General features: G+C 53.6%; 48 protein-coding genes and 1 pseudogene (1 of these 49 running past the window's edge). 24 read left to right on the top strand and 25 right to left on the bottom strand.

Annotated features, from left to right (window positions below):
• The 4 genes from NA197_RS21540 to citS form a co-directional block, all read right to left on the bottom strand.
• The coding region (locus NA197_RS21540; RefSeq protein WP_039511461.1) for a sodium ion-translocating decarboxylase subunit beta at positions 1-509 on the bottom strand (509 nt) is incomplete at its 3' end.
• A 12-nt stretch (positions 510-521) separates the two neighbouring features.
• Positions 522-2,288, bottom strand: coding sequence for a sodium-extruding oxaloacetate decarboxylase subunit alpha (oadA, locus tag NA197_RS21545; RefSeq protein ID WP_208215173.1), 1,767 nt, complete (start codon positions 2,286-2,288; stop codon positions 522-524).
• Between the two features lie 15 nt (positions 2,289-2,303).
• A complete protein-coding gene (locus NA197_RS21550; protein ID WP_001762501.1) occupies positions 2,304-2,543 on the bottom strand; it encodes an oxaloacetate decarboxylase subunit gamma in 240 nt (79 codons plus the stop codon).
• A 158-nt stretch (positions 2,544-2,701) separates the two neighbouring features.
• The gene (gene citS / locus NA197_RS21555; RefSeq protein WP_000183602.1) at positions 2,702-4,042 is read right to left on the bottom strand and encodes a citrate/sodium symporter CitS; all 1,341 of its coding nucleotides are present in this window, start codon (positions 4,040-4,042) and stop codon (positions 2,702-2,704) included.
• 244 nt (positions 4,043-4,286) lie between these two features.
• On the opposite strand from citS, the gene citC reads away from it, so the two are divergent.
• The 10 genes from citC to caiF all read left to right on the top strand — a co-directional run bounded on the left by citC (position 4,287) and on the right by caiF (position 16,414).
• A complete protein-coding gene (gene citC, locus NA197_RS21560; protein WP_074181626.1) occupies positions 4,287-5,330 on the top strand; it encodes a [citrate (pro-3S)-lyase] ligase in 1,044 nt (347 codons plus the stop codon).
• A 29-nt stretch (positions 5,331-5,359) separates the two neighbouring features.
• On the top strand, positions 5,360-5,653 hold the full coding sequence (gene citD / locus NA197_RS21565) for a citrate lyase acyl carrier protein (RefSeq protein ID WP_000691461.1): 294 nt from the start codon (positions 5,360-5,362) through the stop codon (positions 5,651-5,653).
• Positions 5,650-6,519 (top strand): citrate (pro-3S)-lyase subunit beta, encoded by an 870-nt coding sequence (citE, locus tag NA197_RS21570; protein WP_001247811.1) that lies wholly within the window; start codon positions 5,650-5,652, stop codon positions 6,517-6,519. The genes citD and citE overlap by 4 nt, the downstream gene beginning before the upstream one ends.
• 10 nt (positions 6,520-6,529) lie before the next feature.
• A complete protein-coding gene (gene citF, locus NA197_RS21575) occupies positions 6,530-8,050 on the top strand; it encodes a citrate lyase subunit alpha (protein ID WP_000665573.1) in 1,521 nt (506 codons plus the stop codon).
• Positions 8,050-8,601: a citrate lyase holo-[acyl-carrier protein] synthase gene (citX, locus tag NA197_RS21580; protein ID WP_000679050.1), complete on the top strand. Its 552-nt coding sequence runs from the start codon at positions 8,050-8,052 to the stop codon at positions 8,599-8,601. The genes citF and citX overlap by 1 nt, the downstream gene beginning before the upstream one ends.
• Positions 8,579-9,487 carry a triphosphoribosyl-dephospho-CoA synthase CitG gene (citG, locus tag NA197_RS21585; RefSeq protein ID WP_001103238.1) on the top strand — a complete coding sequence of 303 codons (909 nt, stop codon included), beginning with the start codon at positions 8,579-8,581 and terminating at the stop codon, positions 9,485-9,487. Before citX ends, citG begins: the two co-directional genes overlap by 23 nt.
• Before the next feature lie 179 nt (positions 9,488-9,666).
• Entirely contained in the window at positions 9,667-10,488 is an 822-nt protein-coding gene (dapB, locus tag NA197_RS21590) for a 4-hydroxy-tetrahydrodipicolinate reductase (protein WP_000544030.1), read from the top strand.
• An 862-nt stretch (positions 10,489-11,350) separates the two neighbouring features.
• Positions 11,351-12,499, top strand: a complete 1,149-nt coding sequence (gene carA, locus NA197_RS21595) for a glutamine-hydrolyzing carbamoyl-phosphate synthase small subunit (RefSeq protein WP_058116220.1) — start codon at positions 11,351-11,353, stop codon at positions 12,497-12,499.
• Between the two features lie 18 nt (positions 12,500-12,517).
• The gene (gene carB, locus NA197_RS21600; protein ID WP_079849450.1) at positions 12,518-15,745 is read left to right on the top strand and encodes a carbamoyl-phosphate synthase large subunit; all 3,228 of its coding nucleotides are present in this window, start codon (positions 12,518-12,520) and stop codon (positions 15,743-15,745) included.
• Positions 15,746-16,018: 273 nt separating this feature from the next.
• Positions 16,019-16,414: a carnitine metabolism transcriptional regulator CaiF gene (gene caiF / locus NA197_RS21605; RefSeq protein WP_000333324.1), complete on the top strand. Its 396-nt coding sequence runs from the start codon at positions 16,019-16,021 to the stop codon at positions 16,412-16,414.
• Positions 16,415-16,491: 77 nt separating this feature from the next.
• Here the strand turns inward: caiF and caiE are convergent, their stop codons facing one another.
• The 6 genes from caiE to caiT all read right to left on the bottom strand — a co-directional run bounded on the left by caiE (position 16,492) and on the right by caiT (position 23,675).
• On the bottom strand, positions 16,492-17,088 hold the full coding sequence (gene caiE / locus NA197_RS21610) for a carnitine operon protein CaiE (protein WP_000122863.1): 597 nt from the start codon (positions 17,086-17,088) through the stop codon (positions 16,492-16,494).
• Positions 17,089-17,196: 108 nt separating this feature from the next.
• A complete protein-coding gene (caiD, locus tag NA197_RS21615) occupies positions 17,197-17,982 on the bottom strand; it encodes a crotonobetainyl-CoA hydratase (RefSeq protein ID WP_000004385.1) in 786 nt (261 codons plus the stop codon).
• A gap of 53 nt (positions 17,983-18,035) precedes the next feature.
• Positions 18,036-19,589 carry a crotonobetaine/carnitine-CoA ligase gene (gene caiC / locus NA197_RS21620; RefSeq protein WP_000355800.1) on the bottom strand — a complete coding sequence of 518 codons (1,554 nt, stop codon included), beginning with the start codon at positions 19,587-19,589 and terminating at the stop codon, positions 18,036-18,038.
• Positions 19,590-19,651: 62 nt separating this feature from the next.
• A complete protein-coding gene (gene caiB, locus NA197_RS21625; protein ID WP_001016212.1) occupies positions 19,652-20,869 on the bottom strand; it encodes an L-carnitine CoA-transferase in 1,218 nt (405 codons plus the stop codon).
• A gap of 111 nt (positions 20,870-20,980) precedes the next feature.
• Positions 20,981-22,123, bottom strand: coding sequence for a crotonobetainyl-CoA dehydrogenase (gene caiA, locus NA197_RS21630; RefSeq protein WP_000347134.1), 1,143 nt, complete (start codon positions 22,121-22,123; stop codon positions 20,981-20,983).
• A 34-nt stretch (positions 22,124-22,157) separates the two neighbouring features.
• Entirely contained in the window at positions 22,158-23,675 is a 1,518-nt protein-coding gene (caiT, locus tag NA197_RS21635; protein ID WP_000787073.1) for an L-carnitine/gamma-butyrobetaine antiporter, read from the bottom strand.
• A 480-nt stretch (positions 23,676-24,155) separates the two neighbouring features.
• Here caiT and NA197_RS21640 point away from each other — a divergent pair, with 480 nt between their 5' ends.
• The 7 genes from NA197_RS21640 to NA197_RS21670 all read left to right on the top strand — a co-directional run bounded on the left by NA197_RS21640 (position 24,156) and on the right by NA197_RS21670 (position 30,024).
• Positions 24,156-24,926: an electron transfer flavoprotein FixA gene (locus NA197_RS21640; protein WP_023238204.1), complete on the top strand. Its 771-nt coding sequence runs from the start codon at positions 24,156-24,158 to the stop codon at positions 24,924-24,926.
• 15 nt (positions 24,927-24,941) lie between these two features.
• Positions 24,942-25,883 carry an electron transfer flavoprotein subunit alpha/FixB family protein gene (locus NA197_RS21645; RefSeq protein WP_001032189.1) on the top strand — a complete coding sequence of 314 codons (942 nt, stop codon included), beginning with the start codon at positions 24,942-24,944 and terminating at the stop codon, positions 25,881-25,883.
• Positions 25,884-25,932: 49 nt separating this feature from the next.
• Entirely contained in the window at positions 25,933-27,219 is a 1,287-nt protein-coding gene (locus tag NA197_RS21650) for an FAD-dependent oxidoreductase (protein ID WP_023228077.1), read from the top strand.
• A complete protein-coding gene (gene fixX / locus NA197_RS21655; protein WP_000203736.1) occupies positions 27,216-27,503 on the top strand; it encodes a ferredoxin-like protein FixX in 288 nt (95 codons plus the stop codon). The genes NA197_RS21650 and fixX overlap by 4 nt, the downstream gene beginning before the upstream one ends.
• Positions 27,504-27,648: 145 nt before the next feature.
• Complete coding sequence (locus tag NA197_RS21660; RefSeq protein WP_369535591.1) at positions 27,649-28,989, top strand: MFS transporter; 1,341 nt, start codon at positions 27,649-27,651, stop codon at positions 28,987-28,989.
• 88 nt (positions 28,990-29,077) lie between these two features.
• Positions 29,078-29,308, top strand: a complete 231-nt coding sequence (locus NA197_RS21665; RefSeq protein ID WP_001172089.1) for a YgdI/YgdR family lipoprotein — start codon at positions 29,078-29,080, stop codon at positions 29,306-29,308.
• Between the two features lie 299 nt (positions 29,309-29,607).
• Entirely contained in the window at positions 29,608-30,024 is a 417-nt protein-coding gene (locus NA197_RS21670; RefSeq protein ID WP_161970902.1) for a hypothetical protein, read from the top strand.
• Between the two features lie 223 nt (positions 30,025-30,247).
• Here NA197_RS21670 and srfN read toward each other — a convergent pair whose 3' ends face one another.
• Positions 30,248-30,538 carry a DUF1471 family virulence protein SrfN gene (gene srfN / locus NA197_RS21675; RefSeq protein ID WP_000745961.1) on the bottom strand — a complete coding sequence of 97 codons (291 nt, stop codon included), beginning with the start codon at positions 30,536-30,538 and terminating at the stop codon, positions 30,248-30,250.
• A gap of 897 nt (positions 30,539-31,435) precedes the next feature.
• Here srfN and NA197_RS21680 point away from each other — a divergent pair.
• Entirely contained in the window at positions 31,436-33,325 is a 1,890-nt protein-coding gene (locus NA197_RS21680) for a sulfatase-like hydrolase/transferase (RefSeq protein ID WP_000066317.1), read from the top strand.
• A gap of 351 nt (positions 33,326-33,676) precedes the next feature.
• On the opposite strand, the pseudogene NA197_RS21685 reads toward NA197_RS21680, so the two are convergent.
• Positions 33,677-33,742 (bottom strand): annotated as a pseudogene (locus tag NA197_RS21685) (hypothetical protein); the annotation flags it as partial.
• A 135-nt stretch (positions 33,743-33,877) separates the two neighbouring features.
• On the opposite strand from NA197_RS21685, the gene kefF reads away from it, so the two are divergent.
• The 3 genes from kefF (at position 33,878) to folA (ending at position 36,941) form a co-directional block, all read left to right on the top strand.
• The gene (kefF, locus tag NA197_RS21690) at positions 33,878-34,408 is read left to right on the top strand and encodes a glutathione-regulated potassium-efflux system oxidoreductase KefF (RefSeq protein WP_039590292.1); all 531 of its coding nucleotides are present in this window, start codon (positions 33,878-33,880) and stop codon (positions 34,406-34,408) included.
• Positions 34,401-36,263 carry a glutathione-regulated potassium-efflux system protein KefC gene (gene kefC, locus NA197_RS21695; RefSeq protein ID WP_000377163.1) on the top strand — a complete coding sequence of 621 codons (1,863 nt, stop codon included), beginning with the start codon at positions 34,401-34,403 and terminating at the stop codon, positions 36,261-36,263. The genes kefF and kefC overlap by 8 nt, the downstream gene beginning before the upstream one ends.
• 198 nt (positions 36,264-36,461) lie before the next feature.
• The gene (gene folA / locus NA197_RS21700; RefSeq protein ID WP_000624379.1) at positions 36,462-36,941 is read left to right on the top strand and encodes a type 3 dihydrofolate reductase; all 480 of its coding nucleotides are present in this window, start codon (positions 36,462-36,464) and stop codon (positions 36,939-36,941) included.
• Between the two features lie 148 nt (positions 36,942-37,089).
• Here the strand turns inward: folA and apaH are convergent, their stop codons facing one another.
• The 6 genes from apaH to lptD are packed head-to-tail and all read right to left on the bottom strand — an operon-like array spanning position 37,090 to position 43,836.
• Complete coding sequence (gene apaH, locus NA197_RS21705) at positions 37,090-37,938, bottom strand: bis(5'-nucleosyl)-tetraphosphatase (symmetrical) ApaH (RefSeq protein ID WP_000257211.1); 849 nt, start codon at positions 37,936-37,938, stop codon at positions 37,090-37,092.
• Positions 37,939-37,948: 10 nt separating this feature from the next.
• Positions 37,949-38,326 (bottom strand): Co2+/Mg2+ efflux protein ApaG, encoded by a 378-nt coding sequence (gene apaG / locus NA197_RS21710; RefSeq protein ID WP_000610894.1) that lies wholly within the window; start codon positions 38,324-38,326, stop codon positions 37,949-37,951.
• A 2-nt stretch (positions 38,327-38,328) separates the two neighbouring features.
• Complete coding sequence (rsmA, locus tag NA197_RS21715; RefSeq protein WP_001065397.1) at positions 38,329-39,150, bottom strand: 16S rRNA (adenine(1518)-N(6)/adenine(1519)-N(6))-dimethyltransferase RsmA; 822 nt, start codon at positions 39,148-39,150, stop codon at positions 38,329-38,331.
• A complete protein-coding gene (gene pdxA, locus NA197_RS21720) occupies positions 39,147-40,136 on the bottom strand; it encodes a 4-hydroxythreonine-4-phosphate dehydrogenase PdxA (protein WP_000093001.1) in 990 nt (329 codons plus the stop codon). Before pdxA ends, rsmA begins: the two co-directional genes overlap by 4 nt.
• On the bottom strand, positions 40,136-41,422 hold the full coding sequence (gene surA, locus NA197_RS21725) for a peptidylprolyl isomerase SurA (protein ID WP_000800482.1): 1,287 nt from the start codon (positions 41,420-41,422) through the stop codon (positions 40,136-40,138). Before surA ends, pdxA begins: the two co-directional genes overlap by 1 nt.
• Positions 41,423-41,475: 53 nt before the next feature.
• The gene (lptD, locus tag NA197_RS21730) at positions 41,476-43,836 is read right to left on the bottom strand and encodes an LPS assembly protein LptD (protein WP_064043299.1); all 2,361 of its coding nucleotides are present in this window, start codon (positions 43,834-43,836) and stop codon (positions 41,476-41,478) included.
• 253 nt (positions 43,837-44,089) lie between these two features.
• Between lptD and djlA the strand changes: the two genes are divergently transcribed.
• Positions 44,090-44,902 carry a co-chaperone DjlA gene (gene djlA / locus NA197_RS21735; RefSeq protein WP_438796701.1) on the top strand — a complete coding sequence of 271 codons (813 nt, stop codon included), beginning with the start codon at positions 44,090-44,092 and terminating at the stop codon, positions 44,900-44,902.
• A 94-nt stretch (positions 44,903-44,996) separates the two neighbouring features.
• Here the strand turns inward: djlA and rluA are convergent, their stop codons facing one another.
• The 4 genes from rluA to NA197_RS21755 all read right to left on the bottom strand — a co-directional run bounded on the left by rluA (position 44,997) and on the right by NA197_RS21755 (position 51,763).
• Positions 44,997-45,656, bottom strand: a complete 660-nt coding sequence (rluA, locus tag NA197_RS21740; protein ID WP_000525196.1) for a bifunctional tRNA pseudouridine(32) synthase/23S rRNA pseudouridine(746) synthase RluA — start codon at positions 45,654-45,656, stop codon at positions 44,997-44,999.
• A gap of 11 nt (positions 45,657-45,667) precedes the next feature.
• On the bottom strand, positions 45,668-48,574 hold the full coding sequence (gene rapA, locus NA197_RS21745; RefSeq protein WP_001116966.1) for an RNA polymerase-associated protein RapA: 2,907 nt from the start codon (positions 48,572-48,574) through the stop codon (positions 45,668-45,670).
• Between the two features lie 173 nt (positions 48,575-48,747).
• Positions 48,748-51,099: a DNA polymerase II gene (gene polB / locus NA197_RS21750; protein ID WP_064043300.1), complete on the bottom strand. Its 2,352-nt coding sequence runs from the start codon at positions 51,097-51,099 to the stop codon at positions 48,748-48,750.
• Between the two features lie 43 nt (positions 51,100-51,142).
• Positions 51,143-51,763 (bottom strand): YdcF family protein, encoded by a 621-nt coding sequence (locus NA197_RS21755; RefSeq protein WP_064043301.1) that lies wholly within the window; start codon positions 51,761-51,763, stop codon positions 51,143-51,145.
• 517 nt (positions 51,764-52,280) lie between these two features.
• Between NA197_RS21755 and NA197_RS21760 the strand changes: the two genes are divergently transcribed.
• Complete coding sequence (locus NA197_RS21760) at positions 52,281-52,700, top strand: DUF4751 family protein (RefSeq protein ID WP_064000956.1); 420 nt, start codon at positions 52,281-52,283, stop codon at positions 52,698-52,700.
• Positions 52,701-52,705: 5 nt separating this feature from the next.
• On the opposite strand, the gene araD is transcribed toward NA197_RS21760, so the two are convergent.
• From araD to araB, 3 genes are all read right to left on the bottom strand, one after another.
• On the bottom strand, positions 52,706-53,401 hold the full coding sequence (gene araD / locus NA197_RS21765; protein WP_064043302.1) for an L-ribulose-5-phosphate 4-epimerase: 696 nt from the start codon (positions 53,399-53,401) through the stop codon (positions 52,706-52,708).
• Positions 53,402-53,541: 140 nt separating this feature from the next.
• A complete protein-coding gene (gene araA / locus NA197_RS21770) occupies positions 53,542-55,044 on the bottom strand; it encodes an L-arabinose isomerase (RefSeq protein ID WP_000151693.1) in 1,503 nt (500 codons plus the stop codon).
• Positions 55,045-55,054: 10 nt separating this feature from the next.
• Positions 55,055-56,764 carry a ribulokinase gene (araB, locus tag NA197_RS21775; protein ID WP_064043303.1) on the bottom strand — a complete coding sequence of 570 codons (1,710 nt, stop codon included), beginning with the start codon at positions 56,762-56,764 and terminating at the stop codon, positions 55,055-55,057.
• Positions 56,765-57,104: 340 nt separating this feature from the next.
• Here araB and araC point away from each other — a divergent pair, with 340 nt between their 5' ends.
• On the top strand, positions 57,105-57,671 hold the 5' portion of the coding sequence (gene araC, locus NA197_RS21780) for an arabinose operon transcriptional regulator AraC (protein WP_000852387.1). The gene runs 279 nt beyond the window's last position; only the first 567 of its 846 coding nucleotides appear in the window; it begins with the start codon at positions 57,105-57,107; the stop codon falls past the right edge of the window.

Raw genomic sequence — 57,671 nt, forward strand, 5'->3', positions numbered from 1 at the left:
ATGCCGAACTGCGCCGCCGCCCCCAGCAGCAGGGTGCGCGGGTTGGCCAGCAGCGGGCCGAAGTCGGTCATCGCGCCCACGCCCATAAAGATGACCAGCGGCGCGACACCGGAGCCAATCGCCACTTTGTAGAACAACGCCAGCACCCCCGGCGTGTAGCCCATGTCCACCGCCAGATTTTCCATCTGGCCCTGCACCGACGGCAGCGCCAGCGCTAACGCCTCCTTGATGGCGTGCACGTCCGGCGCGCAGTTAAGCTTCGCGGCAATCACCGCCAGCTGCCCGGCGTCGTGGTGGGCCAGCAGGCTCTCCAGCGCGGTCAGCGCCATGCCCGCTTCCGGGATGTTGGAGAGCAGCCCGCCGAAGCCAATCGGCAGCAGCAGCAGCGGCTCGAACTTCTTCGCTATCGCCAGCCACAGCAGCAGCAGGCTCACCAGCAGCATGATGGCCTGGCCTGCGCCAAGGTGCATCAGCCCCATGCCCTGAAGCAGGGCGTTCAGACTTTCCATTTCAGTTCTCCGTTACGCCAGCGTCATCAGGGTGTCGCCCACGGAGACGGCGTCCCCGGACTTCACCGCGATACCGCGTACCGTCCCGGCCTGCGCGGCGCGGATTTCGGTTTCCATCTTCATGGCTTCCAGAATCAGCAGCACATCGCCTTCGGCCACCGTCTGGCCCTCGGTGGCAATCACCTTCCAGATATTGCCCGCCAGCGGCGCGGTGACCGGGGTGCCTGCGCCTGCCGGAGCGGCAGCGGCTGGCGCGGAGGCAGGAACGGCTGCGGTCAGCTGGCTGATATCGCCGCCGTCGCTGACCTTCACCACAAAGGCCTTACCTTCCACTTCCACGGTGTAGATACCGGAGGCGGCAGGCTTCTCTGCTTTTGCCACCGGCTGCGCGGCTTCCGCCTGCGGCAGTGGCTCAAACGCCGCCGGATTGTGGCGGTTCTCAAGGAACTTCAGGCCAATCTGCGGGAACAGCGCCACGGTGAGCACGTCGTCGATGGCGTTTCCCGCAAGCTGAATGCCCTTCTCCTGCGCCTGGCGCCTGACGTCCGCTTCCAGTTCAGCCAGTTCCGGTTTGAGTAAATCCGCCGGACGGCAGGTCACCGGGGCGCCCCCTTCCAGCACGCGGGCCTGTAACGCGGCGTTCACCGGCACCGGGGTGTGGCCGTATTCGCCTTTCAGAATGCCCGCCGTTTCTTTGGCAATGGTTTTGTAGCGCTCGCCGGTCAGGACGTTGAGCACCGCCTGGGTGCCGACAATCTGCGAGGTTGGGGTCACCAGCGGGATAAAGCCGAGGTCCTCGCGCACGCGGGGGATTTCCGCCAGCACCTGGTCGAGTTTGTCCGCCGCGTTCTGCTGCTTCAGCTGGCTTTCGAGGTTGGTGAGCATTCCGCCCGGTACCTGGGCCACCAGAATACGGCTGTCGTAGCCCTTCAGCTGGCCTTCAAAGGCATGATACTTTTTGCGCACCTCGCGGAAGTACGCGGCGATATTTTCCAGCTTCAGGATATCCAGCCCGGTGTCGTGCTCAGTACCTGCCAACGTCGCCACCAGCGCTTCGGTGGCCGGGTGGCCGTAGGTGGCGCTCATGGACGAAATTGCCGTGTCGACGCCGTCGACGCCCGCCTCGATAGCCTTCAGCAGGGCCATCTCCGCCATCCCGGTGGTGGCGTGACAGTGCAGGTGCAGGCGCACCTCAAAACGTTTTTTGATTTCGCTCACCAGCTCATACGCCGCCATCGGCGTGAGAATGCCGGACATATCCTTGATGGCAATCGAGTCAACGCCGGTCTCTAACAACTGTTCGGTTAAATCCAGCCAGGTCTGCAGGGTGTGCGCCGGGCTGGTGGTGTAACTCAGGGTCCCCTGGGCGTGGGCGCCGTGGCTGCGCACCGCCTGCAGTGCGGCTTTCATATTGCGCGGGTCGTTCATGGCATCGAAGACGCGGAACACATCCATGCCGTTTTTCACCGCGCGTTCAACGAAGCGTTCCACCACGTCATCGGCGTAATGGCGGTAGCCGAGCAGGTTCTGGCCGCGCAGCAGCATCTGCAGCGGGGTTTTGGGCATGGCTTTTTTGAGTTCGCGCAGGCGGACCCACGGGTCTTCGCCGAGGAAACGGATGCAGGCGTCAAAGGTGGCGCCGCCCCAGCATTCGAGGGAGCCGTAGCCCACGTCGTCGAGCTGGGCGGCAATCGGCAGCATATCGTCAAGACGCAGGCGGGTGGCGAACAGGGACTGGTGGGCGTCACGCAGGACGACGTCGGTAATGGCAATAGTCATGGATCCCTCCGGGAATTAAGCGTTAAGGCGGTGATGGTGAATGGCGGCGGCAATCACCGGCTTTAAGCGGGTGAAGTCGTCCACGGCGGGAACGGCGCGCGGTGCGGGCGCGGCGACGGGTTCCGGGAAGAAGCGAGTAATCACGGCGGACATGCCGCGGATGGCGAAAATCAGCAGGAACAGAAACGCCAGCACGAACCCCATCCCTAAAAACATCAGGGTGAAACCTTCACCCAGTAGTACAGCTTCATTCATGAATCATTTTCCATAATGAGAGGCACGACGGTGGCCTTGACGACAACCTTCCTGGTGAATCCGGCTAAGGAGTAGAGTGGATTTCCCTTGGCCACCTCTGGCTTTGGCCTCTACTTTTCTCCAGGTCGTTTGCGGCAAAGACACCGCCGTGCGTTTTTTTACACCATCATGCTGAACACGATGCTAGCGATAACCAGCACAATACCGCCGCCCAGACGAGAGGAAATTTGTGCATATGAAATGAGGTTCATACGGTTACAGGCGGAGAGCACTTCCAGATCGCCGGAGCCGCCGCGGTTGGCCATACAAAGACCCGCAGTAATGGATGATTCAATCGGGTAGAAGCCAATCAACCAGCCCCCGATAGCTGCGCCAACGACTGCGCCGACCACAATGATTGCGGCGATAACTACGTTCGCGAACGTCAGGGCATCGATGATCTCTTGCAGATCGGTGTAGCAAACACCCACACCGACCATCAGCACCCACAGCAGTTGTTTGGAGAAGAAGTCAGAAAGACGTTTCGCCCCGGCTTTAATCTCCGGTGAGCAAAGACCTGATGCGTTCAGCGCAGCAACAATCAGAACCATCCAGGCGAAGTAGTGAATAGAGACGCCGCCGATGCTTGGCAGAATTTTCTTGGCAACAACATAGGCCAGCAGGAAGCAGGTGGTGGATAACACCATGCCAACCGCCGTTTCACGATGGGTAATCTGACCGGCCTTTTCATCATCTTCGGTTTTGAAGGAAGCCTTACGAACCAACTCACCTTCACCGCTAAGCCAGGTGTATTTTTTGCCTATCATATCGAGGAGGGCGGCGAAAATAATGGCGAAGATATTCGCAATGGTCAGAATAGCAATAGCCGTTGAGTAATACTCTTCGCGAGAACGTCCGGTAACCGAGTGATAAATTTCAGACAGAGGCACGGCGCCCGCGCCGTTACCACCGCCCATAATCGGCAGAACGTACAGCATCATGATACGGTCGACCGGGATACCGAAGCACAGACCAATGACGATACCGAAAAGGGACGCGCCGACAATCCCGGCGAGGATGGTTGGGATATAGCCCAGCAGTGATTTTAATAGCAGCTTACGGTTTACCGACAGGATCGCGCCTGTGATCAACACTGCGATAAACAGGTTAAGGAAGTTGCTTTTATCCATTACGTTGCTGATCGCATCAATTTCTTTCTGCGTAAATATGCCAGCATAGACAAAATAAGCTGCAACCAGAAATATCATAACCGGTGCGCCGCCAATATATTTATTGAAGATCGGTAAACGTTTGCCGATTTCACCAAAAATGGCCCCCATCACAAACATAAGGGCAAAACCACCGACTAAGTCAGTCGGTATAGCATTATAAAAATGAGAAAGTAATAAAGTAATTAATGCAAAGGCATAAAGCGGTAGCGGCATACCAAAGATTTTGAATCTGAGTAAATCGCTAGCCCCCTTTTTCTCCGTCGCCGAAGCCTGGGTCATGTTGGTCATAAACATTTTCCTGTGTATTGATGGATAACAAGACCCGCGCATACTAATAAATTCAATGAACCATGAGATGTGACTATCTTCACTGAATGGTTGTGTTTTTAATTAATTTAATTATTTTTATTAACTCTGGTTAATTAAGGAAATAAAAACCATAAAGCTTATAAAAGCAAGGGGGAAAGTGTGATGTCTATTCCAGACGAGTAATACAAACGCTGGCGAAATATGCGACGTTATTTGCTGACGGATGCAGAATAGAGTGAATCTAATATTTAAACGCATTTATTTGCAAAAGGATGTATTGCGTCGCGAGTCGGTCGCCATGTTTCTGGAGGACGTGGGACTTGCCCTGGAAGACGATTGTGAAATCGCGGTATGCGCATATTGGCAGGGTGAGATAGTTGGATGCGGCTCGCTGGCCGGGAACGTACTGAAATGCATCGCTGTTTCCCCGGTTTTACAGGGGGAAGGGCTCAGCCTCAAATTGCTGACTGAGCTGCTTACATTGGCCTACGAGTTAAACCGCAGCGAGCTTTTCCTGTTCACTAAGCCGCAAAATCGGTTGCTATTTTCTGGCGCGGGGTTTTGGCCCATTGCGCAGGCAGGTGAGTTGGCGGTGTTAATGGAGAACAGCAGTGAACGGTTAGCGCGCTTTTGTCGCCAACTGGCGCTTTATCGTCAACCGGGAAAAACGATCGGCGCCATCGTCATGAACGCCAATCCGTTTACCTTGGGCCACCGTTATCTGGTGGAGCAAGCGGCTGCGGCCTGTGACTGGTTGCATCTGTTTGTGGTCAAAGAAGATGCTTCATTTTTTTCCTATACCGACCGTTGGGCGCTGATCGAACAAGGAATCGCGGGCATTGACAACGTCACGTTGCATCCCGGCTCCGCTTATATGATCTCGCGTGCGACCTTTCCCGGCTATTTCCTCAAAGAAAAAGGGGTTGTGGACGACTGCTATTGCCAGATCGATCTGCAACTCTTCCGTGAACATCTGGCTCCAGCGCTGGGGATTACCCATCGTTTTGTCGGCAGTGAACCGTTTTGTCCGCTGACCTGTGCCTATAACCAGCGAATGCACGACATTTTGCACGATCCGAAGCGCAGCGGCCCGGTTATTGAGGTCGTCGAGCTGGCGCGGGTGGAGAAAAACGGCGTGGCTATTTCCGCCTCTCGCGTCAGAAAACTGTATAGCGAACGTAATTGGCCGGCGATAAGCGCGCTGGTGCCTGCTGGCACCCTGGCATATCTGCAGCGGCATGCCGCCAGACACACTGAAACCATATGACGTAACACCGTTAACAAGGAATATAACTAATGAAAATCATTAAAGATGCCCTGGCAGGCACGCTGGAATCCAGCGATGTGATGATCAGGATTGGTCCATCCAGCGAGCCAGGAATTCGGCTGGAGCTAGAGAGTCTGGTGAAGCAGCAGTTTGGCGCGGCGATTGAGCAAGTCGTGCGCGAAACGCTGGCGAAGCTGGGCGTCGAACGTGCGCTGGTTAGCGTCGATGATAAAGGCGCGCTGGAGTGTATTTTACGCGCCCGAGTGCAGGCGGCGGCGCTGCGCGCTGCAGAACAAACGGAAATTCAATGGAGTGCGCTATGAGACCTCGTCGCAGTATGTTGTTTATTCCCGGCGCAAATGCGGCCATGTTGAGCACCTCGTTTGTCTATGGTGCGGACGCGGTGATGTTCGACTTAGAAGACGCCGTAGCATTACGTGAGAAAGATACCGCCCGTCTTTTAGTCCATCACGCGCTTCAACATCCGTTCTATCAGGATGTTGAAAAAGTGGTGCGCATTAATCCACTGAACACGCCGTTCGGTCTGGCCGATCTTGAAGCCGTCGTGCGTGGTGGCGCGGATATCGTGCGTCTACCGAAAACCGACAGCAAAAACGATGTGCTGGAGTTGGAAGCGCAGGTCGAACGGATCGAGCGTGAATGTGGACGTGAAGTTGGCAGTACCAGGCTGATGGCGGCGATCGAATCAGCGAAAGGCGTGGTCAATGCCGTCGACATCGCCACCTCCAGCCCGCGCATGGTGGCAATTGCGCTGGCGGCATTTGATTACGTGATGGATATGGGCACCAGCCGGGGCGATGGCACCGAGCTGTTCTACGCCCGCTGCGCAGTGCTGCATGCGGCGCGCGTTGCGGGTATTGCCGCCTATGATGTCGTTTGGTCGGATATCAATAATGAAGAAGGCTTCCTGAAGGAAGTGCAGTTGGCGAAAGGGCTTGGTTTTAACGGTAAGTCCTTAGTGAACCCACGTCAGATTGAGCTGTTACATCAGGCTTATTCTCCGACACGTAAAGAAGTTGAGCATGCGTATGAGGTGATTGCCGCCGCTGAAGAGGCTGAGTCTCGCGGTCTGGGCGTCGTTTCACTCAACGGCAAAATGATTGACGGCCCGATTATCGACCACGCGCGCAAAGTGGTGGCGCTGTCGGCTTCCGGTATTCGTGATTAAGGAAGGAACCATGAAAGAGACTGTAACCATGCTCAACCAGCAATATGTCGTACCGGAAGGATTACAGCCCTACCAGGGGGTAACAGCGAACAGCCCGTGGCTTGCCAGTGAAACGGAAAAGCGTCGGCGTAAAATTTGTGACTCGCTTGAAGAGGCTATCCGTCGTTCCGGGCTTAAAAATGGCATGACGATATCCTTCCACCATGCGTTTCGTGGTGGCGACAAAGTCGTCAATATGGTGATGGCGAAGCTGGCGGAAATGGGATTCCGCGATCTGACGCTTGCCTCCAGCTCATTAATTGATGCCCACTGGCCGCTTATCGAACACATTAAAAATGGCGTGGTGCGGCAGATTTACACCTCCGGGCTGCGCGGCAAGTTAGGGGAAGAGATCTCCGCTGGCCTGATGGAAAACCCGGTACAGATCCACTCTCACGGCGGCCGCGTAAAACTGATTCAGAGCGGTGAGCTGAATATTGATGTCGCTTTCCTCGGCGTGCCGTGCTGCGACGAATTTGGTAATGCGAACGGTTTTAGCGGCAAGTCACGCTGCGGCTCTTTAGGGTATGCGCAGGTTGATGCGCAGTACGCTAAATGCGTGGTGCTCCTGACTGAAGAGTGGGTCGAGTTCCCCAATTATCCGGCCAGTATCGCGCAGGATCAGGTTGATTTGATCGTGCAGGTGGATGAGGTAGGGGATCCGGAAAAAATCACCGCGGGCGCGATTCGTCTGTCCAGCAACCCGCGTGAACTGTTGATCGCCCGGCAGGCGGCCAATGTGATCGAACACTCGGGCTATTTTTGTGACGGTTTCTCGCTGCAAACCGGCACCGGTGGCGCATCTCTGGCGGTCACCCGTTTCCTGGAAGACAAAATGCGTCGGCACAACATTACGGCGAGTTTTGGCCTGGGCGGGATCACCGGCACCATGGTGGATCTGCATGAGAAAGGGTTGATCAAAGCGCTGCTGGATACGCAATCATTCGATGGCGATGCAGCCCGTTCTCTGGCGCAGAATCCACATCATATTGAAATTTCAACCAATCAATACGCGAACCCCGCCTCTAAAGGCGCGGCATGCGAACGCCTGAATGTGGTGATGCTGAGCGCACTGGAAATTGACGTGAATTTTAACGTTAACGTGATGACCGGTTCAAACGGCGTACTGCGTGGCGCATCGGGCGGCCATAGCGATACGGCAGCAGGGGCCGATCTCACCATTATTACCGCACCGCTGGTCCGTGGCCGAATCCCATGTGTGGTGGAAAAAGTGCTGACTACCGTCACGCCTGGGGCAAGTGTTGATGTGCTGGTTACCGACCATGGTATTGCAGTGAACCCTGCGCGTCAGGATCTGCTTGATAACCTGCGTGCTGCGGGCGTGGCGCTGATGACCATCGAACAACTGCAACAGCGCGCTGAGCAACTGACCGGTAAACCGCAGCCGATTGAGTTTACCGATCGGGTGGTGGCTGTGGTGCGTTATCGCGACGGTTCAGTGATTGACGTGATTCGCCAGGTTAAAGGCTGATGAAGGGCACAGACCTGCTGTACCAGGGCCAGGCAGTTACGCTGGAGGAGATGCTACAAGCGCGCGATAAACGTGCCGCCAGGCAGCGTCAGGCGTTGAACTGCTATCGGCTACCGTTGATTTCCCTCACGCTGGTTGCACCGGGCGCCGTTAAAAACTCAGCGGTCTGGCGGCGTGTCGCCGATTACGCAATTGCCGAAATACTGGCGCTTTGCGAACAGAAGGAGTGGGTCAACGTCTGGGAAATGCAGGTAAATGAACGCAGCGGCCCGGAATGGATGGCAGCGGTCTGTGCGCCGGCAATGGCGTTGAAACAGCACATGTCGACACTAGAGATGAGCCATCCGTTAGGGCGGCTTTGGGACATCGACATTATTGATAGCGACGGTAAGTCGCTATCACGCCGTGAACTCGGGCATCCTGCCCGGCCATGTTTGATATGCCAGCAGGATGCTCATCTCTGTGCCCGGGGCAAGCATCACACCCTTGACCTTTTGTTGGATGAAATTGCACGAAGGATTGAATGCTATGAACGTGAGCGTTGTGACTGAACGGCGTACGCCAGCGTACTCATCGCTGGCGGCTGGCGAACTTAATGGGTTGGTTGCAAGAGCGCTGCTGACGGAAGCCAGGCTGACACCAAAACCCGGTCTGGTCGATATTCGTAATTCGGGAGCGCATAGGGATATGGATCTGGCGGCATTTGAACGTAGCACTACCGCCATTGCTCCGTGGATGGAAAAGTTTTTTATCATGGGCAACAACACGGCGGCGCTGGCGGCAGAAAATGTCCTGGTGATGCTGCGTCCGCTGGGGATGGCCTGTGAGAACGATATGCTACAGGCGACCAATGGTGTGAATACCCATCGCGGGGCGATTTTCGCTTTTGGCCTGCTGAGCGCAGCGATTGGCCGACTTCTCGCGCGGGGAGAACCGTTGGAGCAAAATCGTATCTGCGACCAGGTTGCCCGCCTGAGTCGGAATATTGTTGCCCACGAGCTCTCAGCAAAAAAAGCGGGAAAACTGACAAAGAGTGAAACCCATTTCCAGTGTTATGGCCTGTCGGGCGCGCGGGGAGAAGCGGAAAGCGGTTTTCGAACCGTCAGAACGCAGGCTTTGCCGGTGTTTAACCGGGTCGTGCAGGAGCATGACGATACCCATCTTGCCCTACTGCAAACATTGTTGCATCTGATGGCGTGGAATGATGATACCAATCTGGTGTCACGGGGAGGCCTGGAAGGGCTTTACTACGTGCAGCAGCAGGCACAAAAATTATTGTGGCAAGGGGGCGTATTGGTTGAGGGGGGCATTGAAGCGATGCAGTCCCTTGATGATGAACTCATCCTGCGTAACTTAAGCCCTGGCGGTAGCGCGGATTTACTGGCAGTGACCTGGTTTTTAAGTCATTTTCCTGCCGGTTCCCTCTATCCTGAGTAAGTTTCTCTTCTTTCATTCTCTCCAGCAATGATTCATCCTGCGGGATGAATCATGTCTTTTACTGATATCGCTCCCTGTTTATCATTAATTTCTAATTATCGGCGATTTTAGATGGCGGCCTCCGGGCGCGCTGGTTACTCTGAAAACGGTTTACGCAATTTTTACAAAAGAGAATAGCTATGCATGAAGCACAAATCCGCGTCGCCATTGCCGGCGCCGGTGGCCGCATGGGACGGCAGTTAATCCAGGCCGCCATGGCGATGGAAGGTGTTCAGCTGGGTGCCGCGCTGGAGCGCGAAGGCTCTTCCTTGCTGGGCAGCGATGCTGGCGAACTGGCAGGGGCGGGAAAGTCCGGCGTGATCGTTCAAAGCAGCCTTGAGGCGGTAAAAGATGATTTTGACGTTTTCATCGATTTTACCCGTCCGGAAGGCACGTTGACGCATCTGGCGTTTTGCCGCCAGCATGGTAAAGGGATGGTGATTGGTACTACCGGCTTTGACGACGCCGGTAAACAGGCCATTCGCGAGGCGTCGCAAGAGATTGCGATCGTTTTCGCCGCAAACTTTAGCGTCGGCGTTAACGTCATGCTCAAGCTGCTGGAGAAAGCCGCGAAGGTAATGGGCGACTATAGCGATATTGAAATTATTGAAGCGCACCACCGCCATAAAGTGGATGCACCGTCGGGTACGGCGCTGGCAATGGGCGAGGCAATCGCCGGGGCGCTGGATAAAGATCTGAAGGACTGCGCGGTCTACTCGCGTGAAGGTTATACCGGCGAGCGCGTACCGGGAACGATTGGCTTTGCAACCGTTCGGGCGGGCGACATCGTCGGCGAACATACCGCGATGTTTGCCGATATTGGCGAGCGCGTAGAGATTACGCATAAAGCTTCCAGCCGCATGACGTTTGCAAATGGCGCGTTGCGATCGGCGTTATGGCTAAAAACGAAGAAAAATGGGCTATTTGACATGCGGGATGTGCTGGGGCTGGATGTATTATAGCGACTAAATACCTTCGTGATGTGGTTGTGGTAATCAAGATTAATTGATTACAAAGGGCAATATATTATTGCCCTTTTGTTTTTTTGCCCCCCGGTTATTCGGCCAGATAAATAACGACTTTCGCCATTCATGTTTCGACAGTTTCTTCGCCCACGACATGTTCTGCCGCAGTGGCTTACCGTATGCAAAAGGCACCTCGACCAGACTGATAAGACTGATATCCATTGGGGGGGTAGTGCTGTTCCACGGGATCGTTTTATCTCTTTTGCTTCAATAGGTTGGCTTTTTTATGCTGTAGTGAGGCTGGTTGTGGTCCAATCGTATGCGCTAGTCTTAAAGAAAAAGAAGTTAGATCTTTATATCTAAATTGGAGTTATCATTATATTGTCTTAACTTGCTGTTTTTTGTGATTTTATGATGCGATTGATTTGTTTTTTATTTTTATAACAAGTTGATTTTTAAGTTATTTTTTTTGTTAATTTGCTTAATTTTGAATTTTTATTAATTTAATAACATTAATGGCTATTAAATGAATTTTTATCGTTTTTTTTTGTTGTTTTAATGTGAAATTTGACCATTTGGTCCACTTTTTATCATGGCAGCCAGTTTTTTGCGAACTCAAGGAAGCGCAAGCGTTTTCTATCGTCACTTAGTTGATCTTTTTGCCTCTTAAACAGAATAACTTCCTTATAATGTGCAAAATAACATAAAAAATACCCGCTTTAAGTTGACTTTTATCCGGCTTAACTTCAGAATGCCGCCGTTTGCCAGAAATCCACGGGTAAGCAAATTTGCATTGCTTCATACTGACTGAATGAATTAATATGCAAATAAAGTGAGTGAATATTCTCTGGAGGGTGTTTTGATTAAGTCAGCGCTATTGGTTCTGGAAGACGGAACCCAGTTTCACGGTCGGGCCATAGGGGCAACAGGTTCGGCGGTTGGGGAAGTCGTTTTCAATACTTCAATGACCGGTTATCAAGAAATCCTCACTGATCCTTCCTATTCCCGCCAAATCGTCACTCTTACTTATCCCCATATTGGTAATGTCGGCACCAATGAAGCCGATGAAGAATCTTCTCAGGTTCATGCGCAAGGTTTAGTGATTCGCGATCTGCCGTTGATTGCCAGCAACTTCCGTAACACCGAAGACCTCTCTTCTTACCTCAAACGGCATAACATTGTGGCGATTGCTGATATCGATACCCGCAAGCTGACCCGACTGCTGCGTGAGAAAGGCGCACAGAACGGCTGCATCATTGCAGGCGATAGCCCGGATGCGAAGCTGGCGCTGGAAAAAGCGAAAGCATTTCCTGGACTGAACGGTATGGATCTGGCGAAAGAAGTGACCACGACGGAAACTTACCGCTGGACGCAGGGTAGCTGGACGCTGAAAGACGGTTTACCGGAAGCGAAATCTGAGGATGACCTGCCGTTCCATGTGGTGGCCTACGATTTTGGCGCCAAGCGCAACATTCTACGTATGCTGGTGGATCGCGGCTGCCGCCTGACGGTGGTGCCAGCGCAGACCTCTGCTGAAGAGGTGCTGAAAATGAATCCGGACGGCATCTTCCTGTCAAACGGCCCTGGCGACCCGGCTCCGTGCGACTACGCGATTACTGCTATCCAGAAATTCCTCGAAACCGACATTCCGCTATTTGGCATCTGCCTCGGCCATCAGCTGCTGGCGCTGGCGAGCGGTGCGAAGACCGTTAAGATGAAGTTCGGCCATCACGGCGGCAACCATCCGGTAAAAGATATGGACAGAAACGTGGTGATGATCACCGCGCAGAACCACGGCTTTGCGGTGGATGAAGACTCGCTGCCAGCGAATCTACGCGTGACCCACAAGTCGCTGTTCGACGGCACCCTGCAAGGGATTCACCGTACCGATAAACCGGCGTTCAGCTTCCAGGGTCACCCGGAGGCGAGCCCAGGCCCGCACGATGCGGCGCCGCTGTTCGACCACTTTATCGAGCTTATTGAGCAATACCGTCAGTCCGCGAAATAATCAGGAGTAATAAGAGCCATGCCAAAACGTACAGATATAAAAAGCATCCTGATTCTGGGCGCGGGCCCGATTGTTATCGGTCAGGCGTGTGAGTTTGACTACTCCGGCGCTCAGGCGTGTAAAGCGCTGCGCGAAGAAGGCTACCGCGTTATTCTGGTGAACTCCAACCCGGCCACCATCATGACCGACCCGGAAATGGCCGATGCCACCTACATCGAGCCGATTCACTGGGAAGTGGTGCGCAAAATCATTGAAAAAGAGCGTCCGGATGCAGTGCTGCCGACCATGGGCGGCCAGACCGCGCTGAACTGCGCGCTGGAGCTGGAGCGGCAGGGCGTGCTCGAAGAGTTCGGCGTCACCATGATTGGCGCCACCGCCGACGCCATTGATAAAGCCGAAGACCGTCGTCGCTTCGATATCGCGATGAAGAAAATTGGTCTCGACACCGCGCGTTCCGGTATCGCGCACACCATGGAAGAAGCGCTGGCGGTTGCCGCTGATGTGGGCTTCCCGTGCATCATCCGTCCGTCCTTTACCATGGGCGGCACCGGCGGCGGTATCGCTTACAACCGTGAAGAGTTCGAAGAAATCTGCGAACGCGGTCTGGACCTCTCGCCAACCAACGAGCTGCTGATTGATGAATCGCTGATCGGCTGGAAAGAGTACGAGATGGAAGTGGTGCGTGATAAAAACGACAACTGCATCATCGTCTGCTCTATCGAAAACTTCGATGCGATGGGTATCCACACCGGTGACTCGATCACCGTGGCGCCCGCGCAGACTCTGACCGACAAAGAATATCAAATCATGCGTAACGCCTCGATGGCGGTACTGCGTGAAATCGGCGTCGAAACCGGCGGTTCTAACGTCCAGTTCGCAGTGAACCCGAAAAACGGTCGTCTGATCGTTATCGAAATGAACCCGCGCGTCTCCCGCTCCTCGGCGCTGGCGTCGAAAGCCACCGGTTTCCCGATTGCCAAAGTGGCGGCCAAACTGGCGGTGGGTTATACCCTCGACGAGCTGATGAACGACATCACCGGTGGCCGTACGCCGGCCTCCTTCGAGCCGTCCATCGACTATGTGGTTACTAAAATTCCGCGCTTTAACTTTGAGAAATTCGCCGGTGCTAACGACCGTCTGACCACCCAGATGAAATCGGTCGGGGAAGTGATGGCGATTGGCCGCACCCAGCAGGAATCCCTGCAAAAAGCGCTGCGAGGCCTGGAAGTGGGCGCCACCGGCTTCGACCCGAAAGTCAGCCTCGACGACCCGGAAGCGCTGACCAAAATCCGCCGCGAGCTGAAAGACGCGGGCGCCGAGCGTATCTGGTACATCGCCGATGCTTTCCGTGCGGGCTTGTCTGTGGATGGCGTCTTTAACCTGACCAACATCGACCGCTGGTTCCTGGTGCAAATTGAAGAGCTGGTGCGTCTGGAAGAGAAAGTGGCTGAAGTCGGGATTACTGGCCTCAACGCCGACTTCCTGCGTCAGCTCAAGCGTAAAGGGTTTGCCGATGCGCGTCTGGCAAAACTGGCTGGCGTACGCGAGGCGGAAATCCGTAAGCTGCGTGATCAGTATGACCTGCACCCGGTTTACAAACGCGTGGATACCTGCGCGGCGGAATTCGCCACCGATACCGCCTACATGTACTCCACTTATGAAGATGAGTGCGAAGCGAACCCGTCCGTTGACCGCGATAAAATCATGGTCCTCGGCGGCGGCCCGAACCGTATCGGCCAGGGTATCGAATTTGACTACTGCTGCGTACACGCCTCGCTGGCGCTGCGCGACGACGGTTACGAGACCATCATGGTCAACTGTAACCCGGAAACCGTCTCCACCGACTACGACACTTCCGACCGTCTGTACTTCGAGCCGGTGACGCTGGAAGACGTGCTGGAAATCGTGCGCATCGAGAAGCCGAAAGGCGTTATCGTGCAGTACGGCGGCCAGACCCCGCTGAAGCTGGCGCGCGCGCTGGAAGCGGCAGGCGTGCCGGTTATCGGCACCAGCCCGGACGCCATCGACCGCGCGGAAGACCGTGAACGCTTCCAGCATGCGGTTGACCGTCTGAAGCTGAAGCAACCGGCCAACGCCACCGTCACCGCCATTGAACAGGCTGTCGAAAAAGCGAAAGAGATCGGCTACCCGCTGGTGGTACGCCCTTCTTACGTGCTGGGCGGTCGGGCGATGGAAATTGTCTATGACGAAGCCGACCTGCGTCGCTACTTCCAGACGGCGGTCAGCGTCTCTAACGATGCGCCGGTGCTGCTGGACCGCTTCCTTGATGACGCGGTTGAAGTGGACGTGGACGCTATCTGCGACGGCGAAATGGTGCTGATTGGCGGCATCATGGAGCACATTGAGCAGGCGGGCGTACACTCCGGCGACTCCGCCTGTTCCCTGCCGGCCTACACGCTGAGCCAGGAAATTCAGGACGTGATGCGCCAGCAGGTGCAGAAGCTGGCCTTCGAGTTGCAGGTGCGCGGCCTGATGAACGTGCAGTTTGCGGTCAAGGACAACGAAGTCTACCTGATTGAAGTCAACCCGCGTGCGGCGCGTACCGTACCGTTCGTCTCCAAAGCCACCGGCGTTCCGCTGGCGAAAGTGGCGGCGCGCGTGATGGCCGGCAAATCGCTGACCGAGCAGGGCGTGACCCAAGAAATTATCCCGCCGTACTACTCGGTGAAAGAAGTGGTGCTGCCGTTCAACAAATTCCCGGGCGTTGACCCGCTGTTAGGGCCAGAAATGCGCTCCACCGGGGAAGTGATGGGCGTGGGCCGTACCTTCGCGGAAGCGTTCGCTAAGGCGCAGCTGGGCAGTAACTCCACCATGAAGAAACAGGGCCGTGCGCTGCTCTCCGTCCGCGAAGGCGACAAAGAGCGCGTGGTGGATCTCGCCGCCAAGCTGCTGAAACAGGGCTTTGAGCTGGATGCCACCCACGGTACGGCGATTGTGCTGGGCGAAGCCGGTATCAACCCGCGTCTGGTGAACAAGGTGCACGAAGGTCGTCCGCACATTCAGGACCGTATCAAGAATGGCGAATATACCTATATCATCAACACCACCGCAGGTCGCCGCGCGATTGAAGACTCCAGGGTGATTCGCCGCAGCGCGCTGCAGTATAAAGTGCATTATGACACCACGCTGAACGGCGGTTTTGCCACGACGATGGCGCTCAATGCCGATGCCACCGAGAAGGTAACCTCGGTGCAGGAAATGCACGCGCAGATCAAAAAGTCGTAAACAAAGGGTCCGGCGGATATTGCTCTAACCGGACCTGTAATATAATGTTGAAAGGGTTTCTGTAAAGAAACCCTTTTTTTATCTTGCGTAAGGTCATTCCTGGAGAAGTCCGTTTCCGTAACCACATTTTCAATGTAATAAGCACGATATTGCTCACACTAATCAATATTTAAGTCGCATACTATCTTGCATATCCACAATTTTAATATGGCTTAGTTTTTATTAGTTTGGACAGGCCGTAGCCAGATTTTTAATTTGTGAAATGGTGTGCTTATGTGTGAAAAATATGTTGAAAGACCGCTTTATTTGTTAATTGCTGACTGGATGATGGCAGAGAACCGATGGATCACTGCCAGGGAGATTTCCCGTCAATTTGATATTGAACATTGCAAAGCAATTAATACGCTCTCCTATATTCTGTCAGAAGTGGGGGAAATTGTTTGTGAAGTGAAGATGATCCCTAACCAAATTGCAGGACGAGGCTGCCAGTGCCAGCGTCTGGTGAAAGTCGTGAGTATCGACTCTCAACTCTATCGCCGATTGAATCATAATTTGCAGGAAAGAAAAGTGAGCGTGGCGAAAGCGCCGCGGCTGTCTGCCGTTCCCCCCACAGAGCTAAACCGTGAGCAGAAATGGCAGATGATGCTGTCAAAAAGTATGCGTCGCTAATTGTCTGTTTAACCTGATGGCGGGGTAAACGGTAATTGACGCGTAGGCCGGATAAGCGTGAGCGCATCCGGCATCAATTACTGTGCTGATTTTGGCTTCACGTCCGTCGTGCCTTTCAGGCGCGGCCGGTTTTCTTCGACCTGCGTTAACGGCTTCGTTTCAGATAACCCCGTTCGACAACGGATCGCAAGATCCTGATATTCTTTGGTATTGAGGCGTTTCCAGTGCAGCTCCTGGTCCGTAACCTGGCGTAGTACGCGCGCAGGTGACCCCACCAGCAGTTGCCTTGCCTCACCCTGAAATCCGGCTTTGACAAAACTCATGGCGGCGACAATGCTCTCTTCGCCAATCACTGCGCCGTCCATAATGACGCTATTCATGCCGACCAGGGCGTCCCGTCCCACCACGCAGCCATGTAGAATAGCGCCGTGGCCGATATGGCCGTTTTCATGCACGATGGTATCGGTATCGCAGTAGCCATGCATAATGCAGCCATCCTGCAGATTAGAGCCTGCCTCCAGGATCAGGCGACCATAATCCCCACGCAATGACGCGAGTGGGCCAATATAAACACCGGCGCCCACGATGACATCGCCAATCAGCACGGCGCTGGGATGGACAAACGCGTCCGGATGCACCACCGGGATCAGTCCTTCAAAGGCGTAATAGCTCATAGTTGTACCTCGGTTTTTTGCCGGATGGCGGCGTAAACACCTTATCCGGCCTACGGTTGCGCATGTGCTGTAGGCCGGATAAGCGAAGCGCCATCCGGCATAGTCACATTAACGACCTTTCCACACCGGATCGCGTTTTTCGGCAAATGCCTGCGGTCCTTCGAGCGCATCTTCTGAATGCAGTACCGACGGATAATGCTTCAGCACGCCGCTGCGGATGTAGCGGTAGCCTTCTTCTACCGGCATTTCGCTGGTCGCGCGATAAATCTCTTTCAGCGCCGCGATAGCCAGCGGGGCGCTATTGACCAGTTGTTGCGCCAGTTCGCGCGCGCTCTCCATCAGTTCGCTCTGGCTGACAACGCGGTTCACGACTCCCCAACGCAGCGCTTCTTCGGCGCTCATTCGTCTGCCGGTCATTACCATTTCGTTGACGATAGCCGGTGGCAGCAGCTTAGGCAGACGCAATACGCCGCCGCTGTCAGGCACGATGCCGAGCTTGGCTTCCGGCAGCGCGAAGCTGGCGTTTTCGGCGCAGACAATAAAGTCCGCCGCCAGCGCCAGCTCAAAACCGCCGCCAAACGCGTAGCCGTTCACCGCGGCGATAACCGGCTTATCGAGGTCAAATATTTCGGTTAAACCAGCAAAGCCGCCGGGACCAAAATCGGCATCCGGCGCTTCACCTTCCGCTGCCGCTTTTAAGTCCCAGCCAGCAGAAAAGAATTTCTCCCCGCCGCCGGTAATGATTGCTACGCGTAATTCCGGATCGTCACGGAAATTAAGAAAAGCTTCACCCATTGCAAAGCTGGTTTTGGCGTCAATGGCATTCGCTTTAGGTCGGTCGAGGGTAATTTCCAGGATCGGGCCGTTACGGGTCAGATGTAATGACTCACTCATAGTTCATCTCCAGATAAATAGTTTCCCGGCGGGAGGGATTCCTGCCGGAAGGTTTATTTCAGATTTTTTTTGATTATTTTTCCTGAACAGTTGCGCGGCAGGTCGGTTCTGATCTCCATAAAAGAGGGAACCTTGAATTTCGCCATATTGTTTTCGCAGAAGCTGAAAAACTCGGCTTCGCTTAATGTTTCACCTTCATTAAGGACGATAAACGCTTTAATGGCCTCATCACGGATCGCGTCTTTAATACCAACCACCACAATGTCCTGAATTTTCGGATGCGCAGAAATAATATTTTCCAGCTCGACGCAGGAGACATTTTCCCCGCCACGTTTAATCATGTTGCAGCGTCTGTCGACAAAATAGAAATAGCCATCCTCATCCTGGTAACCCGAATCACCGGTATGTAACCAGCCCTCTGGTTCTAGCGCCCTGGCGGTTGCCTCCGGCTGCATGTAATACTCTTTGAAGATAGTCTTGCCGGGGATGCCTTTAATACAGATTTCGCCAATTTCTCCGGCGGGCAGCGGGCGATTTTGATCGTCGCGAATTTCAGCTTCATAGCTAAAACCCACGCGACCAATGGAAGGCCAGCGCCGTTTGTCTCCGGGACGGTCGCCAATAATTCCGACAATGGTTTCAGTCATACCATAAGAGGTCAGCAGCCTGACGCCAAAGCGTTCGGTAAAGGCGTCTTTTTCCTGCGCGGATAGATTGAGATAGAACATCACTTCGCGCAGATGATGCTGCCTGTCCGTTGGCGCGGCGGGCTGGACCATCAGCGTGCGGATCATCATAGGAATGCACTCGGTCACCGTCGCCTGATATTTACGTACCTGATCCCAGAAGGCCCTGGCGCTGTACTTCTCCAGGAGCACAAAGGTGCTGCCGGCGGAAAAGGCTGGCATTGCCGCGGTACACTGGCAGTCGATATGAAAAGCGGGCATCACCGTCATGTACACGTCATCATCGCGCAGGGCGATTTGCCAGGCAGAGTAGTAGCCTGCAAAACGCAGGTTATAGTGGGTAATCACCACCCCTTTTGGACGCGAGGTGGTACCGGAGGTAAACAGAATTTCCGCCGTATCGTCAGTGGATAACGCGGGCGTATAGCACAGCGTGGCCGACTGGCGTGCTTGTAGTTGGGAAAAGTGGCTCACGCCGTCGTCAGCCGGAAGCTGCTCGCCAATCAGACAGATATGATTAAGCGGAGTGCTATTGTCCTGGCGTATTTCACGGTACATAGGATAAAACTGGGCGCTGGTAACCAGCAGACTCACCTGGCTGTTTTGCAGGATCCAGGCGCTTTCTTCGCCCAGTAAGCGGGCATTAATCGGCACCATAATGGCACCGATTTTTGCCAGTCCAAACCAGCAAAAGATGAATTCCGGACAGTTATCCAGATGCAGCGCGACCCTATCACCCTTGCGGATCCCTAAGGAATAAAAAAGGTTCGCCGTGCGGTTAATCTCTTCATTGAGCGAAGCATAGCTAAACTGCCGAACGATTCCCTCACAGGATTCGAAAATTAACGCCGTTTTATCTCCGTACACCCCGGCCAGGTCGTCCCACATCTGACGTAAGTTTTGTCCGCCAACGATATCCATATTGCTTTATCCACTGAAATCAGGCGTGAGCGCTAACCGGAAAACCGATTAGCGCATCGCGTTTAATCCTCAACTTTGGCCAGGCCTTTGCCGACCAGTTCCTTAATATCTGCTTCGCTATAACCAATGTTTTTCAGAATGGCGGCGGTATCCATGCCGTGTGATGGCATGCCACGCCAGATTTTCCCCGGGTTGTTTTTAAATTTCGGCATGATGTTCGGCCCTTTACAGGTGCGACCGTCCATTGTTTGCCACTGAGTAATCGATTCGCGGGCAACGTACTGCGGGTTACCTTCCAGTTCCGGAATGGTGAGCACCTTCGCACAGGCGATATTCAGCTCAGCAAAGCGCGCCTGAACGTCGGCGATGGTGTGTGTTGCCAGCCAGGCGTCCAGTTTCTCTTCGACGAGCGGGCCGTAAGGGCATTCCACGCGATGGATGAGCTGTGTGCCTTCCGGCACTTCCGGCGTACCGAGAATGTGGGCCAGGCCAATATCTTTAAAACACTCGTTGATTTGCGTGATGCCGACCAACTCCATGACGATGTAACCATCGGCGCATTTATACAGGCCGCAACCGGCGTAGTAGGGGTCTTTCCCTTTCGTCATACGTGGACAGATTTCGCCGCCGTTGAAGTAGTCCATCATGAAGTACTGACCCATGCGCAGCATCACTTCGTACATAGCGATATCGATGCTTTCACCTTTACCCGTTTCGCGTACTTTGTGCAGGGCCGCCAGCGCGGCTGTCGTCGCGGTCATCCCGGAGAAGTAATCGGCGGTATACGGGAAGGCTGGCATCGGCTGATCAACGTCGCCGTTTTGGATCAGATAACCACTGAATGCCTGCGCGATGGTGTTATACGCCGGAAGATTGGTGTACTCCTCGGTACCATACTGGCCGAAGCCGGAAAGGTGGGCAATGACCAGTTTCGGGTTATGTTCCCACAGCACTTCATCAGTAATACCACGGCGGGCAAAGGCCGGGCCTTTACTGGCTTCAATGAAAATATCGGTGGTTTCCATCAGTTTCAGAAACGCTTCCCGACCTTCATCTTTGAAAATATTCAGCGACAGGGCGTGCAGGTTGCGGCGTGAGAGCTGCGGGTAGTTAGGCTGTACGCGGATGGTATCGGCCCATGCGACGTTTTCAATCCAGATAACCTCGGCGCCCCATTCGGCGAACATCTGTCCGGCGAATGGACCGGCGATTTCGATTCCTGAAAAAACAACGCGTACCCCAGCAAGCGGGCCAAAGGTTGGCATTGGTAAATGATTCATCATTTTTCTCCTGGCATTTTTTGCGGTATGTAGGCCGGATAAGCACAGCGCCATCCGGCATGATTGCCTGATGGCGACGCCCCGCGTCTTATCAGGCCTACAAGGGATCGATTAGCGGTATTGCTTGAGTACCGCACGACCCAACGTCAGGATCTGCATTTCATCAGAACCACCAGAAACACGGTCAACGCGCAGGTCACGCCAGAAACGCGTGATGCGGTGGTTGCCCGCGATACCAACACCTCCCAGTACCTGCATGGCGGTGTCTACCACTTCAAACGCGGCGTTGGCGCAGAAGTATTTGCACATTGCCGCGTCGCCGGAGGTAATGGTACCGTTATCCGCTTTCCACGCGGCTTCCAGCAGCATATTTTTCATGGAGTTCAGTTTGATCGCCATATGCGCAAACTTCTCCTGAATCAGCTGGAAACGGCCAATAGCTTCACCAAACTGCACGCGCTGATTAGCGTAACGCGCAGCGTCTTCAAAAGCGCACATTGCGGTACCGTAGTTGGTCAGCGCGACGAGGAAGCGCTCATGGTCAAACTCTTCTTTCACGCGGTTGAAGCCGTTACCTTCCCGACCGAACATGTCTTTTTCGTCCAGTTCAACGTCGTCAAAGGTGATTTCACAGCAGCTATCCATGCGCAGACCGAGTTTCTCCAGTTTGTTGACCTTGATACCTGCTTTGCTCATGTCCACAAACCACTCGGTGTAAACCGGTTTATCCGGCGATGCACCGTCTCTCGCCATGACCACGATGTACGGGGTATAGGCGCTACTGGTGATAAAGCACTTACTGCCATTAAGATAAACCTTACCATTTTTGCGTGTATAAGTGGTTTTCAGACTACCAACATCCGATCCCGCTCCCGGTTCGGTGATAGCAGAGTTCCACATCTGCTTACCGGTGCCCCGGAACGCCATGATTTTATCAATTTGCTCCTGAGTTCCTTCACGCAGGAAAGTGTTAAAACCTCCCGGCAATTGGTACAACACGTAAGTTGGCGCGCCAAGACGTCCCAGCTCCATCCAGACGGCGGCGACGGTAACAAAACCCGCTTCCAGACCGCCGTGTTCTTCCGGGATCAGCAGGCTATCAATACCCATATCCGCCAGCGCTTTTACAAAACGCTCAGGGTAGACGCTGTCACGATCGCACTCGGCAAAATAAGCTTCCCAGTTCTCACTGGCCATCAGTTCGCGAATACCGGCGACAAACAGCTCCTGTTCGTCATTTAAGTTGAAATCCATCTTTCAGCCTCTTGATCAATTGGGTTAATAAGAATTACTTGTCTTTCCAGTGCACTTTGGCGTCTTTAATAAAGGACAGCGTCACCATAATGTTGACGAAGAACAGCGGGCATCCTCCGGCGATAATCGCGGTCTGAATCGGTTTCAACCCACCCAGCGCCAGCAGAACGATACCGATGATGCCGACCAGCACCGACCAGCCGATACGCACTAACAGAGGCGGCTCTTCACCATCGCGAACTTCACGACAGGTCGACATCGCCAGGGTGTAAGAGCAGGCGTTAATCAGCGTGACGGTGGCAATAAAGCAGAGGATGAAGAAGCCCCACATGGTGGCGGTGCTGAGCGGCAAGGCGGCCCAGGTTTCGATAATGGCGCGCGCCACGCCGTGTTGCTCAATCAGTTGCGGAATGTTGAGGATGTTTTTATCCATCAGCAGCAGCGTGTTGCTGCCCAGCACTGTCCACAGGATCCAGGTAGACGCGGTCAGACCCATCACCATCCCGAAGCACAGTTCACGTACGGTACGACCACGGGAAATACGGGCCAGGAAGATACTCATCTGGATGGCGTAAATAACCCACCACGCCCAGTAGAAAACGGTCCAGCCCTGTGGGAAGCCGCCTTTACCGATGGCGTCGGTATAGAACAGCATCCGTGGCAGGTGCATTAACAGCATCCCGACGGAGTCGGTGAAGTAGTTCATGATGAAGCTGGCGCCGCTGACGATAAACACCCAGCCGAGCATCAGGAAGCTCAGGTAGCTACGCACATCGCTGGCGATTCTGACCCCTTTTTGCAGGCCGCAGGCCACGCAAATCGCGTTCAGAATGATCCAGCAGGTAATGATGATGGCATCCAATTGCAGCGTATGCGGAATACCGAACAGCCATTGCATACACTCGGTGACCAGCGGGGTAGCCAGACCGAGGCTGGTGCCCATCGCGAAGATCAGCGCCACCAGGTAGAAGTTATCGACGATGGTACCGAACAACCCTTTCGCATGCTTTTCACCGACGAGCGGTACCAGCGTGGAGCTGGGGCGGATGACATCCATCTTGCGTACAAAGAAGAAGTAGGCGAAGGCCACGGAAAGGAAGCTATAGGTTGCCCACGGCAATGGCCCCCAGTGGAACAGGCTGTACGCCAGACCTATCTCTTTCGCGCCTGTGGAATTTGGTTCCAGGCCGAACGGCGGGGTGGAGATATAGTAGTAGATCTCAATAGAGCCCCAGAACAGAACTGCAGCGGATGTACAGGAGGCGAACATCATGAAAATCCAGCTGGCGGTGCTAAACTCCGGTTTTTCGTCACCTAATCTCTTTTTGGCATAGGGGCCAAAAACCAGCCAGAACCAGCCGAAGAGCATAACGACCATATACCATTCAAATGCCCAACCCCAGACGTTGGTGACATAACTGAATACCGCATTAATAACGACGTTAGCGGCATCAAGATCTCTGACTGTTAGCCAGCAAAGTATCCCGACAATTATTAATGGCGGAAAAAAAACCTTCGGTTCAATTCCCGATTTTTTCTTTTCATTTTTCATAAGTGAATTCCAGTGTGAAAACGAAATTTATTTAGCGTGCCAGTCCATGAACGTTTGTTTATTTATTATTAATGATTTGTTGATAAGTTTTTAACCTCTGGGACGCCTCAATGAGTAACTCATGATGGGTATTCACTTCGGGTGATTCTGTTATCTTCGTCACACTTTTTTGCGTTGATTATTTTGTGTTTAAATTTTGGTTTTTTCTTTATTTATCAATTATTTAATTGTGGTTTTTTAACTTTTTTAAGTATCTGACGTTCAATATTGTTGAGCCAGCAAACAATATTGAAAATTTTCATACTTGGCATATTTCTTTCAATATTGGTGAGGTGCGTAACACTATTGAAAGTTACGAATATCAATGTGTGACATTTTCAATATTGGTGATTAAGGTTTTATTTCTGAATTAAAGAGCGTGATATCTGTATTTAACACCGCCGTTATAAATACGTTTCCTTCATGATTTCTGGAGATGCAATGAAGATAATTACTTGCTACAAATGCGTACCTGATGAGCAGGATATTGCGATTAATAATGCTGACGGAACACTCGATTTCAGCAAAGCGGATAGCAAAATCAGCCAATATGATCTGAATGCAATTGAAGCTGCTTGCCAGTTAAAACAGCAGTTGGGAGACGCTCAGGTTGTCGCCATGAGCGTTGGCGGCAAAGCGCTGACTAATGCAAAAGGGCGCAAAGATGTCCTCTCTCGTGGCCCTGATGAGCTGATTGTGGTCATTGACGATCAATTTGAGCAGGCGCTGCCGCAACAAACTGCCAGCGCGCTGGCCGCCGCGGCGCAAAAATCAGGTTTCGATCTGCTTATCTGCGGCGACGGTTCTTCCGATCTTTATGCTCAGCAGGTTGGTTTGCTGGTGGGCGAAGCGCTGAACATTCCGGCGATTAACGGCGTGAGTAAAATCCTCTCTCTTACCGACAGCACATTGACGGTAGAACGCGAACTGGAAGATGAAGTTGAAACGCTGAGCATCCCGCTCCCGGCGGTGATCGCGGTTTCCACCGATATTAACACCCCACAAATCCCTTCGATGAAAGCCATTCTAGGCGCGGCGAAAAAACCGGTTCAGGTCTGGTCGCCTGCGGATATCGAGCTGAACAGCGTACCCGCGTATTCCGCACAACAGGTTGCCGCACCGAAGCAGCGCGAGCGTCAGCGCGTGGTGATTGAAGGTGACGGTGAAGAACAAATCGCCGCGTTTGTCGAGAATCTGCGCAAAATCATTTAATTATCAGGGGATGTTATGAACAAATTTTCCAGTGTCTGGGTATTCAGCGATACCCCTTCTCGTCTGCCCGAACTGATGAGTGGCGCGCAGGCTGTAGGTGAAAAAGTTAATGCGTTCGTACTGAACGAAGCAGACAGCGCGACAGCATGTCATTTGGGCGCGGATCATGTCTGGCTGCTTAGCGGCAAACCAGAAGACCGCATGATCGAAGACTACGCTGCTGCGATGGCTGAGACTATTCGTCAGCATAGCGAGGGCGGCGCGGTGCTGCTGCCGAATACGCGTCGGGGCAAGCTGTTGGCGGCAAAGCTGGGCTATCGCTTGTCGGCTGCGGTTTCCAACGATGCTAGCGACGTCTCCCTGCAGGATGGAAAAGCGGCGGTTAAACATATGGTCTACGGCGGTCTGGCGATAGGGGCAGAAACCATCGCTTCGCCGTTTGCCGTGATCACACTCAGCAGCGGAACGTTTGACGCACAACAACCGGATGCTTCTCGCAGCGGCGAGATGCACACCGTGCAGTGGCAGGCTCCGGCCACTGCCGTGACCCGCACCGCAACCCAGGCGCGTCAGAGCAACAGCGTTGACCTCGACAAAGCGCGTCTGGTGGTCAGCGTGGGACGCGGCATCGGCAGCAAAGAGAATATCTCGCTGGCCGAAGCGCTGTGCCAGACGATTGGCGCCGAGCTGGCCTGTTCCCGCCCGGTGGCGGAAAACGAGAAGTGGATGGAGCACGAGCGCTACGTCGGTATCTCCAACCTGATGCTCAAGCCTGAACTGTATCTGGCGGTGGGGATCTCCGGGCAGATCCAACACATGGTCGGCGCCAACGGCGCGCAGACGATTTTCGCCATCAACAAAGATAAAAACGCGCCAATCTTCCAGTATGCGGATTTTGGCATCGTTGGCGATGCGCTGAAGATCCTGCCTGCGCTGACGGCTGCATTAGCGCGATAAACCATTTCGGGCAGGATGCGAAGGTATCCTGCCGCTGACAGGAGTACGTATGTCCGAAGATATCTTTGATGCCATCATCGTGGGTGCAGGTCTGGCCGGTTCGGTTGCGGCGCTGGTGCTTGCTCGCGAAGGTGCACAGGTGCTGGTTATCGAGCGCGGCAATTCTGCTGGCGCGAAGAATGTCACCGGTGGGCGTTTGTATGCACATAGCCTGGAACGCATCATTCCCGGCTTTGCGGATCAGGCCCCCATTGAACGCATGATCACCCACGAAAAACTCGCCTTTATGACCGACAAAGGGGCGATGACGATGGATTATTGCAACGGCGAGGACGCCGCATCGTCGCAAGTTTCTTATTCCGTTTTACGCAGTAAATTTGACGCCTGGCTGATGGAGCAGGCCGAAGAGGCGGGGGCGCAACTGATCACCGGTATTCGCGTCGATAACGTCGTTCAGCGTGATGGCAAAGTCGTGGGCGTGGAAGCCGATGGCGATATTCTGGAAGCCAAAGTCGTAATTCTCGCTGACGGGGTGAATTCTCTGCTGGCTGAAAAGCTGGGCATGGCAAAGCGTGTTGAGGCATCGCATGTTGCTGTCGGCGTGAAGGAACTGATCGAATTGCCGAAGTCGGTCATTGAAGATCGTTTCCAGTTACAGGGCAACGAAGGTGCCGCCTGTCTGTTTGCCGGAGCGCCGACCGATGGTCTGATGGGCGGTGGCTTCCTGTACACGAATGAAACAACCCTTTCCCTGGGGCTGGTCTGCGGTCTTCATCATCTGAAAGACGCGAAAAAATCGGTCCCGCAAATGCTGGAAGACTTCAAACAGCATCCGGCAGTTGCGCCGCTGATCGCCGGTGGCAAGCTGGTGGAATATGCCGCACACGTTGTACCCGAGGCGGGAATGAATATGCAGCCTGAACTGGTAGGCGATGGCGTACTGATTGCCGGAGACGCTGCCGGCATGTGTATGAACCTCGGCTTTACCATCCGTGGTATGGATCTCGCCATATCCGCAGGCGAAGCGGCGGCGAAGACGGTGCTTTCGGCGATGAAGCGCGACGATTTTAGCAAGCAGTCGCTGGATGAATACCGTCAGCATCTGGACGAAGGTCCGATGCGCGATATGCGCATGTATCAGAAACTACCGGCTTTTCTTGATAATCCCCGCATGTTTACCGCCTATCCCGAAATGGCGGTCAATATCGCGCGCGACCTGTTCACCGTGGATGGCTCCGCGCCGGTGCCGATGCGTAAAAAAATCCTGCGCCATGCGAAGAAAGTGGGCTTCATCAATCTGATGAAAGATGGCCTGAAAGGAGTGACCGTATTATGACATCTCCCGTTAATGTGGACGTCAAACTGGGCGTCAATAAGTTCAATGTGGATGAAGACAGCCCGCACATCATTCTCAAAACCGATCCTGATAAACAGGCGCTGGAGGTGCTGATTAAGGCCTGTCCGGCGGGACTGTATAAAAAGCAGGACGACGGCAGCGTTCGTTTTGATTACGCCGGGTGCCTGGAGTGCGGAACGTGCCGGATCCTCGGCCTTGATACGGCGCTGGAAAAATGGGAATACCCGCGCGGGACGTTTGGCGTGGAGTTCCGCTACGGCTAATAAGTACGAAGTTGTGCCCCCTAGGCCGGATAAGATGCGGTAGCGTCGCCATCCGGCAATCATGTGGCGCCAATGCCGGATGGCGGCGGAAACGCCTTATCCGGCCTACAGATGCGCTTTGCCCGTGTTGAAACAGGACATCACCATGCAGCAGCCCAGGAACTTTGATGACCTTAAATTCTCCTCCATTCATCGCAGAATTATGCTGTGGGGAAGCGGCGGCCCGTTCCTTGATGGCTACGTGCTGGTGATCATTGGTGTGGCGCTGGAACAACTGACGCCGCTATTGCACCTTGATGCTGAATGGATTGGCGCGCTCGGCGCGGCTACGCTTGCCGGACTGTTTATCGGCACCTCGTTGTTTGGCTATATTTGCGATAAAGTCGGGCGGCGTAAAATGTTCCTGCTTGATATTATCGCTATCGGCGTTATCTCCGTGGCGACCATGTTTGTTTCCACGCCGCTTGAATTGCTGGTGATGCGCGTTTTAATTGGCATTGTTATCGGCGCGGATTACCCTATCGCTACTTCCATGATTACGGAGTTTTCCAACACCCGCCAGCGCGCGTTCTCCATCGGTTTTATCGCCGCGATATGGTACGTCGGCGCGACCTGCGCCAACCTGGTGGGTTACTGGCTGTATGACATGGAAGGCGGCTGGCGCTGGATGCTTGGCAGCGCCTTTATCCCGTGCTTAATCATTTTGATTGGCCGCTTTGACCTGCCGGAATCGCCACGCTGGCTATTGCGAAAAGGACGGGTAAAAGAGTGCGAACAAATGATGATCAAACTGTTCGGCGAACCGGTCTGCTTTGACGATGAGCCGCCGCAGGAGACCCGCTTCCTGCAGTTGTTTAACCGCCGTCATTTTCCGTTTGTACTGTTCGTTGCGGCTATCTGGACCTGTCAGGTAATCCCGATGTTCGCTATCTATACCTTTGGGCCGCAGATCGTCGGGTTACTCGGCTGGGAGCAGGGGCGCAACGCGGCGCTCGGCAATGTGGTGATTAGCCTCTTTTTTATGCTGGGCTGTATACCGGCGATGTTCTGGCTAAACAGTATTGGCCGTCGCCCTCTGCTTATTGGCAGCTTCGCCATGATGACTATCGCGCTGGCGCTGCTGGGGCTGGTGTCAAATCTGGGCATCATACTGGTCGTGGTGGCGTTTGCGGTATACGCCTTCTTTTCCGGCGGACCGGGCATACTGCAATGGCTTTATCCTAATGAACTCTTCCCTACGGATATTCGCGCTTCGGCCGTGGGGGTCATCATGTCATTAAGCCGTATCGGAACCATTGTCTCCACCTGGGCATTACCGATTTTTATTACTCGTTACGGTATTAATAACGTCATGCTGATTGGCGCGTTGATTTCGTTAGTCGGGCTTGGCGTATCGGTGATGTTTGCCCCGGAAACTCGCGGCTTGACGCTAACACAGACCGGAAACATGACTTTGCGCGGAACGCCATCGGATAACCCTCGTTAAGAGTGTTCTGCATTTCTCCCTGCTTTTCGCCAATAACGCTACAGTTAACAGTCACATGCTAAAACAACTGAAAAGCAGGGAGAACACCATGCAAAAACGTCTTATGACCGCACTGTTTACCGCAGCAACACTATTCACCGTCGCAGGATGCTCTTCTAACCAGGCGGTTGAAACCACGGATGGCAAAACTATTGTCACCGACGGGAAACCCGAGGTCGATAACGATACCGGTATGGTGTCTTACAAAAACGCCGCCACCGGGAAAACCGAACAGATTAACCGCGATCAGCTGAAAAATATGAGCGAGCTGGATAATTAATTCAATCTTTTCTGGTTAGCCGCGCAATAATATTTTCTCTTTATGCGCATCCATTTATTCCCATGCGAATAAACGGATGCCTGAACAGGCAGGGACGCCGGAAAACGTCGAAATACGTTAGACCATTCGCCCGCGTTCCCGCTTTCCCCACCGCGCTGTCCGCTTACATGAGGTTACACTCATCGACATTTCTCTGAACAGCGGCTCAACATTTCCCGGAAAAAAACATATCGCAAGGCATTTATCCTTATGATTAGGTATAAATGATGAGGTATAAGGAAACGGAGTCTGTAATGAAACTGAAACTAATACCTTTTTATTTGCTCGCGCTATTTTCTGCCGCCTCCGGGGCTACGGAGATAAACGCCTGCAAAGACCTGATCGGAACATGGAAAACCACGGCAGATAACCCGCCTTATACCATGACAATATTGCCGCCAGTAGAAAGCTGCGGGGAAAAATGTGTGAAACTGAACGTGCAGTATGAACTTGACGTGACTCACCGCAACGCGCTTTATTGCCATGAAGGACAAGAGGGGGTAAAAGGGCAGGGACCCATGGTGATAGCATTTGAAGGGGCGTATGGTGGACACGCTATTGGAACCTATAACCGACAGCTGCAATTACTTTGGGCTGGCGTAATACCGAAAAATAAAAAGGGGAAATGGATAACGAAAATGGAAAATTACTGGTTCAGGCAGGTAAAAGCGCACTAAACATCATCTTAAAACAGCCCGCAAAACCGTCTTATTTACGAAGGGCTTACTGCCTGCGCGCGCACATTCCAACGGCTTGCCTGCCCCGGATGAACTGTTGATAAAAAAGAGGGCCAGCATCTGTTTCCAGACGGCCCTGAGTGGATTGTGACGTAACATGGCACCTTGCTGGCGCTCTCTTATTATTTCATGCCAGTGCCATCGTTATGGCGCAATCAGAGCTTTATTTCGTCGCATCGTTATAAACTTCGGCAACGGCTTCAAAATTCGGACCATGCTCACGTGCAGCGATAATATGATAATATTTTCCGCCTTTCGCATCGGCTAATTCTGACAGTTTTTCGCGTAGATCAGAGGGTGAGGAAATCTGCCCGCCACTCTGGGACACATTTATGGTGCCGACCTTAACCAGTTTGAAGTGGCTGATTTCTTGTTTAGAGACCTGCTCTGCCGCAAGCGTGCTGAATGAAGCAACCGTTGCCAGTAATGCGGCGGCAATAATGCGTTTTTTCATAGTTCTGTTCCTGTTGCATTGATGATAAGGTTTGCGCAATATCAGTAATCCGTAACGAAATTATTTATCCCCTTCATACTTCAGGTTGCTTATGTGTTGGCTACGGATTACTCGGCCCACCCATGGGCCTCGCCCTGACGGGCCGTCGCACGCGACGTTCAAATCTGCTCCCGGCAGATTTGTCGCTCACCTCAGTCACATAATTATCTATGCTCCTGGGGACTCACTCCCTTGCCGCCTTTAAGCAACTCGAATTATTTTGGGTAATAACCTCGGTTGATTATCTGAAAATAGCCTTATTTGGTGTGACCGTCTTATATCTTGTTATAGTCACCTCTTTATGTTGTTGTCAATGTAAAATAATGCACTGCCAGCTAAAAAGAAACTTAACCCCCTGTAAATAATAGTTTTTATATTATTTCTTTTAATGGCGTAATTTTTATTGAATCACGCGGCAATACGCTAGTTTTATTCATAAGCAACATAACAGAATTGAGTTATGTTTTAATTTCCCAGAGTGATATTACCGGTTGTATGTCTATGGTTGCGCGGCCTGTTACTGATAGTGTTTCTTTCGGGGCGATTTTATTGTAGCGGCATAGGGTAATCACCGTAGTTGAAGGGAAAAGGCACGAACACAGAGCTATAGAGTATGTTTAATAATGTATTTTTTTATGAAGTAATGTCTGCAGTTGTATCTCTAAAATAAAAACAATGAACTTTTCATCTAAATAATTTTTCAGTGAATTATGGTTATTTATTAATATATTTCTAATTTGAAATACAAATCAATTTATAACACATATTCTTACCCGGAAGGCATTGATACATATCCACGCTTCCTCGTACAGTAATAAATGAATATGTGATAAAGTTACTGACTACAGGTATAATAATATGAGTAATAAAAAAAATCTGTCCGCAGAAGAGACGGATCTTACGCGTAGGAAACTGTTAACCAGCGCCGGTATTCTTGCCGCCGGCGGTATGCTATCCGGCGCGGTAAAAGCTGATGAAAAATGTGCCGTCAAGGCGAAACCGGCGTGGGATAAACCGTTTACCGGCGAAATCCCGGAAAAATTGCCAGAAGGATATAATATTCTGTTAGTCGTGACCGACCAGGAGCGTTTTTTTCCTACGTTTCCTTTCCCGGTACCCGGCAGAGAGCGGCTCATGAAAACGGGGGTGACATTCTGTAATCATCAGAATACCAGTAATGTCTGTACGCCTTCCCGCTCCGTATTGTATACCGGCTTACATATGCCCCAGACAAAAATGTTTGATAATCTGGGCTTACCCTGGATGCCTTATGACCTTGACCCCGCTCTTGGAACCACAGGCCATATGATGCGGGAACTGGGATACTATACGGCCTATAAAGGTAAGTGGCATCTTACAGAAAAACTGGAGAAGCCTTTGCCTGACGAAAAAGATGAGGATATTGATGTCGGGGATATTCCTGAACCAGAATTACATAAAATTATGGAAAAATATGGTTTTGCTGACTATCACGGCATCGGCGATATTATAGGCCATAGTAAAGGCGGCTATTTTTATGATTCAACCACCACGGCTCAGACTATAAATTGGTTAAGATGCAAGGGGCAGCCCTTGAATGACCAACACAAGCCCTGGTTCCTGGCCGTTAACCTCGTTAATCCTCATGACGTCATGTTTATTGATACCGATAAAGAGGGAGAAAAGGTACAGTGGCGTGGCGAGTTGGATCAGGATGATAATACCCTGGCGCCCACGCAGCCGCCGGAAAACGAGCTTTATCAGGCAAGCTGGCCGAACTATCCGCTGCCGGCAAACAGGCATCAATCATTCAATGAGCAGGGAAGACCGCCGGCGCATCTTGAATACCAGACGGCGCGCGCTGCGCTGGAAGGGCAGTTTCCTGATGAAGATCGTCGTTGGCGTAAACTGCTTGACTACTATTTCAACTGTATCCGCGATTGTGATACTCACCTTGACCGGATATTAAATGAACTTGATGCCCTCAAGTTAACTGATAAAACGATTGTTGTATTTACTGCCGATCATGGCGAATTAGGCGGAAGCCATCAGATGCACGGTAAAGGCGCTTCCGTTTATAAAGAACAGATCCATGTACCGATGATTATTTCCCACCCGGCGTACCCCGGTAATAAGAAATGTCAGGCGTTGACCTGTCATCTTGATATCGCGCCGACATTAGTTGGACTGACCGGTTTGCCGGAAGAAAAACAGCACCAGGCGTTAGGCAACCGCAAAGGCGTTAATTTTAGCGGATTGCTAAAAAACCCGGAGAGCGTTGCGGTTAATGCGGTGAGAAATGCCAGCTTATATTGCTATGGCATGATCTTGTATACCGATGCCCATTATCTCCACCGCGTTATCGCGCTACAAAGAGATAAACAAAAAACGGTGGCGCAAATCAAGCAGGAAATATCCCATTTGCATCCTGATTTCAGCCATCGTTCAGGGACGCGGATGATTAACGATGGCCGTTATAAGTTTGCACGCTATTTCTCGCTAAGGGAGCATAATACGCCGGAAACCTGGGAGGATCTTATTAAGTACAACGATCTTGAACTTTACGATCTTAAAAATGATCCCGATGAGAACCATAACCTTGCTGCTGATAAACAGAAATATCAGGATCTCATTCTTACGATGAATGAAAAACTGAATAAAATTATCAAGGACGAAATTGGCGTGGATGACGGCAGTTTTATGCCGGATGCGGCCCATGAGCCGTGGGATCTTACTATTGAGCAGTTTAACCGCATGGCGAAAGATTAAGAGCCTGACCCATTAGGCTATTTTACTCGCCATTTTGGGACCGGGCAGTGCTCAAAATCCTCACGTACTACGTGTACGCTCCGGTTTCTGCGCGCTGATCGGCCCCAAACTGGCTTCAACAATTACGCCTGCTGGGCCATGCTCTAAGTACCTGACCCATTAGGTTAATTTATGCGTCGGTGATCTGGCACCCAGCGTGTCTGGAGGTTCAGATGCTGTTGGCGCTGCGCTTATTGGGCCTGTGTCATCATGTAATGGATTGATATTACAGTCATTACAGGCAAATTTAGCGCAGCGCCGCCCGACAAGAAGGCCTTAAACTGATTGGTCAGCGATTTAAGGCTGCTATCATCACCGACCTTCCCACACCGGATCGCGCTTTTCCGCAAACGCCTGCGGCCCTTCGAGGGCGTCTTCCGGGGCAGGATGGCGCCAACTCCTTGCTGGCGTTAATTCAATTTTTTCTGGTTAGCCGCTCAATAATATTCACTATTAGCCTGGCGAATTTGTCACTACACTTTGTAATAAAAAACAGATCATCACAGGCTAATCATGATCCTCATTATTTATGCGCATCCGTATCCGCATCATTCTCATGCGAATAAACGGATGCTTGAACAGGCAGGGACGCTGGAAAACGTCGAAATACGTTCGCTTTATCACCTCTATCCCGATTTCAATATTGACGTTGCCGCCGAGCAGGAGGCGCTGTCGCGCGCGAGTCTTATCGTCTGGCAGCATCCGATGCAGTGGTACAGCGTCCCTCCTTTACTCAAATTATGGATGGATAAAGTCCTCACCCACGGCTGGGCTTACGGTCATGGCGGTACGGCATTGCATGGTAAACATCTGCTGTGGGCGGTAACGACCGGCGGTGGTGAAAACCACTTTGCTATCGGCTCCCATCCCGGATTTGACGTCCTTTCTCAGCCGCTACAGGCGACGGCGCTCTATTGCGGCCTCAAATGGCTGCCGCCGTTTGCCATGCACTGCACGTTCATTTGCGATGACGACACCTTACAGGCGCAGGCGCGTCAGTATAAACAGCGTTTACTGACATGGAAGGAGGTGAATCATGGATAGCCATACTCTACTGCAGGCGCTGATCTATCTTGGTTCGGCGGCGCTGATTGTGCCGATTGCGGTACGTTTGGGCTTAGGATCGGTGCTGGGGTATCTGATTGCGGGTTGCATTATCGGCCCCTGGGGGCTACGGCTGGTAACGGACGCCGAATCTATTCTGCATTTTGCGGAAATCGGCGTCGTGCTGATGTTGTTTGTTATTGGGCTTGAGCTGGACCCGCAACGGTTATGGAAGCTGCGCGCCTCGGTATTTGGCGGCGGCGCGTTACAGATGGTGGTCTGCGGCGGACTGATTGGTCTGTTCTGTATGTTTCTTGGCCTGCGTTGGCAGGTGGCGGAACTGATTGGCATGACGCTGGCGCTTTCGTCCACGGCTATTGCCATGCAGGCAATGAATGAGCGTAACCTGACCGTTTCACAAGTAGGACGTAGCGCATTCGCAGTGCTCTTGTTCCAGGATATCGCGGCGATCCCGCTGGTGGCGATGATTCCTCTGCTGGCCGCCAGCGGCGCATCCACCACGCTTGGCGCGTTTGCGCTGTCGGCGTTGAAAGTCGCTGGCGCGTTGGCGCTGGTGGTGTTGCTGGGACGCTACGTTACGCGCCCGGCGCTGCGCTTTGTCGCGCGTTCTGGTTTGCGGGAAGTGTTCAGCGCCGTGGCGCTATTTCTGGTGTTTGGTTTCGGCCTGTTGCTGGAAGAGGTTGGGCTGTCAATGGCGATGGGCGCGTTCCTGGCGGGCGTTCTGCTGGCGAGTTCGGAATATCGTCATGCGCTGGAAAGCGATATTGAACCCTTTAAGGGGCTGCTGCTGGGGCTGTTCTTTATTGGCGTCGGCATGTCGATTGATTTCGGCACGCTGGTGGAGAATCCACTGCGTATTCTGCTGTTGTTGGCCGGTTTTCTGGCAATCAAAATCGTCATGCTGTGGCTGGTCGCGAGGCCCCTGGGCGTACCGGCAAAACAGCGTCGCTGGTTTGCCGTCTTATTAGGCCAGGGAAGTGAGTTTGCGTTTGTGGTTTTTGGCGCGGCGCAAATGGCGGATGTACTTGAGCCGGAATGGGCAAAAGCGCTGACGCTGGCGGTCGCGCTGTCGATGGCGGCCACGCCGATTTTTCTGGTGCTGCTGACGCGCATGGAAAAGACCGCAACGGGTGAAGCGCGCGAGGCGGATGAAATCGACGAAGAGCAGCCGCGGGTTATTGTGGCCGGGTTTGGGCGATTTGGGCAGATAGCCGGGCGTTTGCTGCTGTCGAGCGGGGTGAAGATGGTGGTGCTCGATCACGACCCCGATCATATTGAAACGCTGCGTAAATTCGGCATGAAGGTTTTTTATGGCGACGCGACGCGTATGGATTTACTGGAATCTGCCGGAGCGGCGAAGGCGGAGGTATTGATTAACGCCATTGACGATCCGCAAACCAATTTGCAACTGAGTGAACTGGTGAAGTCGCATTTCCCGCATCTGCAGATTATCGCCCGCGCCCGTGATGTCGATCATTACATCCGCCTGCGCCAGGCTGGTGTGGCGATGCCCGAACGTGAAACCTTCGAAGGCGCGCTCAAAAGCGGGCGACAGGCGCTGGAGGCGCTGGGGCTGGGGCGTTATGAAGCCCGCGAGCGCGCGGATCTGTTCCGTCATTTTAATACCCGGATGGTGGAAGAGATGGCGAAGGGGGAAAACGATCCGTTATCTCGCGCCGCCGCCTATAAACGTACCAGCGCGATGTTGAGCGAAATTATTACCGAGGACCGGGAGCATCTGTCGTTGATTCAGCGCCACGGCTGGCAGGGAACGGCTGAGGGCAAACATTCCGGGGAGGCCGCTGATGAACCCGAGGTCAAACCGTCAATCTAAAGTAAAAAATGTGATGTTCTGCAAACTTTACTGCTAATTGGCTGTTTTTGAACTACTGTAATGCTGGCGCTCCACATCAAATGAGTGGCGTCGCCAGCAGAACGAAAAATTTTCGTGCTCATCCTCTTTTCGTCAGTCGACGAAAGATTGCGCTTTACGTATAGTGGCGGCAATTTTTTTTGTATCAGGAAATAATTAATGATCAGTCTGATTGCGGCGTTAGCGGTGGATCGCGTCATCGGTATGGAAAACGCCATGCCGTGGAACCTGCCTGCCGATCTCGCCTGGTTTAAACGTAACACGTTAAATAAACCTGTCGTCATGGGACGTCACACCTGGGAGTCCATCGGACGCCCCTTACCGGGACGTAAAAATATTGTTATCAGCAGCCAGCCGGGCACCGACGATCGCGTGCAGTGGGTGAAGTCTGTCGATGAGGCGATTGCCGCTTGCGGCGATGCGCCGGAAATTATGGTCATTGGCGGCGGGCGCGTGTACGAGCAGTTCCTGCCAAAAGCGCAGAAGCTTTATCTGACGCATATTGATGCGGAAGTCGAAGGCGATACCCATTTTCCGGATTATGAACCGGATGACTGGGAATCGGTATTCAGTGAGTTTCACGATGCCGACGCGCAGAATTCTCACAGCTATTGTTTCGAGATTCTGGAACGTCGTTAACGCTGTAGTGCCGGATGGCGGCGAAACGCCTTATCCGGCCTACTCTTGAGCCAGATGTAGGCCTGATAAGCGTAGCGCCATCAGGCATAAACCAATCCTTGAGCCGGATGTAGGCCTGATAAGCGTAGCGCCATCAGGCATAAACCTATCAGGCGTTGACCGCTTCGCCTTCGCCCATATCCATCTGGCGGTTTGACGGCTGCACAAAATACTGTTTATCTTCCCAACGTAAACAGGTTAACTCCCCGCCCCAGCAGCAGCCGGTATCCAGCGCGTAAATACCTTCCGGCGTCCCTTTCCCTTCCAGCGACGCCCAGTGCCCGAACGCAATACTGTAAGCCTCGCTCACCGGCCCCGGAATGGCGAACCACGGCTTCAGCGGCGCAGGGGCATTTTCCGGCGACGCTTTGCTGTACATATCCAGTTGACCGTTAGGAAAGCAGTAACGCATACGGGTAAAAGCATTAGTAATAAAGCGTAGCCGCGCCAGACCGCTTAACTCCGGCGACCAGTTATTCGGCATATCGCCATACATCGCGTCGAGGAAAAACGGGTACGAGTCGCTCGACAGCACCGCTTCAACATCGCGGGCGCACTCTTTTGCCGTCTGCAAATCCCACTGCGGGGTAATACCCGCATGCGCCATGACCAGCTTTTTCTCTTCATCTACCTGCAACAGCGGCTGACGGCGTAACCAATTCAACAGCTCATCGGCGTCCGGCGCTTCAAGAAGCGGGGTCAGCCGGTCTTTAGGTTTGTTGCGGCTAATCCCGGCGAATACGGCCAACAGGTGTAAATCGTGATTCCCCAGCACCAAACGCACGCTATTGCCAAGCGATTTGACGTAGCGTAACACGTCCAGCGAACCGGGACCGCGGGCGACCAAATCGCCAGTCAGCCATAGAGTGTCTGTATCTGGCGTAAATTCCACTTGCTGTAATAAGGCGATCAGTTCGTCGTAGCAACCGTGAACGTCGCCGATGAGATAAGTTGCCATTGTTATAATTTTAGTGAATGAGTGTAGGGACGGCGAGTCGAAACACGGGGATGTCGATGGTAAAGGCGTCGCCATTTTCATCGATCATTTCGTAATGACCCTGCATGGTGCCCAGCGGCGTTTCAATTACCGCGCCGCTGGTGTACTGGTACTCTTCGCCAGGCGCGATGCGCGGCTGGACGCCAACCACACCTTCGCCCTGGACTTCGGTTTCACGGCCATGACCATTGGTAATCAGCCAGTAACGGCCCAATAGCTGCACTGGCGCCCGACCCAGATTGCGGATGGTTACGGTATAGGCAAAAACGTAACGTTCATCGTCAGGTGAGGATTGCGCCTCAATGTAGACGCTTTGCACCTGAATACACACTCTGGGCGAATTGATCATGTTTAACTCTCCTTCAAAGGCGCGTTTTCCGACAGATAATTGGCCATCTGGCAGTACTGCGCGACAGAGATATTTTCCGCGCGCATTGCCGGGTCAATACCCATTTCCGTCAACGTCTCAACGCTAAAAAGATTGCCGAGACTGTTACGGATCGTTTTACGGCGCTGGTTAAAGGCCTCGGTGGTAATACGGCTCAACACGCGAATATCTTTAACCGGGTAAGGCATTGTTGCGTGTGGAACCAGACGCACCACGGCGGAGTCCACTTTGGGCGGCGGCGTGAAGGCGGATGGCGGCACTTCAAGCACCGGGATCACCTGACAGTAATATTGCGCCATCACGCTTAAACGACCATACGCTTTGCTGTTCGGCCCTGCAACCAGACGATTTACCACTTCTTTTTGCAACATAAAGTGCATGTCGGCAATGGCATCAGTATAGCTAAAGAGATGGAACATCAGCGGGGTGGAGATATTATAGGGCAGATTGCCGAACACACGCAGCGGTTGGCCCAACTGCGCAGACAGTTCGCCAAAGTTCATGGTCATGGCGTCCTGCTGATAAATAGTCAGCTTCGGCCCTAAGAACGGATGGGTTTGCAAACGCGCCGCCAGATCGCGGTCAAGTTCAATGACCGTGAGCTTATCCAGTCGTTCGCCGACCGGCTCCGTCAGCGCCGCCAGACCGGGGCCGATTTCAACCATCGCCTGGCCTTTTTGCGGATTAATAGCAGAAACAATACTGTCGATCACAAACCGATCGTTGAGAAAGTTTTGCCCGAAGCGTTTACGGGCTAAATGGCCCTGATGGACTCGATTATTCATTGGGTATTAACAATCATTTTGATGGCGAGATTAAGCGCCGTAATAAAACTGCCGACATCCGCTTTTCCTCGGCCCGCCAGTTCAAGCGCGGTGCCGTGGTCAACGGAGGTTCGAATAAAAGGTAGGCCGAGCGTAATATTCACTCCCCGACCGAATCCCTGGTATTTTAGCACGGGCAGGCCCTGATCGTGGTACATTGCCAGCACCGCGTCGGCATTATCGAGATATTTGGGCTGAAACAGCGTATCAGCAGGTAGCGGCCCGTTGAGTTTCATCCCCTGCGCCCGCAGCTCGTCGAGCACCGGAATGATGGTGTCTATCTCTTCCGTGCCCATATGACCGCCTTCGCCCGCGTGCGGATTCAGGCCACAGACAAGAATGCGCGGTTCGGCAATACCAAATTTGGTCCGCAAATCGTGATGCAAAATAGCAATCACTTCGTGCAAAAGCGCAGGGGTGATGGCGTCTGCAATCGCCCGTAGCGGCAGATGCGTGGTCGCCAGCGCCACGCGAAGTTCTTCGGTTGCCAGCATCATCACGACTTTTTTCGCCTGCGAACGCTCTTCGAAAAACTCGGTATGACCGGTAAACGGAATGCCTGCGTCGTTAATAACGCCTTTGTGCACGGGGCCTGTGATCAGCGCGGCAAATTCACCGTTCAGACAGCCATCACACGCTCGCGCCAGCGTCTCTACCACATAGGGGCCATTTTCTACCGTCAACTGACCGGGGATGGCAGGCGCGCGCAGCGAGACCGGCAATAGGGTCAGCGTTCCCGCGGGCTGCGGCGCAGCGGGGACATCAGGCGAGTAAGGGAGAAGCGAGAGGGGCAGGCCGAGCATGGCGGCGCGCTCCGTCAGGAGCGCGCCGTCCGCACAGACGACCAGTTCAATCGGCCACGCGCGTTGCGCCAGTTGGACAACAAGATCGGGGCCAATCCCGGCGGGTTCGCCGGGAGTGATAACAACGCGTTGCGCACTGCTCATTAGTTACTCAAAATCTTAACGTAAGCGCTGGCGCGCTGTTCTTGCATCCAGGTCGCCGCTTCTTCTGAGAATTTACGGTTCATCAGCATACGATAAGCGCGATCTTTCTGCGCCGCATCGGTTTTGTCTACCTTACGCGTATCCAGCAATTCGATCAGATGCCAGCCGAAAGAGGAGTGTACCGGCGCGCTTATTTGGCCTTTATGCAGCTTCGTTAGCGCGTCGCGGAACGCCGGATCGAAAATATCTGGCGTAGCCCAACCCAAATCACCGCCCTGGTTAGCGGAGCCCGGGTCCTGAGAGTACTCTTTCGCCGCAGCGGCAAATGTGGTTTTACCACTCTTAATGTCAGCCGCGATTTCTTCCAGCTTCAGGCGCGCCTGCTGATCGTTCATGATCGGCGACGGCTTAAGCAGAATATGACGAGCGTGAACTTCGGTCACGGAGATACTCTGGCTCTGACCGCGCAGGTCGTTTACTTTCAGAATGTGGAAGCCGACGCCGGAGCGAATCGGGCCGACAATGTCGCCTTTCTTCGCGGTGCTCAGCGCCTGGGCGAAAATCCCCGGCAGCTCCTGGATACGGCCCCAGCCCATCTGACCGCCTTTTAGCGCCTGCTGGTCGGCAGAGTAGGTAATCGCCAGTTTGCCGAAATCTGCGCCGTTACGCGCTTCTTCAACAATGCTTTCCGCCTGGCGCTGCGCGTCGTTAACCTGCTCGGAGGTTGGGTTTTCCGGCAGAGCAATCAGGATATGGCTCAGGTTCAGCTCGGTGCTGGCGTCGTTTTGGGTGCCAATCTGTTTTGCCAGCGCGTCAACTTCTTGCGGCAAAACGGTGATACGGCGACGAACCTCGTTGTTGCGCACTTCAGAGATAATCATCTCTTTACGAATCTGGTTACGGTAGGTTGAATAGTTCAGCCCATCGTAAGCCAGACGGCTGCGCATCTGATCCATCGTCATATTGTTTTGTTTGGCGATGTTGGCGATGGCCTGATCCAACTGCTCATCCGTGATCTTCACCCCCATCTTCTGACCCATCTGCAGGATAATTTGATCCATAATCAAACGTTCCAGGATCTGGTGACGCAGCGTGGCGTCGTCCGGAAGCTGCTGACCTGCCTGACCCGCGTTGAGTTTGACTGATTGCATTAAGCCATCAACGTCGCTTTCCAGCACGACGCCATTATTGACGACGGCTGCGACTTTATCGACTACCTGGGGGGCAGCGAAACTGGTATTCGCGATCATGGCGATACCGAGAAGCAGCGTTTTCCAGTTCTTCATACTTTTTCCATTTCAATTAACCGCAATGCGGATTACGTTGTAAATCAATCAGATTACATAGAGCTTTGGTACGGCAGAATGTTCGAACGCAACATTTCTTGCGTGCCGAGGCCGTAGTTAGAGCTCAAACCGCGCAGCTCAATGTTGAAGCCAATCGCGTTATCATAAATCGCGTGTTGTTTATCGTTATCCCAACCGTTCAGCTTACGTTCGTATCCGACGCGGATCGCATAGCAGCAAGAGTTGTACTGCAAGCCGAGCATCTGGTCTGCAGGTTTGCTCGAATTGGTATCGAAGTAGTACGCGCCGACAATCGACCAGCGATCGGCAATCGGCCAACTTGCCACCGCGCCCACCTGGTTGATGCCGTTTTTATACTGCTCTGCCGTGGAATAATACGAAGGCAACGTAGCCTGAATATATTCCGGGCTGGCATAGCGGTAGTTCAACTGTACCAGACGATCCTGATCCCGACGGTATTCGAGGCTGCTGCTGCTGGTAGCGACGCTATCCAGACGGGTATCGTACTGCACTCCGCTACGCAGCCCCCAGCGTTCTGAAATACGCCAGTAAGTGTCGCCTGCCCAAACCAGCGAACCGGTTTTGTCGTCATTCTCCCATTTAATGTTGTCATCGCCGGTGCGAGACTCCGTGAAATAGTAGATTTGACCAACAGAAACGTTAAAACGTTCAACGGCGGCATCATCATAAATGCGTGTTGTGACGCCGGTCGTGACCTGGTTGGCGGAAGCAATACGGTCGAGACCGCCATAAGTGCGGTCGCGGAACAGGCCGTTATAGTCGGATTGCAGCAAAGAAGAATCGTAGTTATAGATGCCGCTCTGGTCGCGGTACGGCACATACAGGTACTGCACGCGTGGTTCCAGCGTCTGAGTATACCCCGGCGCCAGCATCGCCATATCGCGTTCGAAGATGAGCTTACCGTCGACTTTAAACTGCGGCATGACGCGGTTAACCGAATCTTCCAGCTTATTTTTATTGTTTGGATCGCTGTTATAGCTGTCCAGATTCGTTTGCTGATAGTGCGTCGCCATCAGCTTCGCTTCGGTGTTCAGACTGCCCCAGCGGTTGGAGAGCGGCAGACTAATGGTCGGCTCCAGGTGGACGCGGGTCGCTTCCGGCATATTGTCTTTGGTGTTAACAAAGTGCACCGCCTGGCCGTAAATCCGGGTATCAAACGGGCCGAGATCGTTATGGTAGTAGTTAACGTCTAACTGCGGCTCCGCTGAATAGCTGCTGGTGTTCTGATCGTTAAACACCTGGAATTGCTTGGTCGACACCGTAGCGTCAAAGTTTTGTACGGCGTAGCCGACGCTGAATTTCTGCGTTGCGTAGCCGTCGGTACTGGAACCGTACTTACTGTCGAAATCATTAAAGTAGCTGGAGTCGCTGACTTTGGTGTAATCGACGTTAAAACGCCACACCTGATCCATCACGCCTGAGTGCTGCCAGTAGAATAACCAGCGGTGCTTATCGCCCTCTTTGGGATGTTCGTCCTCGTAGACTTTATCAGAAGGCAGATAATCTAATTCCATCAACCCGGCGCCGGCCTGCGTGAGATAACGGAATTCGTTCTCCCACATAATATTGCCGCGGCGGTGCATATAGTGCGGGGTGATGGTGGCGTCCATATTGGGCGCGATGTTCCAGTAATACGGTAAGTAGAACTCGAAATAGTTCTTGGTCGTGTATTTCGCGTTCGGGATCAGGAAACCTGAGCGACGTTTGTCACCGACGGGTAGCTGTAAATAGGGGCTATAAAAGATCGGAACCGGACCTACTTTAAACCGGGCGTTCCAGATCTCCGCAACCTGTTCTTCACGGTCATGGATGACTTCACTCCCCACCACGCTCCAGGTATCGGAGCCAGGCAGACAGGAGGTAAAGCTGCCGTTTTCCAGAATGGTATAGCGGTTTTCGCCGCGCTGCTTCATGAGATCGGCTTTACCGCGCCCCTGACGGCCCACCATCTGGTAATCGCCTTCCCAGACGTTCGTGTCTTTGGTGTTCAGGTTCGCCCAGCCCTTCGGCCCTTTAAGGATGACCTGATTGTCATCATAATGCACATTACCCAGCGCATCGACGGTGCGTACAGGTTCCGGCTGACCTTCCGCCTGCTTCTGATGAAGCTGCACTTCATCCGCTTGCAGGCGGCTATTCCCCTGCATAATGTCCACGTTGCCGGTAAAAACGGCATCGTCCGGGTAGTTACCTTTAGCGTTATCGGCATTGATAGTAACCGGCAGATCGTTGGTATCGCCTTTTACCAGAGGACGATCGTAGCTCGGCACGCCCAACATACACTGTGAGGCGAGATCGGCTGCCAGCCCCTGATGACTATAAAGGGCGCTGGCGATCATGGTGGCCAGAAGAGTGGGAATACGTTTTTTCATACGTTGTATTTATTGTTCCATCATCGGTAGCGTTGCGCGTGACAAACGGTCACAGCCTAACTTACTCATCTTCGCTGCGCCAGTGTTAATCCTGCCGTTTAGCGTCTGTGGTGTTAGGCACGGCATTGAATGACAGGTATGATAATGCAAATTATAGGCGATGTCCCACAATTGACCGTAGCCTTCATTCGCAGAAAAGCACCTTATTTTGTGGGAGATAGCCTCACCGATAGCGTAACGTTTTGGGGAGTCTATGCAGTACTGGGGAAAGATAATTGGCGTCGCCGTAGCCCTGATGATGGGCGGCGGCTTTTGGGGCGTGGTCCTGGGTCTGCTGGTGGGCCATATGTTCGACAAAGCCCGCAGCCGAAAAATGGCGTGGTTTGCCAACCAGCGGGAACGGCAGGCGCTGTTTTTTGCCACCACCTTTGAGGTGATGGGCCACTTAACCAAATCAAAAGGACGGGTGACGGAAGCGGATATTCATATCGCCAGTCAGTTGATGGATCGTATGAATTTACACGGCGATTCACGTACAGCCGCGCAGAACGCCTTTCGGGTCGGAAAAGCGGATAATTACCCATTACGTGAAAAGATGCGGCAGTTTCGTAGCATCTGCTTCGGGCGTTTTGATCTGATCCGGATGTTTCTGGAAATTCAGATCCAGGCGGCGTTTGCCGATGGCTCGCTACACCCTAATGAGCGGGAAGTGCTGTATGTGATTGCGGAAGAGTTAGGTATTTCCCGCGTACAGTTCGATCAGTTTCTGCGCATGATGCAGGGCGGCGCGCAGTTTGGCGGCGGTTATCATCAACAGTCCGGCGGCGGCTGGCAGCAGGCGCAGCGCGGCCCGACGCTGGAAGATGCCTGTAATGTGCTGGGGGTTAAAACCACCGACGATGCAACCACCATTAAACGCGCTTATCGCAAACTGATGAGCGAGCATCATCCGGACAAACTGGTCGCGAAAGGTTTACCGCCGGAAATGATGGAGATGGCGAAGCAAAAAGCGCAGGAAATTCAGAAAGCGTATGAGCTAATCAAAGAACAGAAAGGCTTCAAGTGATTGAATTGCCGGATGCGGCTAGCGCCTTATCCGGCCTACGTTAATGAATGTAGGCCGGGCAAGCGAAGCGCCCCGGCATAAATTGGCTCAGAATTTAAAAATCTGCCGGGACTTTAAACGTCATGCTGTTACCGTAAGCGGGATGGGTAATGGTCAGCATTTCGGCGTGTAACTGCAAACGCGGCGCTAGCGACAACGCTTCCGGCGAGGCGTAAAACCGATCGCCTAAAATCGGGTGGCCTAACGCCAGCATATGCACACGAAGCTGATGCGAACGCCCGGTGATCGGTTTGAGCACCACGCGGGCGGTATTATCCGCCGCAAACTCCACCACGTTATATTCCGTTTGCGCCGGTTTGCCGGTTTCATAACACACTTTCTGCTTTGGCCGGTTCGGCCAGTCGCAGATGAGCGGTAAGTCGACCAGTCCTTCCGCCGGGGAGGGATGCCCCCATACGCGCGCCACATACTGCTTTTTCGGCTCACGTTCGCGGAACTGGCGTTTTAGCTCCCGTTCCGCGGCTTTGGTCAGCGCCACTACAATCACGCCGCTGGTGGCCATATCCAGACGATGCACCGACTCTGCCTGCGGGTAGTCGCGCTGGATACGCGTCATAATGCTGTCTTTGTGCGCTTCCAGACGCCCCGGCACGGACAACAGGCCGCTGGGCTTATTGACCACCATAATGTGCTCATCCTGATACAGGATAACCAGCCAGGGTTCCTGCGGCGGATTGTAGTTTTCCATCCCCATGTACGGCTCCGTTATTGGTGCGTGACGACGATAAGACGCAGCGCGTCCAGACGCCAGCCTGCCTGATTCAGGCTTTCCAGCACCTGCTGACGGTTGCTGTCGATAGCGGCAAGTTCGTCGTCGCGAATGTTCGGGTTGACGGCGCGCAGCGCTTCCAGACGCGACAGTTCCCCGGACAGTTTTTCATCCGCCTCGCGGCGCGCGTTATCAATCAGCGCTCTGGCGGACTTTTCAATCTGCGTCTCGCCCAGTTGCAAAATGGCGTGGACGTCCTGTTGCACGGCGTTAACCAGTTTGCTGCCGGTGTGGCGATTCACGGCGCTGAGCTGACGGTTGAAGGTTTCAAACTCGACCTGGGCGGCCAGATTGTTGCCGTTTTTATCTAACAGCATACGTACCGGCGTCGGCGGCAGGAAGCGGTTCAGTTGTAGCTGTTTCGGCGCCTGCGCTTCCACGACGTAAACCAGTTCGACCAGCAGCGTGCCGACGGGCAGCGCTTTATTTTTCAACAGCGAAATGGTGCTGCTGCCGGTGTCGCCGGAGAGGATCAGATCCAGTCCGTTACGGATGAGCGGATGTTCCCAGGTAATAAACTGCGCATCTTCGCGAGACAGGGCTACGTCACGTTCAAACGTGATAGTACAGCCGTCTTCCGGCAGGCCGGGGAAATCCGGCACCAACATGTGGTCGGACGGCGTCAGTACGATCAGGTTGTCGCCGCGATCGTCCTGGTTAATGCCGACGATATCGAACAGGTTCATGGCGAACGCGATCAGGTTGGTGTCGTCGTCCTGTTCTTCAATGCTTTGTGCAAGCTGTTGGGCTTTTTCACCACCGTTGGAGTGGATCTCCAGCAGGCGGTCGCGGCCCTGTTCTAACTGGGCTTTTAGCGCTTCATGTTGCTCGCGGCAGGATTTGATCAGATCGTCAAACCCGTCGGTTTCTTCAGGCGCGGCCAGATAGTTAATCAGACTGGCGTAGGCTGAATCATAAATCGCGCGACCGGTCGGGCAGGTGTGCTCAAAGGCGTCCAGCCCTTCGTGATACCAGCGAACCAGCACCGACTGGGCGGTTTTTTCCAGGTACGGGACGTGGATCTGGATATCATGCGCCTGGCCGATACGATCCAGACGACCAATACGCTGTTCCAGCAGATCCGGGTTAAACGGCAAGTCGAACATCACCAGATTGCTGGCAAACTGGAAGTTACGTCCTTCGGAGCCGATTTCGGAACATAACAGCACCTGCGCGCCGGTATCTTCTTCGGCGAACCAGGCGGCGGCGCGGTCGCGTTCGATAATCGACATGCCCTCATGGAACACGGCGGCGCGGATGCCTTCGCGTTCGCGCAGCACCTGCTCCAGCTGTAACGCGGTGGTCGCCTTAGCGCAGATCACCAGCACTTTTTGCGAACGATGGCTGGTCAGATAGCCCATCAGCCACTCAACGCGTGGGTCGAAGTTCCACCAGGTGCCGGTATCGCCTTCGAACTCCTGATAAATTTGTTCCGGATAGAGCATATCGCGGGCGCGATCTTCCGCGCTTTTACGCGCGCCCATAATGCCGGAGACCTTAATGGCGGTCTGATACTGGGTCGGCAGCGGCAGTTTTACCGTATGCAGTTCACGTTTCGGGAACCCCTTGACGCCGTTACGGGTGTTGCGGAACAGAACGCGGCTGGTGCCGTGGCGATCCATCAGCATCGACACCAGCTCATCACGGGCGGCCTGCGCATCGTCGCGATCGCTATTAGCGGCCTGCAACAGCGGTTCAATATCCTGTTCGCCGATCAGATCGCCCAGCCTGTTCAGTTCGTCGTTGCTGAGTTTATTGCCCGCCAGCAGCATGGCCACCGCATCGGCGACAGGACGGTAGTTTTTCTGTTCTTCGACAAACTGTTCGAAATCGTGGAAACGGTTCGGATCGAGCAGGCGCAGACGGGCGAAATGGCTTTCCATCCCCAGCTGTTCTGGCGTGGCGGTCAGCAGCAGCACGCCCGGCACGCGTTCAGCTAACTGTTCGATGGCCATATATTCACGGCTCGGCGCATCGGTACTCCACACCAGATGATGCGCTTCGTCGACCACCAGCAAATCCCACTCGGCGTCGCACAAATGTTCCAGACGCTGCTTATTACGGCGGGCGAAATCCAGCGAACAGATCACCAGTTGTTCGGTTTCAAACGGGTTATACGCGTCGTGCTGCGCTTCGGTATAGCGTTCGTCATCGAACAGCGCGAAGCGCAGGTTGAAACGGCGCAGCATTTCTACCAGCCACTGGTGTTGCAGGGTTTCCGGAACGATGATCAATACGCGTTCCGCCGCGCCGGATAATAACTGTTGATGCAGAATCATCCCGGCTTCAATGGTTTTACCTAAGCCCACTTCATCCGCCAGCAGTACGCGCGGCGCGTGGCGACGACCCACATCATGAGCGATATTAAGCTGATGCGGGATCAGGTTGGTCCGCTGACCGCGCAGGCCGCTGTATGGCATCCGGTACTGCTCGCTCTGAAATTTACGGGCGCGATAGCGCAGCGCGAACCGATCCATTCGATCGATTTGACCGGCGAACAGACGATCCTGGGGCTTACTGAAAACCAACTTGCTGTCGAGCAGAACCTCGCGCAACGTCACATTGGTCTCTTCGGTATCCAGGCGGGTGCCGACATAAACAAGCAGGCCATTTTCTTCTTTTACTTCATCGATATGTAGCTGCCAGCCTTCATGGCTTGTAATCGTATCGCCAGGGTTGAACATGACGCGGGTCACGGGAGAATCACTGCGCGCATACAGGCGGTTTTCCCCCGTGGACGGGAAAAGTAAGGTGACGGTTCGCGCATCCATCGCAACAACGGTTCCAAGTCCCAGCTCGCTTTCTGTATCGCTGATCCAGCGTTGACCAAGTGTAAAAGGCATATGTGTTCGGCTCTATATCTTTAATTGCAGGCATTACTCGCCATTCCCAGGCGACAGCACTGGATAATTGCGAGTATACGACCCCGCTACCAGGCTAATGTGGTAGTGGCGTTAATTAGGTCCAGGAATGGAAAGGGCGCTATGGTACTGGAAGGCAGCGCTTTCGTCACGCGTCAAAATAACCCCAGTTGCCCGGTCAGTAGTGTAGCAAAATTATCTTCAACGAAGGGAAGAATTCCTTCCGCCACGGGTTGTAGCTGGCGGGTAAGATAGTGTTCGTAATCCAGCGGCGACTGCTGGTAATCCACGGGCTCGGGGCCGTTAACAGTCCAGACATATTTTATAGCGCCGCGATTCTGATACTGCGCCGGACGGCCCCGCTTCAGGTTTTGTTCATCCGCCAGCCGGGCGGCGCGAACGTGCGGCGGGACGTTACGCTGGTACTCATGTAAAGGGCGACGCAGACGCTTGCGATAAACCAGCTGCGCGTCCAGTTCGCCCGCCATCAGTTTATCGATAGTCTCACGCACATAGTCTTGATAAGGTTCATTGCGAAAAACGCGCAGATACAGCTCCTGTTGAAAGCGCTGCGCCAGCGGCGTCCAGTCGGTCCGCACCGTTTCCAGACCTTTAAATACCATGCGCTGGTTGTCGCCTTCCTGAATCAGACCCGCGTAGCGTTTTTTACTGCCAGTATCCGCGCCGCGGATGGTCGGCATCAGAAAACGGCAAAAGTGGGTTTCAAACTCCAGCTCCAGCGCGCTGGTCAACTTTTGCTGTTGTAACGTTTGCGCCCACCATTCGTTCACGTGACGCACCAGCCTGTGCCCGATTTCCGCCGCGTCGGCTTCTGAATGCGCACGCCGGAGCCAGACGAAAGTGGAATCGGTATCGCCATAAATTACGTTATAACCCTGCGCCTCAATCAGCGCTTTGGTCTGGCGCATAATCGCATGACCGCGCATGGTGATTGACGACGCCAGACGGGGATCGAAAAAGCGACAGGCCGTGGTGCCGAGTACGCCATAAAAGGCGTTCATAATGATTTTAAGCGCCTGCGAGAGCGGTTTATTGCCCTGACGTTTGGCTTCATCGCGCCCGTGCCAGATTTGGCTAACAATTTCCGGCAGGCAGTGCTTTTCTCGTGAAAACCAGGCGTCAAGGAAACCTTCGGTACTGTGTTCCGGGTCCGGCTGCGCCATGCCTTCGACCAGCCCGACGGGATCAATCAAAAACGTGCGGATAATCGACGGGTACAGGCTTTTATAATCCAGCACCAGTACTGAATCGTATAATCCGGGTTGTGAATCCATTACGTAGCCGCCGGGACTTGCCAGCGGCGGCACTTCGCCGAGATTGGGCGCGACATAGCCGGCGCGGTGCATTCGCGGAAAGTAAAGATGCCCGAATGCGGCGACCGAACCGCCGTGGCGATCGACCGGCAGGCCGTTGATCGTCGCGCGTTCCAGCAAAAACGGCATGATCTCGGTTTTATGGAAAATGCGCGTGACCAGCTCGCAGTCTTTCAGGTTGTAGGTGGCGAGGGCGGGTTTATCCTGGGCAAAGCGGCGATCGATCTCATCCATACGATCCCAGGGGTTATCAATGGATTTTCCTTCGCCGAGCAGTTCCTGCGAGACGGCTTCCAGCGAAAAAGACGAAAAATTCCAGAACGCGGATTTAAGCGCGTCGATACCATCGATAATGACTCGCCCTCTGGACTGGGCGAAAAAAACGCCGTTTTTGAAGCCATGTTCGCGCCACTCCAGTTCGCTATTGTCTCGCCCCAGCCGTAAAGGGATACGGTAGCGTTCGGCATATTTTTGCAGCATACGCAGGTCGAACTGCACCACGTTCCAGCCGATGATGACGTCAGGATCATGTTCGGCAAACCAGGCGTTGAGTTTTTCCAGCAGCTGCGGGCGGCTGGCGACATACACAAGCTCGAAGTCCAGTTGGCGGTCATCGCCGTTCGCCGGGCCCAGCATATAAACGGTACGCTGGCCGCAGCCTTCCAGACCAATGCAATACAGCTCGCCGTGTCGCGTGGTTTCGATATCCAGCGAGACCCATTTTAGCGGCGGTCGATAGTCGGGGTGGGGTTTAAGACGCGCATTGCGGATAACGCCGTTACGCATCTCGCCATCTACCCAAACGGGCGACGTAATAAAACGTTCCATCAGGTAACGTTCCGGCGGGCGGACATCCGCTTCATAAACGGTGACGCCGTTTTCGCGCAGCAGTTTTTCCATTCGCATAAGCTGGCGGTGAGTGCGGCAATACAGACCGGATACCGGCTGACGGTGAAAGTCTCGCAGCTGGAGCGGCGTCAGGCGATAGTCTTTTTCCGCCTGTAGCAGCGAGGCGGCGCGGGAGGTCTGGCTGGTCGGAATAAACGCCACGGACTCTTGCGGCGCCAGCGTCGCCTGCACAGGGCCGTTGTCTGTCGCCAGCCAGAAAGAGACCTCCGTCCCTTGCGGCGTATCCCGCCAGTGCCGGGTTAAAATGAAACCTGCCTGCGCCACGATGATTACCTGTCTAAAAAATTCACGCTAATTATAACCTGTTTTAGGGGGTAATACTGTTATTTTGTACAGGCATATAACGTAAAAGCCGATATCCGCTGTAATAAAAAGTTTCTCGCAGTAAGAAGCGGGTTTGCGCCCACCAGGATTTATAGCGGGTGGATCGCTTGGGTGATGAGCGGCTATCGATACCATTATCCTGAGCGATAGTTTTCAGACGCAGCATATGCAGCGGATCGCTGACCAGTAACGCTGTGCGCCATTGTTGTTGTCGCAGTATCTGTTTTGCGTAACGAATATTTTCGCGCGTCACGGTAGAGCGCTCTTCAATAAAAATCGCCTTAGCCGGAATGCCTTTTTCCAGAACGTATTGACGGGCTATCGCCGCATCGGAAACCGTTGCGCCAGCGCCGTAGCCGCCGGTTAATACCAACGCGCGGACAATGTGTTGTTGGTAAAGCCAGATGGCATGATCCAGTCTGGCCTGAAAAACGGGAGAAGGCGTTTTTCCGCTAACGCCTGCTCCTGCGACAATCGCGCAGTCAGCTACGCGCGTCTGGTTTTGCTGACTGAACTGATAAATAGCGATAGCGTTATGGATAAACACCATGGCCATAATGAGAATGATGCCTGCCGCGATTCTGAGGATGTAGCGATATTTCATGAATGAGTTCGTTCCCCGTGACGGGTGTAATGGATATTTTAACGATAAAATGGCTTTTAGCGTCAGATATTTTTGCTGACGTATATTTATCAATATAATGATGCCGGTATATACAGCAGATATAATTATCCTATAACTGCTAATTTTGAATCATGTTTATTTACAGTTTTTACCCATGTATTAGCCGTTTTGTGTCAAGTCTGTTTTCATACATTAAGTATTTTTCAGAAAGGCGCTTGTTCGAATCTGTTACTTATTTCTCGGATTAACAAAAAAGCGATATTTTTTGTTTGTTTTACTTAATGAAAAGTGTAACAATTTCATTTGGAACATCCGCACCGTCAGGTAGAAATATAATATTCCAATTGGCCGCTATGGTTAAATAAAAATGGATTACAGTGCGAATTCGTCGGGAACTCTCTGCATAATTTAATTTTTATTTCAGAATATAATTTTATTTTGACTTTCAGGTGCGGGTGTTTTTATCAAAATTTGTGGTATTCGGGAATGATCTTTTATGAATGTGAATATGCAGGCGTGCCTGGTAGGGAACGACCGTTATCTTTTCGTCAATACTCAACGCGCTAACCCTTCCATAAAAACCGTGAGTCGATTTTTTGAGTATAAAACATGGACAGAACAGATTTGGCGTACAGAAATTATTGAAAACGGCAATGCTTTTTTTCACTGGCAAGGACACGACAGAAAAAACGGACATCGGGATACCATTATTAACTATCTGTTAAATGGGCAACGCTGGCAGTCAACAATCGAAGATTATATTTTCTTCCATGCGCTGGAAGGAAAAGCGTGGCAGGGACATTATGATAATATTATTGAATATGTGAGTTCTGATCATTACGTCTATCAAAGCGCATTTGCTGAATATATCACCGACCAGACTCATCAACGCGCCCCCCATGGGACGCGTTTTTAGAGGCATTACTGCCCGTAATAGGCTTTTGCGCCGTGTTTGCGTAAATAGTGTTTATCCAGCAGGGATTGCTGCATGTCGGGCAACTGCGGCGCAAGCTGGCGGCAGAAGATCCCCATATAGGCCACTTCTTCCAGCACGATGGCGTTATGCACGGCATCCTCGGCATTTTTACCCCAGGCAAACGGGCCGTGCGAATGGACAAGCACGCCGGGCATTTGAGCGGCATCAATACCTTGTTTTTCAAAGGTTTCAACAATGACATTGCCCGTTTCCCATTCATACTCGCCATTAATTTCCGCCTCGGTCATTTTGCGAGTGCAGGGAATCGTACCGTAGAAATAGTCGGCGTGGGTGGTGCCCGTCGCCGGAATCGGCTGACCCGCCTGCGCCCAGATAGTCGCGTGGCGCGAATGGGTGTGTACGATGCCGCCGATAGCCGGAAATGCCTGATATAACAAACGGTGGGTTGGCGTATCGGACGACGGTTTCTTATGACCTTCAACGACTTCACCGCTCTCCAGACTGACCACCACCATATCGTCAGCGGTCATGGCGCTATAATCGACGCCGGACGGCTTAATCACCAGTACGCCGCGTTCGCGATCGACGGCGCTAACGTTACCCCAGGTGAGGGTGACCAGGTTGTGTTTTGGCAGCGCCAGATTGGCTTCCAGTACCTGGCGTTTGAGATCTTCTAACATTGTTTTCTCCCTGCCGGATGGCGCTTCGCTTATCCGGCCTACGAGCGACGGTGTGCCGGATGGCGACATAAATGCCTTATTCGGCCTACAGGACCGTAGGCCCGGTAAACGCAGTGCCACCGGGCATTCAGACTCCACTTTTAGCGTTTTAAACCGTAATACACCTCGTTCCAGCGCAGCGCGTCCTTAAAGGCCGGCAGACGGGTATCGTTATCAATTACCGCGATTTCGATATCGTGTATTTCTGCGAACTGGCGCATATCGTTTAGATCCAGCGCGTGGCTGAAGACGGTATGGTGCGCGCCGCCAGCCAGAATCCACGCTTCGGAGGCGGTCGGCAGATCCGGCTGCGCCTTCCACAGCGCGTTAGCCACCGGCAGTTTCGGCAGGGAGTGCGGCGTTTTTACGGTGTCAATGCAGTTGACCAGCAGGCGGTAACGATCGCCGAGGTCGATCAGGCTGGCGACGATCGCCGGGCCGGTTTGGGTATTGAAAATCAAACGCGCCGGATCTTCCTTGCCGCCAATGCCGAGGTGCTGGACGTCGAGGATCGGTTTCTCTTCCACCGCGATGGAGGGACACACTTCCAGCATGTGCGAGCCGAGCACCAGATCGTTGCCTTTCTCGAAGTGGTAGGTGTAATCCTCCATAAATGAGGTGCCGCCCTGCAGACCGGTTGACATCACTTTCATAATGCGAAGCAGAGCGGCGGTTTTCCAGTCGCCTTCGCCCGCAAAGCCGTAGCCCTGCTGCATCAGACGCTGTACGGCCAGACCCGGAAGCTGTTTCAGACCGTGTAAATCTTCAAAAGTAGTAGTGAATGCGTGGAAGCCGCCCTGTTCCAGGAAACGCTTCATCCCCAGTTCAATGCGCGCCGCTTCCCGCACGTTCTGGCGTTTATCGCCGTGGATCTGGGTGGCGGGCGTCAGGGTATAGCTGCTTTCATACTCGTCAATCAGAGCGTTGATATCGCCGTCGCCGATAGAATTCACCACCTGCACCAGATCGCCGACCGCCCAGGTATTGACCGAAAAGCCAAATTTGATTTGCGCGGCCACTTTATCACCGTCAGTCACTGCGACTTCACGCATATTGTCGCCGAAGCGGCAGACTTTTAGCTGGCGGGTATCCTGTTTAGAGACCGCCTGGCGCATCCAGGCGCCGATACGCGTATGGGCCTCTTTATCCTGCCAGTGGCCAGTGACGACCGCGTGCTGCTGGCGCATCCGCGCGCCGATAAAACCGAACTCGCGGCCGCCGTGCGCAGTCTGGTTCAGGTTCATAAAGTCCATATCGATGCTGTCCCACGGCAGGGCGGCGTTAAATTGGGTATGGAATTGCAGTAGTGGTTTGTTAAGAATACTCAGCCCGTTGATCCACATTTTGGCCGGGGAGAAGGTGTGCAGCCAGACCACCAGCCCCGCGCAGCGATCGTCATAATTGGCGTCACGACAAATGGCGGTAATCTCATCCGGCGAGGTGCCCAGCGGTTTTAATACCAGTTTACATGGCAGTTTGGCTTCGGTATTCAGCGCGTTGACCACATGCTCGGCATGTTGAGTGACCTGACGCAGGGTTTCTGCGCCATACAAATGCTGGCTGCCAATCACAAACCATACTTCATAATTATCAAAAATCGTCATTGTCGTGTCCTTAATGAGTCAGGATTGCCTGATTGGCCGGGGTCGTTGGCGCCGGCGCGGCAGTCGGAAGATAATGTTGTTCTGCGCTTAGCGCCCACTGCTGGTAGCGGCGGTAAAGCTGTTCGAAGCGTTGCGCCTGTTCAGGGTGGGGGCGCAGAGTGCGTTCTACCGCGCTCGCCATGCTTTGCTGGGCGGCTGGAATGTCGGCATGGACTTTCGCAGCGACGGCGGCAAAGATAGCGGCGCCTAATGCGCAACACTGGTCGGAAGCGACGATCTGCAACGGACGATTCAGTACGTCGCAGCAGACCTGCATAATGACCTGATTTTTACGGGCGATGCCGCCAAGCGCCATCACGTTATTGACCGCGATACCCTGATCGGTAAAACACTCCTGAATGGCGCGCGCGCCGAAGGCGGTCGAAGCGACCAGACCGCCAAACAGCGCTGGCGCGTCGGTGGCGAGATTGAGATCGGTAATGACGCCTTTCAGACGCTGATTAGCGTTTGGCGTGCGGCGACCGTTAAACCAGTCGAGCACCACCGGCAGGTGATCCAGGGACGGATTTTTCGCCCAGGCGTCGGTGAGCGCTGGCAGTAGCTGCTTCTGGCTGGCGTTAATCTGGGGTTTCAGTTCCGGGTGCTGCGCGGCAAGTTGCTCCAGCGGCCAGCTCAACACGCGGCTAAACCAGGCGTAGATATCGCCGAAAGCAGATTGCCCCGCTTCCAGACCGATAAAGTTCGGCACCACGCTGCCGTCAACCTGACCGCAAATGCCTTTCACGGCGCGATCCCCGACGCTCTGTTTATCCGCAATCAGAATGTCGCAGGTAGACGTGCCGATGACTTTTACCAGCGTATTGGGCTGTGCGCCCGCGCCGACCGCGCCCATGTGGCAGTCGAACGCGCCGCCGGAAATCACCACGCTTTCCGGCAAGCCGAGGCGCTGCGCCCATTCGGCGCACAGGGTGCCCACGGGCAGATCGGCGGTGAAGGTTTCGCTAAATAACGGGTAGCGCAGATGACGGTTAATGCACGGATCGAGTTCATCAAAGAAGCTCGCGGGCGGCAGACCGCCCCAGCTTTCATGCCACAGTGTTTTGTGCCCGGCGCTGCAGCGGCCACGGCGGATATCCTGCGGGCGAGTGGTACCGGAAAGCAGCGCCGGCACCCAGTCACACAGTTCAATCCACGAGACGGCGGCCTGCGCGACGGCGCTATCCTGGCGGGTGACGTGCAGAATCTTCGCCCAGAACCATTCGCTGGAGTAAATGCCGCCAATATAGCGGGAGTAGTCGACCTTACCTGGCTTATGGCACAGACGAGTGATTTCGTCGGCCTCTTCCACGGCGGTGTGATCTTTCCACAGCACAAACATCGCATTCGGGTTCTCGGCGAACTCTGGACGCAGCGCCAGGACGTTACCGTCGGCGTCAATCGGCGCTGGCGTAGAGCCGGTGCTGTCAACGCCAATGCCAACGACATTTGCGCGTTGCGCGGCGCTTAATTGTGCCAGAACGGCTTTCAGCGCGGCCTCCATTGACTCCATGTAGTCGCGCGGATGATGACGGAACTGGTTGTTCGGGCCGTCGCAATAACGGCCTTCTTGCCAGCGCGGATACCACTCTACGCTGGTGGCGATCTCGTCGCCGGTGGCGCAGTCCACTGCCAGAGCGCGCACTGAATCACTGCCAAAATCGAGGCCAATTGCAATTGCCATCGTCTTACTCCATCCAGAAAAACAGGTATGGAGAAACAGTAGAGAGTCGCGGCAAAAACCGTCAGGCAGGATCCGCTAATCTTATGGACAAAAATGCTAATGCTTTGCAAAGTGTGACGCTGTGCAAATATTCAATGTGGACATTCCAGCCATAGTTATAGACACTTCTGTTACTTAATTTTATCGCCTGAACTGTACGCTTTTGTTACAAAGCGCTTTTCACAAGCGGGGTTGATACGTGCTTTCATCAAGCGCAAGGTCTTGCGGAGACGTAAGCACTGTCGTCCTGGTCAATATGGACAATTTGTTTCTTCTCTGAACATCGGGGGGTAGAGAAATCATGGCTGAAACGCAAAATGATCCGCTATTGCCGGGATATTCATTTAATGCCCATCTGGTCGCCGGGCTGACGCCAATTGAAGCGAATGGATATCTGGATTTTTTTATCGATCGTCCGTTGGGCATGAAGGGATATATTCTTAACCTGACCATCCGCGGAGAGGGCGTCATTAATAATAATGGCGAGCAGTTTGTCTGTCGGCCTGGCGATATATTATTGTTTCCGCCGGGCGAGATTCATCACTATGGACGGCATCCGGACGCCAGCGAGTGGTATCACCAGTGGGTTTATTTCCGGCCTCGCGCCTACTGGCAGGAGTGGCTGACCTGGCCGACAATCTTTGCCCAGACAGGATTTTTCCGCCCGGACGAGGCGCGCCAGCCGCATTTCAGCGAACTGTTCGGGCAGATCATCAGCGCCGGGCAAGGGGAAGGTCGCTATTCTGAGCTACTGGCGATCAATCTGCTGGAGCAGTTGTTGCTCAGACGTATGGCGGTAATTAATGAGTCGTTGCATCCGCCGATGGATAGCCGTGTGCGCGATGCCTGCCAGTATATCAGCGACCAT

Source organism: Salmonella sp. NW884 (genome assembly GCF_051700745.1).
GTDB classification, from domain to species: Bacteria; Pseudomonadota; Gammaproteobacteria; order Enterobacterales; family Enterobacteriaceae; genus Salmonella; species Salmonella enterica.

Coding starts and splice junctions, on each gene's coding strand:
- oadA (WP_208215173.1), bottom strand. CDS start 2,288: ATGACTATTGCCATTACCGACGTCGTCCTGCGTGACGCCCACCAGTCC.
- NA197_RS21550 (WP_001762501.1), bottom strand. CDS start 2,543: ATGAATGAAGCTGTACTACTGGGTGAAGGTTTCACCCTGATGTTTTTA.
- citS (WP_000183602.1), bottom strand. CDS start 4,042: ATGACCAACATGACCCAGGCTTCGGCGACGGAGAAAAAGGGGGCTAGC.
- citC (WP_074181626.1), top strand. CDS start 4,287: ATGCAGAATAGAGTGAATCTAATATTTAAACGCATTTATTTGCAAAAG.
- citD (WP_000691461.1), top strand. CDS start 5,360: ATGAAAATCATTAAAGATGCCCTGGCAGGCACGCTGGAATCCAGCGAT.
- citE (WP_001247811.1), top strand. CDS start 5,650: ATGAGACCTCGTCGCAGTATGTTGTTTATTCCCGGCGCAAATGCGGCC.
- citF (WP_000665573.1), top strand. CDS start 6,530: ATGAAAGAGACTGTAACCATGCTCAACCAGCAATATGTCGTACCGGAA.
- citX (WP_000679050.1), top strand. CDS start 8,050: ATGAAGGGCACAGACCTGCTGTACCAGGGCCAGGCAGTTACGCTGGAG.
- citG (WP_001103238.1), top strand. CDS start 8,579: ATGAACGTGAGCGTTGTGACTGAACGGCGTACGCCAGCGTACTCATCG.
- dapB (WP_000544030.1), top strand. CDS start 9,667: ATGCATGAAGCACAAATCCGCGTCGCCATTGCCGGCGCCGGTGGCCGC.
- carB (WP_079849450.1), top strand. CDS start 12,518: ATGCCAAAACGTACAGATATAAAAAGCATCCTGATTCTGGGCGCGGGC.
- caiF (WP_000333324.1), top strand. CDS start 16,019: ATGTGTGAAAAATATGTTGAAAGACCGCTTTATTTGTTAATTGCTGAC.
- caiE (WP_000122863.1), bottom strand. CDS start 17,088: ATGAGCTATTACGCCTTTGAAGGACTGATCCCGGTGGTGCATCCGGAC.
- caiD (WP_000004385.1), bottom strand. CDS start 17,982: ATGAGTGAGTCATTACATCTGACCCGTAACGGCCCGATCCTGGAAATT.
- caiC (WP_000355800.1), bottom strand. CDS start 19,589: ATGGATATCGTTGGCGGACAAAACTTACGTCAGATGTGGGACGACCTG.
- caiB (WP_001016212.1), bottom strand. CDS start 20,869: ATGAATCATTTACCAATGCCAACCTTTGGCCCGCTTGCTGGGGTACGC.
- caiA (WP_000347134.1), bottom strand. CDS start 22,123: ATGGATTTCAACTTAAATGACGAACAGGAGCTGTTTGTCGCCGGTATT.
- caiT (WP_000787073.1), bottom strand. CDS start 23,675: ATGAAAAATGAAAAGAAAAAATCGGGAATTGAACCGAAGGTTTTTTTT.
- NA197_RS21640 (WP_023238204.1), top strand. CDS start 24,156: ATGAAGATAATTACTTGCTACAAATGCGTACCTGATGAGCAGGATATT.
- NA197_RS21645 (WP_001032189.1), top strand. CDS start 24,942: ATGAACAAATTTTCCAGTGTCTGGGTATTCAGCGATACCCCTTCTCGT.
- NA197_RS21650 (WP_023228077.1), top strand. CDS start 25,933: ATGTCCGAAGATATCTTTGATGCCATCATCGTGGGTGCAGGTCTGGCC.
- fixX (WP_000203736.1), top strand. CDS start 27,216: ATGACATCTCCCGTTAATGTGGACGTCAAACTGGGCGTCAATAAGTTC.
- NA197_RS21660 (WP_369535591.1), top strand. CDS start 27,649: ATGCAGCAGCCCAGGAACTTTGATGACCTTAAATTCTCCTCCATTCAT.
- NA197_RS21665 (WP_001172089.1), top strand. CDS start 29,078: ATGCAAAAACGTCTTATGACCGCACTGTTTACCGCAGCAACACTATTC.
- srfN (WP_000745961.1), bottom strand. CDS start 30,538: ATGAAAAAACGCATTATTGCCGCCGCATTACTGGCAACGGTTGCTTCA.
- NA197_RS21680 (WP_000066317.1), top strand. CDS start 31,436: ATGAGTAATAAAAAAAATCTGTCCGCAGAAGAGACGGATCTTACGCGT.
- kefF (WP_039590292.1), top strand. CDS start 33,878: ATGATCCTCATTATTTATGCGCATCCGTATCCGCATCATTCTCATGCG.
- kefC (WP_000377163.1), top strand. CDS start 34,401: ATGGATAGCCATACTCTACTGCAGGCGCTGATCTATCTTGGTTCGGCG.
- folA (WP_000624379.1), top strand. CDS start 36,462: ATGATCAGTCTGATTGCGGCGTTAGCGGTGGATCGCGTCATCGGTATG.
- apaH (WP_000257211.1), bottom strand. CDS start 37,938: ATGGCAACTTATCTCATCGGCGACGTTCACGGTTGCTACGACGAACTG.
- apaG (WP_000610894.1), bottom strand. CDS start 38,326: ATGATCAATTCGCCCAGAGTGTGTATTCAGGTGCAAAGCGTCTACATT.
- rsmA (WP_001065397.1), bottom strand. CDS start 39,150: ATGAATAATCGAGTCCATCAGGGCCATTTAGCCCGTAAACGCTTCGGG.
- pdxA (WP_000093001.1), bottom strand. CDS start 40,136: ATGAGCAGTGCGCAACGCGTTGTTATCACTCCCGGCGAACCCGCCGGG.
- surA (WP_000800482.1), bottom strand. CDS start 41,422: ATGAAGAACTGGAAAACGCTGCTTCTCGGTATCGCCATGATCGCGAAT.
- lptD (WP_064043299.1), bottom strand. CDS start 43,836: ATGAAAAAACGTATTCCCACTCTTCTGGCCACCATGATCGCCAGCGCC.
- djlA (WP_438796701.1), top strand. CDS start 44,090: ATGCAGTACTGGGGAAAGATAATTGGCGTCGCCGTAGCCCTGATGATG.
- rluA (WP_000525196.1), bottom strand. CDS start 45,656: ATGGGGATGGAAAACTACAATCCGCCGCAGGAACCCTGGCTGGTTATC.
- rapA (WP_001116966.1), bottom strand. CDS start 48,574: ATGCCTTTTACACTTGGTCAACGCTGGATCAGCGATACAGAAAGCGAG.
- NA197_RS21755 (WP_064043301.1), bottom strand. CDS start 51,763: ATGAAATATCGCTACATCCTCAGAATCGCGGCAGGCATCATTCTCATT.
- NA197_RS21760 (WP_064000956.1), top strand. CDS start 52,281: ATGAATGTGAATATGCAGGCGTGCCTGGTAGGGAACGACCGTTATCTT.
- araD (WP_064043302.1), bottom strand. CDS start 53,401: ATGTTAGAAGATCTCAAACGCCAGGTACTGGAAGCCAATCTGGCGCTG.
- araA (WP_000151693.1), bottom strand. CDS start 55,044: ATGACGATTTTTGATAATTATGAAGTATGGTTTGTGATTGGCAGCCAG.
- araB (WP_064043303.1), bottom strand. CDS start 56,764: ATGGCAATTGCAATTGGCCTCGATTTTGGCAGTGATTCAGTGCGCGCT.